The 57439-nt window shown below is 42.5% G+C and carries 62 protein-coding genes, 1 tRNA gene and 2 pseudogenes (2 of these 65 only partly in view); 8 read left to right on the top strand and 57 right to left on the bottom strand.

What is annotated here, in order from left to right:
- The 12 genes from essB to rsgA form a co-directional block, all read right to left on the bottom strand.
- Positions 1-21: the beginning of a type VII secretion protein EssB gene (gene essB, locus ODU39_RS00835; RefSeq protein ID WP_105142422.1), read on the bottom strand. The gene continues 1242 nt to the left of window position 1, outside the view; the window shows 21 of its 1263 coding nt (coding positions 1-21); the start codon lies at positions 19-21; its stop codon lies beyond the left edge, outside the window.
- A 1-nt stretch (position 22) separates the two neighbouring features.
- The gene (locus ODU39_RS00830; RefSeq protein ID WP_044753826.1) at positions 23-262 is read right to left on the bottom strand and encodes an EsaB/YukD family protein; all 240 of its coding nucleotides are present in this window, start codon (positions 260-262) and stop codon (positions 23-25) included.
- A 29-nt stretch (positions 263-291) separates the two neighbouring features.
- The gene (gene essA / locus ODU39_RS00825; protein ID WP_013730613.1) at positions 292-756 is read right to left on the bottom strand and encodes a type VII secretion protein EssA; all 465 of its coding nucleotides are present in this window, start codon (positions 754-756) and stop codon (positions 292-294) included.
- Positions 757-3906: a type VII secretion protein EsaA gene (gene esaA / locus ODU39_RS00820; RefSeq protein WP_398579642.1), complete on the bottom strand. Its 3150-nt coding sequence runs from the start codon at positions 3904-3906 to the stop codon at positions 757-759.
- 73 nt (positions 3907-3979) lie between these two features.
- Complete coding sequence (locus ODU39_RS00815) at positions 3980-4270, bottom strand: WXG100 family type VII secretion target (RefSeq protein WP_013730614.1); 291 nt, start codon at positions 4268-4270, stop codon at positions 3980-3982.
- A gap of 284 nt (positions 4271-4554) precedes the next feature.
- Positions 4555-5367, bottom strand: a complete 813-nt coding sequence (purR, locus tag ODU39_RS00810) for a pur operon repressor (protein ID WP_002938438.1) — start codon at positions 5365-5367, stop codon at positions 4555-4557.
- 65 nt (positions 5368-5432) lie between these two features.
- Positions 5433-6335, bottom strand: coding sequence for an aminoglycoside phosphotransferase family protein (locus ODU39_RS00805; protein ID WP_398579641.1), 903 nt, complete (start codon positions 6333-6335; stop codon positions 5433-5435).
- Positions 6335-7276, bottom strand: coding sequence for a 3'-5' exoribonuclease YhaM family protein (locus ODU39_RS00800; RefSeq protein WP_398579640.1), 942 nt, complete (start codon positions 7274-7276; stop codon positions 6335-6337). The genes ODU39_RS00805 and ODU39_RS00800 overlap by 1 nt, the downstream gene beginning before the upstream one ends.
- Positions 7266-8504, bottom strand: coding sequence for a DNA recombination protein RmuC (locus ODU39_RS00795; protein WP_398579639.1), 1239 nt, complete (start codon positions 8502-8504; stop codon positions 7266-7268). The genes ODU39_RS00800 and ODU39_RS00795 overlap by 11 nt, the downstream gene beginning before the upstream one ends.
- Positions 8505-9137, bottom strand: coding sequence for a thiamine diphosphokinase (locus ODU39_RS00790; protein WP_398579638.1), 633 nt, complete (start codon positions 9135-9137; stop codon positions 8505-8507).
- On the bottom strand, positions 9130-9789 hold the full coding sequence (gene rpe / locus ODU39_RS00785) for a ribulose-phosphate 3-epimerase (RefSeq protein WP_024407309.1): 660 nt from the start codon (positions 9787-9789) through the stop codon (positions 9130-9132). Before rpe ends, ODU39_RS00790 begins: the two co-directional genes overlap by 8 nt.
- Positions 9790-9803: 14 nt before the next feature.
- Complete coding sequence (gene rsgA, locus ODU39_RS00780; protein WP_398579637.1) at positions 9804-10679, bottom strand: ribosome small subunit-dependent GTPase A; 876 nt, start codon at positions 10677-10679, stop codon at positions 9804-9806.
- A 448-nt stretch (positions 10680-11127) separates the two neighbouring features.
- Between rsgA and ODU39_RS00775 the strand changes: the two genes are divergently transcribed.
- Positions 11128-11209, top strand: a tRNA-Leu gene (locus tag ODU39_RS00775).
- 75 nt (positions 11210-11284) lie between these two features.
- On the opposite strand, the gene ODU39_RS00770 is transcribed toward ODU39_RS00775, so the two are convergent.
- The 10 genes from ODU39_RS00770 to ODU39_RS00725 form a co-directional block, all read right to left on the bottom strand.
- Positions 11285-11620: a type II toxin-antitoxin system RelE/ParE family toxin gene (locus tag ODU39_RS00770; RefSeq protein ID WP_105249271.1), complete on the bottom strand. Its 336-nt coding sequence runs from the start codon at positions 11618-11620 to the stop codon at positions 11285-11287.
- A complete protein-coding gene (locus ODU39_RS00765) occupies positions 11613-11906 on the bottom strand; it encodes an antitoxin (RefSeq protein ID WP_105249259.1) in 294 nt (97 codons plus the stop codon). The genes ODU39_RS00770 and ODU39_RS00765 overlap by 8 nt, the downstream gene beginning before the upstream one ends.
- Positions 11907-12021: 115 nt before the next feature.
- Entirely contained in the window at positions 12022-13614 is a 1593-nt protein-coding gene (locus ODU39_RS00760) for an ABC transporter ATP-binding protein (RefSeq protein WP_105256984.1), read from the bottom strand.
- A 33-nt stretch (positions 13615-13647) separates the two neighbouring features.
- Positions 13648-15225 carry an ATP-binding cassette domain-containing protein gene (locus ODU39_RS00755; protein WP_398579636.1) on the bottom strand — a complete coding sequence of 526 codons (1578 nt, stop codon included), beginning with the start codon at positions 15223-15225 and terminating at the stop codon, positions 13648-13650.
- A 325-nt stretch (positions 15226-15550) separates the two neighbouring features.
- Positions 15551-17995, bottom strand: a complete 2445-nt coding sequence (locus tag ODU39_RS00750) for an LTA synthase family protein (protein WP_398579635.1) — start codon at positions 17993-17995, stop codon at positions 15551-15553.
- 12 nt (positions 17996-18007) lie between these two features.
- On the bottom strand, positions 18008-19738 hold the full coding sequence (locus ODU39_RS00745) for a hypothetical protein (RefSeq protein WP_398579634.1): 1731 nt from the start codon (positions 19736-19738) through the stop codon (positions 18008-18010).
- Positions 19739-20100: 362 nt separating this feature from the next.
- Positions 20101-20973, bottom strand: a complete 873-nt coding sequence (rsmA, locus tag ODU39_RS00740; RefSeq protein ID WP_105256987.1) for a 16S rRNA (adenine(1518)-N(6)/adenine(1519)-N(6))-dimethyltransferase RsmA — start codon at positions 20971-20973, stop codon at positions 20101-20103.
- Positions 20974-20993: 20 nt separating this feature from the next.
- Entirely contained in the window at positions 20994-21524 is a 531-nt protein-coding gene (locus ODU39_RS00735; protein ID WP_105139679.1) for a DUF1697 domain-containing protein, read from the bottom strand.
- 13 nt (positions 21525-21537) lie between these two features.
- Positions 21538-21795: a Txe/YoeB family addiction module toxin gene (locus tag ODU39_RS00730; protein ID WP_105256988.1), complete on the bottom strand. Its 258-nt coding sequence runs from the start codon at positions 21793-21795 to the stop codon at positions 21538-21540.
- A gap of 1 nt (position 21796) precedes the next feature.
- On the bottom strand, positions 21797-22057 hold the full coding sequence (locus ODU39_RS00725; RefSeq protein ID WP_029693774.1) for a type II toxin-antitoxin system Phd/YefM family antitoxin: 261 nt from the start codon (positions 22055-22057) through the stop codon (positions 21797-21799).
- Between the two features lie 246 nt (positions 22058-22303).
- On the opposite strand from ODU39_RS00725, the gene ODU39_RS00720 reads away from it, so the two are divergent.
- Positions 22304-22387 carry a putative holin-like toxin gene (locus ODU39_RS00720; RefSeq protein ID WP_221739394.1) on the top strand — a complete coding sequence of 28 codons (84 nt, stop codon included), beginning with the start codon at positions 22304-22306 and terminating at the stop codon, positions 22385-22387.
- 184 nt (positions 22388-22571) lie between these two features.
- Here the strand turns inward: ODU39_RS00720 and ODU39_RS00715 are convergent, their stop codons facing one another.
- From ODU39_RS00715 to ODU39_RS00660, 12 genes and pseudogenes are all read right to left on the bottom strand, one after another.
- Complete coding sequence (locus ODU39_RS00715) at positions 22572-23027, bottom strand: 8-oxo-dGTP diphosphatase (protein ID WP_398579633.1); 456 nt, start codon at positions 23025-23027, stop codon at positions 22572-22574.
- Between the two features lie 19 nt (positions 23028-23046).
- Positions 23047-23565 (bottom strand): DUF3916 domain-containing protein, encoded by a 519-nt coding sequence (locus tag ODU39_RS00710; protein ID WP_105139654.1) that lies wholly within the window; start codon positions 23563-23565, stop codon positions 23047-23049.
- Positions 23562-24143 (bottom strand): ribonuclease M5, encoded by a 582-nt coding sequence (rnmV, locus tag ODU39_RS00705; protein WP_398579632.1) that lies wholly within the window; start codon positions 24141-24143, stop codon positions 23562-23564. The genes ODU39_RS00710 and rnmV overlap by 4 nt, the downstream gene beginning before the upstream one ends.
- On the bottom strand, positions 24127-24909 hold the full coding sequence (locus ODU39_RS00700) for a TatD family hydrolase (protein ID WP_398579631.1): 783 nt from the start codon (positions 24907-24909) through the stop codon (positions 24127-24129). The genes rnmV and ODU39_RS00700 overlap by 17 nt, the downstream gene beginning before the upstream one ends.
- Positions 24910-25015: 106 nt before the next feature.
- Positions 25016-25153 carry a 50S ribosomal protein L34 gene (gene rpmH, locus ODU39_RS00695; protein WP_002939016.1) on the bottom strand — a complete coding sequence of 46 codons (138 nt, stop codon included), beginning with the start codon at positions 25151-25153 and terminating at the stop codon, positions 25016-25018.
- Positions 25154-25320: 167 nt separating this feature from the next.
- Positions 25321-26316 carry an RNA-binding cell elongation regulator Jag/EloR gene (jag, locus tag ODU39_RS00690; RefSeq protein WP_174853551.1) on the bottom strand — a complete coding sequence of 332 codons (996 nt, stop codon included), beginning with the start codon at positions 26314-26316 and terminating at the stop codon, positions 25321-25323.
- Between the two features lie 19 nt (positions 26317-26335).
- Entirely contained in the window at positions 26336-27148 is an 813-nt protein-coding gene (locus ODU39_RS00685) for a YidC/Oxa1 family membrane protein insertase (RefSeq protein WP_398579630.1), read from the bottom strand.
- A complete protein-coding gene (rnpA, locus tag ODU39_RS00680) occupies positions 27132-27491 on the bottom strand; it encodes a ribonuclease P protein component (RefSeq protein ID WP_004194560.1) in 360 nt (119 codons plus the stop codon). Before rnpA ends, ODU39_RS00685 begins: the two co-directional genes overlap by 17 nt.
- Before the next feature lie 70 nt (positions 27492-27561).
- Positions 27562-28086 (bottom strand): annotated as a pseudogene (locus ODU39_RS00675) (argininosuccinate lyase); the annotation flags it as partial.
- A gap of 41 nt (positions 28087-28127) precedes the next feature.
- Positions 28128-28676 (bottom strand): hypothetical protein, encoded by a 549-nt coding sequence (locus tag ODU39_RS00670; RefSeq protein ID WP_053866838.1) that lies wholly within the window; start codon positions 28674-28676, stop codon positions 28128-28130.
- Positions 28677-28748: 72 nt separating this feature from the next.
- Positions 28749-29273: a transcription repressor NadR gene (locus ODU39_RS00665; protein ID WP_012775369.1), complete on the bottom strand. Its 525-nt coding sequence runs from the start codon at positions 29271-29273 to the stop codon at positions 28749-28751.
- A 105-nt stretch (positions 29274-29378) separates the two neighbouring features.
- On the bottom strand, positions 29379-30254 hold the full coding sequence (locus ODU39_RS00660) for a VOC family protein (protein WP_148115853.1): 876 nt from the start codon (positions 30252-30254) through the stop codon (positions 29379-29381).
- Positions 30255-30374: 120 nt separating this feature from the next.
- On the opposite strand from ODU39_RS00660, the gene ODU39_RS00655 reads away from it, so the two are divergent.
- On the top strand, positions 30375-30875 hold the full coding sequence (locus tag ODU39_RS00655; protein WP_398579629.1) for an NUDIX domain-containing protein: 501 nt from the start codon (positions 30375-30377) through the stop codon (positions 30873-30875).
- Positions 30876-30924: 49 nt separating this feature from the next.
- Here the strand turns inward: ODU39_RS00655 and mmuM are convergent, their stop codons facing one another.
- From mmuM to ODU39_RS00565, 18 genes and pseudogenes are all read right to left on the bottom strand, one after another.
- A complete protein-coding gene (gene mmuM / locus ODU39_RS00650) occupies positions 30925-31872 on the bottom strand; it encodes a homocysteine S-methyltransferase (RefSeq protein ID WP_398579628.1) in 948 nt (315 codons plus the stop codon).
- 12 nt (positions 31873-31884) lie between these two features.
- A pseudogene (locus tag ODU39_RS00645) lies at positions 31885-33152 on the bottom strand (amino acid permease).
- Positions 33153-33290: 138 nt separating this feature from the next.
- Positions 33291-34745 carry a glutamate--tRNA ligase gene (gltX, locus tag ODU39_RS00640; RefSeq protein WP_398579627.1) on the bottom strand — a complete coding sequence of 485 codons (1455 nt, stop codon included), beginning with the start codon at positions 34743-34745 and terminating at the stop codon, positions 33291-33293.
- Between the two features lie 166 nt (positions 34746-34911).
- Positions 34912-35355: a hypothetical protein gene (locus ODU39_RS00635; RefSeq protein WP_105257645.1), complete on the bottom strand. Its 444-nt coding sequence runs from the start codon at positions 35353-35355 to the stop codon at positions 34912-34914.
- The gene (locus tag ODU39_RS00630) at positions 35356-36075 is read right to left on the bottom strand and encodes a hypothetical protein (RefSeq protein WP_398579626.1); all 720 of its coding nucleotides are present in this window, start codon (positions 36073-36075) and stop codon (positions 35356-35358) included.
- Complete coding sequence (locus ODU39_RS00625; protein WP_044761396.1) at positions 36068-36346, bottom strand: hypothetical protein; 279 nt, start codon at positions 36344-36346, stop codon at positions 36068-36070. The genes ODU39_RS00630 and ODU39_RS00625 overlap by 8 nt, the downstream gene beginning before the upstream one ends.
- Complete coding sequence (locus tag ODU39_RS00620) at positions 36346-36756, bottom strand: hypothetical protein (protein WP_024399870.1); 411 nt, start codon at positions 36754-36756, stop codon at positions 36346-36348. The genes ODU39_RS00625 and ODU39_RS00620 overlap by 1 nt, the downstream gene beginning before the upstream one ends.
- A gap of 8 nt (positions 36757-36764) precedes the next feature.
- Positions 36765-37829, bottom strand: a complete 1065-nt coding sequence (locus ODU39_RS00615; protein WP_398579625.1) for an SPFH domain-containing protein — start codon at positions 37827-37829, stop codon at positions 36765-36767.
- Positions 37830-37933: 104 nt separating this feature from the next.
- Positions 37934-39211 (bottom strand): MFS transporter, encoded by a 1278-nt coding sequence (locus tag ODU39_RS00610; RefSeq protein WP_398579624.1) that lies wholly within the window; start codon positions 39209-39211, stop codon positions 37934-37936.
- Between the two features lie 85 nt (positions 39212-39296).
- Complete coding sequence (locus ODU39_RS00605) at positions 39297-39962, bottom strand: hypothetical protein (protein WP_136670548.1); 666 nt, start codon at positions 39960-39962, stop codon at positions 39297-39299.
- 4 nt (positions 39963-39966) lie between these two features.
- A complete protein-coding gene (locus ODU39_RS00600; RefSeq protein ID WP_136670547.1) occupies positions 39967-40413 on the bottom strand; it encodes a LytTR family DNA-binding domain-containing protein in 447 nt (148 codons plus the stop codon).
- Between the two features lie 176 nt (positions 40414-40589).
- The gene (locus tag ODU39_RS00595; RefSeq protein WP_013730631.1) at positions 40590-41348 is read right to left on the bottom strand and encodes a TIGR00266 family protein; all 759 of its coding nucleotides are present in this window, start codon (positions 41346-41348) and stop codon (positions 40590-40592) included.
- 207 nt (positions 41349-41555) lie between these two features.
- Positions 41556-42050: a beta-class carbonic anhydrase gene (locus ODU39_RS00590; RefSeq protein ID WP_398579623.1), complete on the bottom strand. Its 495-nt coding sequence runs from the start codon at positions 42048-42050 to the stop codon at positions 41556-41558.
- Positions 42051-42173: 123 nt separating this feature from the next.
- Entirely contained in the window at positions 42174-43541 is a 1368-nt protein-coding gene (gene radA, locus ODU39_RS00585) for a DNA repair protein RadA (RefSeq protein WP_398579680.1), read from the bottom strand.
- A gap of 6 nt (positions 43542-43547) precedes the next feature.
- The gene (locus ODU39_RS00580) at positions 43548-44081 is read right to left on the bottom strand and encodes a histidine phosphatase family protein (RefSeq protein WP_105257641.1); all 534 of its coding nucleotides are present in this window, start codon (positions 44079-44081) and stop codon (positions 43548-43550) included.
- 6 nt (positions 44082-44087) lie between these two features.
- On the bottom strand, positions 44088-44531 hold the full coding sequence (locus ODU39_RS00575; RefSeq protein ID WP_014638741.1) for a dUTP diphosphatase: 444 nt from the start codon (positions 44529-44531) through the stop codon (positions 44088-44090).
- Positions 44532-44559: 28 nt separating this feature from the next.
- The gene (locus tag ODU39_RS00570) at positions 44560-44718 is read right to left on the bottom strand and encodes a hypothetical protein (protein WP_172026986.1); all 159 of its coding nucleotides are present in this window, start codon (positions 44716-44718) and stop codon (positions 44560-44562) included.
- Positions 44719-44812: 94 nt separating this feature from the next.
- Positions 44813-45679, bottom strand: coding sequence for a helix-turn-helix transcriptional regulator (locus tag ODU39_RS00565; protein ID WP_105257639.1), 867 nt, complete (start codon positions 45677-45679; stop codon positions 44813-44815).
- A gap of 516 nt (positions 45680-46195) precedes the next feature.
- Between ODU39_RS00565 and ODU39_RS00560 the strand changes: the two genes are divergently transcribed.
- From ODU39_RS00560 to ODU39_RS00550, 3 genes are all read left to right on the top strand, one after another.
- Entirely contained in the window at positions 46196-46852 is a 657-nt protein-coding gene (locus ODU39_RS00560; protein WP_105138830.1) for a geobacillin-26 family protein, read from the top strand.
- Between the two features lie 483 nt (positions 46853-47335).
- Positions 47336-49444 (top strand): amino acid ABC transporter permease, encoded by a 2109-nt coding sequence (locus tag ODU39_RS00555; RefSeq protein WP_105138831.1) that lies wholly within the window; start codon positions 47336-47338, stop codon positions 49442-49444.
- Complete coding sequence (locus ODU39_RS00550) at positions 49441-50070, top strand: ABC transporter ATP-binding protein (RefSeq protein WP_014638747.1); 630 nt, start codon at positions 49441-49443, stop codon at positions 50068-50070. The genes ODU39_RS00555 and ODU39_RS00550 overlap by 4 nt, the downstream gene beginning before the upstream one ends.
- 214 nt (positions 50071-50284) lie before the next feature.
- Here ODU39_RS00550 and ODU39_RS00545 read toward each other — a convergent pair whose 3' ends face one another.
- Genes ODU39_RS00545 through ODU39_RS00535 form a run of 3 tightly spaced genes read right to left on the bottom strand, consistent with a single transcriptional unit; the run spans position 50285 to position 54218 of the window.
- The gene (locus ODU39_RS00545) at positions 50285-52069 is read right to left on the bottom strand and encodes an ABC transporter ATP-binding protein (protein WP_398579622.1); all 1785 of its coding nucleotides are present in this window, start codon (positions 52067-52069) and stop codon (positions 50285-50287) included.
- Complete coding sequence (locus ODU39_RS00540) at positions 52070-53776, bottom strand: ABC transporter ATP-binding protein (RefSeq protein ID WP_136670541.1); 1707 nt, start codon at positions 53774-53776, stop codon at positions 52070-52072.
- Positions 53769-54218 carry a MarR family winged helix-turn-helix transcriptional regulator gene (locus tag ODU39_RS00535; RefSeq protein WP_029752443.1) on the bottom strand — a complete coding sequence of 150 codons (450 nt, stop codon included), beginning with the start codon at positions 54216-54218 and terminating at the stop codon, positions 53769-53771. Before ODU39_RS00535 ends, ODU39_RS00540 begins: the two co-directional genes overlap by 8 nt.
- Positions 54219-54439: 221 nt before the next feature.
- On the opposite strand from ODU39_RS00535, the gene ODU39_RS00530 reads away from it, so the two are divergent.
- Both ODU39_RS00530 and galU read left to right on the top strand, forming a co-directional pair.
- Positions 54440-55456, top strand: coding sequence for an NAD(P)H-dependent glycerol-3-phosphate dehydrogenase (locus ODU39_RS00530; protein ID WP_105134315.1), 1017 nt, complete (start codon positions 54440-54442; stop codon positions 55454-55456).
- Between the two features lie 18 nt (positions 55457-55474).
- Positions 55475-56377, top strand: coding sequence for a UTP--glucose-1-phosphate uridylyltransferase GalU (galU, locus tag ODU39_RS00525; RefSeq protein WP_398579621.1), 903 nt, complete (start codon positions 55475-55477; stop codon positions 56375-56377).
- An 18-nt stretch (positions 56378-56395) separates the two neighbouring features.
- Here galU and ODU39_RS00520 read toward each other — a convergent pair whose 3' ends face one another.
- The gene (locus ODU39_RS00520) at positions 56396-57073 is read right to left on the bottom strand and encodes a rhomboid family intramembrane serine protease (RefSeq protein WP_398579620.1); all 678 of its coding nucleotides are present in this window, start codon (positions 57071-57073) and stop codon (positions 56396-56398) included.
- Positions 57057-57439: the 3' portion of a 5-formyltetrahydrofolate cyclo-ligase gene (locus ODU39_RS00515; protein WP_398579619.1), read on the bottom strand. 160 nt of this gene lie beyond the right edge of the window; 383 of the gene's 543 nt are visible here — the last part of the coding sequence; its start codon lies off the right edge, out of view; it ends in the stop codon at positions 57057-57059. Before ODU39_RS00515 ends, ODU39_RS00520 begins: the two co-directional genes overlap by 17 nt.

Below are 57439 nucleotides of genomic sequence, written 5' to 3'. Positions count from 1 at the left end.
GACAAATGTTTCTTCTTTCACCCTAAACCTCCAAAACCTCTATAATATCTCCCGTTGTCACAGGATAATCGGCTAATACTTTCCCTTCGTCCAAAATGAACCCCTTATTAACAACATGGAGTTGGTATTTTTTTCTAGCATTCTCTTTTTCGAAGATGCTATCCAACTCCTTGATTAATCTCCTAACCTCAATGTGAGTCGGAATCCGTAAGTCCCTGATTCGTCCTCCATCATGTAAGGTAACATTGATATGCGTCTCCATCTCATCTCCTCCAATAGACCACTAGAAGATTATTCCTGGCCTACTTCATCCTTACCCATCAAATAGGTTGCTAAACTTGCAAGCAATAGAATGCCAACTACAATAGAAGCAAAAAACAGGCCAGAGAGAAGCCCTGCTGGAGCTCCCTCTGTCCCACTATCTACCTTGGTTGTCATCACCTTATGGGTCCGAGTATCAAACAAGGTCCCCACTTGCAAAATATCCGTGCTTGGTTTCTCACCAGTTTGGAATAGGCTATTTAGCTGATGCTCTAATAAGACTTGATCAGCTTCTTTTTTGGCAGTCAATTCTGCTTGATCTGGTGCCAAAAACAAAGATTGGACCAGTAAATCCTGACTACCTATTTTCTTTTCTTTTTCTACTTCAATGCGTGAACTATCAATTTGAAGACTATTGTCTCCAAGTTCGGACGCTTCTATCCCAACCGGAAGAAAGAGAACCAGGCAACTAAGAACAAGTGCTATCTTTTTCATTTAATCCTCTTTTTTATTTAGGAATTTTTCCACATCAACAAAAGCACTCAAGCCAGCAAAACCAAGCCCCAATACGAGCGCCGTAGCAATCACTGTCAGACTGGCAGCTTCGCCATCAAAGTAACCAGACAAACTATTTTCTAAAACAGAAAGAGGGTTGATGGCTTTCAATGTTGCAGGCAGGCCTGTCAAACTAGCAGTTGTACCAATGGCATTGGATAGGTAAATAAAGCTGATAACCATGAAGAAGCTAATCCCCATGCCAAGTCCTTTGGCATTTTTTATCAATAGATACTGACCTTGTGCTAGTAATAGGCTAAACAAGGTAATCATCAGCACCCAAGTCGGGATCAACTCGCTATCAATCTGCAACTGTTGACTTGATACAACCCCGATCAATCCACCGACCAGAAGTGATAGAACGCTGAGCACAGTCACTGTTACTAAATCTGTATCCTCGAGACGGCTTACTTTAAACTTATCTTTCACAGCCTTAATCACACGATGAGTACCAAAAACATAAGCTGCAAACAGGGTCACCATCTCCAAGAGTAAAATCCAGGTGAAAGGTCTGTAGGTGTTGACTGTTGCTTTTACAGATGAAGACGATTCTGTCAATGGTGCGGACAAGAAATCCAAAATCACTTCATTTGGAACACCATTGTCATAGGTATTGCTTAAGACAGAAGTAAAGGTTTTTACAAAGTCGCCATTTTCAGCCAATTCTGATTCAAACCTCTCCATCAGGGCAGTTGCTTCAGAAGATAGATTCTCTCCGCTTTCTTGAGCAGCCTGTACATCATTAGTAAATGTAGTGAAGACGGTATTGACATTAGTCGCCTCCTCAACGTTCTGTTCTGAAAGGGATTTTACCTCACCTGTAATAGAAAGGGAAGCGTCCAATTCAGTAGCGAGCGCCGCAAGTTCTGTATCATGCGTTCCTTGAAGAGCAGTTTGTTGCTCTTGACCATCTGCAATAGACTGAGCTCGTGCCTTGACATCCTCCAAAAATGCCAGCTGATTCGCTATCTGTTGAGCCAAATCACTATTTGTCGTGCTGATATATTGGAGTTGATCTTTTAATTCTTGTTTGCGTCCTTCTAACTCAGCCAATCTTTCCTTCAAAGCTTGATCTTGTGCACGCGCTTCAGAATAGGATTGTAAATTAGCTGTAATGGAACTCGTGACTAAAGAGGTCAACAGGGATTTCGCGTCTTGGTTGAAGAAACTATCCGTCAAACTGCTACGTTCACCAGTTACAGTATTAACAGGATAATATTGTTCTAATAAACGATTAGCTTGATTATACTTGGAAATGATTTCACTAACTTTTGCAGCATAGGCAACCTCTGCTTTACGATAAGCTTCCTGTTCTTTTAAGAAGTTTTCCCAATCAAATCCTGCTGTTGTGACTTCCAGATTATTAACACTTACTTTGACACTCCCCTTCGCCATCTCAGTTGTCGTGACAGGTGTACCAGTGGACGGTGACGTAGTCGATGCAGTATTCTCTTCCGATGAGCTCGAACCCGTCGTTGACGAAGTTGAAGTTGAATCCGTTACTACCGTTGTTGAAACCGTGGTCGTCTGACTCTTTTCATATTGGAGAGTGACGGTTACTGTATTATCCTTTTGCAAGGCAACAACTTCACTAGGATTGGTGTAGCTGTTGCCATTCAATTCCCAAGATACCAAATCAAACCCGCTAGGAATTTCTAAGGAAAGAGTAGCACGAGTTGTTGGAGTAGGAATTTTAAAATCAGCAGCAGCTTGAAGATGCGGTTCTAACTCTTTAGCAAGAGCCTGTAATTCTTTCAAATCATTAGAAGCTACAAAGTGTTCACCAAAATGCACTTGCGCAAATGCTGCGTCAAATTGAATCTGACTCGCTGCCTTTGGATCCAATTTGTTTAAATCAGCAGTCAGATCTGCAGGAGTCAAGCTTGGTAAACCTGCCAATTGATTCAAAATCAACTGGTCTAAGCTCGTTTGATAGGATGCTAGAGAAACCGGCAACTCTGTACTCTTACCCAAAACCGCTCCAATGTGGATTGTTTTCAGACTATCACCATAGTAAGTGGTTAAATGTGTTTCAGCAAAGTCAGAAATCGCAGCCTCATGCTCTGCTAATTTCGTACTCTCAGCTTCAATTGCTACCTGTAAATCGGCAATGGCTTGATCCAATTTTTCAACCAAACCAACATAGCCACTAGCTTCACCCGTCTCGTCTATCGCTGCTGCCCCCAACTGCCCCGAGAGCACCTCTTGGGTCGTTTTAATCGTTGCAAACAACTGATCCGTTTCAGCACTGAGTACAGAGCTATTCATTGCTAAAAGCGAAGCTGAAAATTCTTCCTGTGATAGTTTTCCCTGATTTCGTTGTTCAATCAAGGTAGCTAAATTATCTTTTAGTCCCGTCTGAGCAGTATTTAGGCTATCATATGCCGTCACATTGCCAGAAAGCGCTTCTTTCAAAAGATTATTAGCTGCCAATGTTGAATCAGCCGTCGAAGTCAAATTCGGAAAAAGTGTCTTAAAATCAACAGCTGTTTGATAGAGATTGTTCCTAAAAACAGCAATATTGCTCACCTTTGTATCTGACAAGGTCTGAACATTTCGTTGAGCCTGATAAAGATTCCCGAGAATGCTGGCCATATACATATCAATCAGCTGACTCTGTAGGTCTGCAATAATCCCTTTTGCCACCTTAACAGCTTCATTCTCTACCTGCAAATTACCATTTGCATTAATCTTATATGTGATTGTCGCTTTATCAACATTGGTATTGTTGATATCCAAGATTTTTGTTGAAAAATCGCTTGGGATGGTCACAACCAATTGGTAAAGCCCTTCTTTTAACCCCTTGTCAGCCGTACCACGACTGACAGTTGACCAGTTATGGGCAGTATTTTTTTCGATATTTTTTGCATAACTAGCGCCAAGATTATATTCCGTACCATTTAGGGTTACAGTATTATCTTCATTGACTAAGGCAACATCCAGCTTAATATTTTGTCGCCCTGCTTCTTGCTCTTTCTTGGAAATACTCGTGTTGTTCTGAACGGCAATATTTAATCCAATGATAGATAGAAGCAAAAGTAAGACCAGCAAAGCATTTCTCCCATACTTCAAAATGCGCTGTTTATCCATTTTTCATATCTCCTTCATTTCGATAAAAAATAGGAAGGCTGGCGCCTTCCTAGCATTTGAACTTCGTCAACCCTTAGCCATTGATTTGCGCTGCAATGTCTGCATCTGTTTGCTCGATAATGTCAGCAACTTTATTCAATTGGGCATTGATATCTCGAAGCAACTCAGAAAATTCAACAATTTTTGGCTTAAGCGCTTCAAATTGAGCATCAAAACTGTCAAAAGCTGTACCTTCCCAGTTTTCACGAATAACAGATTGCTCATTTGACAAAGATGATAAAATAGCATCAATGTTATCTGAACCTTCTGTATAGCGAATCGCAGAAGTACGGAGCTCATCTGGGGTTAATTTAATACGTGACATATCTTTCTCCTTTTGTCTTATAATTACTAATCCATTATATAATAAAAAAGCCAAAAATACAACCATATATGCAACTTTATTTATAGAAAAGTAATCATTTAGCCGGGTCAAAACATAATTGTAAAAATTTTATACTATTTTGACTACAGAGCAAAAAAAGATTGAAGGAAGATGTCCGAAACAAACCTTCCTCCAATCTGAGCTGAAAATTCAGCTTTTTCTTTATGCACGAATAATCTAAATAGGGACCACCTTACGTCTCTTTAAGTGTAGGTTGGTAAATGTTATTCAAAAATATTTCCCAACTCTACATCAACTCGGTTTTCCTTGACATTGATGTCGGTCACAGCGAGCAAAGACTTGTAGTTAGCTACGCTACGGTCCCCTTTTTGGTTTTCCGCAAAGACAGCCACGCCTACCAAGGTTGAGTCAAACTCAGACAAGAGGCTAATCATACCATTGATGGTGCCACCATTTTTCAAGAAGTCATCGACGATTAAGACACGGCTTCCTGCCTTCAAACTACGCTTGGACAGAAACATCTTTTCGATACGGTCGCTAGATCCTGACACATAGTTGACAGAAACGGTTGAACCTTCTGTGATTTTCAAATCACGACGCACAATAACAAACGGTACATTAAGGACATTGGCAACAGCATTGGCCAAAGGGACACCCTTAGTCGCAACTGTCATGACCGCATCAATCTTTTCATCTTTGAAAGCATCTGCAATGATACGACCGACATTTTTCAAAATATGCGGTGTAGACAGCAAGTCAGATGAATAGATATAACCGCCTGGCAAGATACGATTACTTTCAGCCATCTGATCACGAAGGGCCTGTGCAATTTCGACAGACTCTGCCTTAGAGATTGATGGAGTAAAAACAACTCCTCCACTGGCACCAGTAATGGTTTCAATATGCCCGATAGAGCTTTCCTCAAAAGCCTTTTTAATGATGGCAATATCCTCTGAAATCGAAGACTTGGCAGACTCATACTTTTCAGCAAAGGTATTCAAACTAGTTAATTCATAAGGGTGGTTGATGAGATAGTTGGAGATGACAACCATTCGTTCACTTCTTCTTAATTTCATACATTCATCCTCTTTCGCTTTTTTCTATTATATCATAAGAAACGACAAAAAGCGAACTTTTTTTCTTAAAAAGTCCGTCTTTTTCGTATTTTGTTTTCTAGCCACCTGTACCATTTGGGAATATGTAAATAAAAACCTTCGTACCATTCCGAACTGGCAGCTGATTGCTTGACCATCAGTGGAATTTGTTCGGGATCTACTCGTTCCGCCCAAGAAAGAGCGCCTAGACTGTTTACTGTTACATAAAGAGCCATGAGTCTCCAAAATTCCTCTGGAATAGCTCCGTCAAAATAGGCATCTACCTGACCACGCGCAAAGGCTGGAGACAAATCTGCCGTGAAAATCAAACGGTTGAATTCTTCCCAGGGGTCTCCTATGTCGTAGCGATCAAAGTCTAAGATTTTTAGTTTTCCATCTCTTCCCAGTAGAAAATTCCCTGTATGAAAATCTCCATGATGGTAGGCAATCTGTCTCCCTTCAAGCAAGTGACGATTGGTCTGGACAAAGTCTATCATAGCTTGACCATTTGGATAGGAATGACTAGCTGCTTGGTAGGCCTTGATTTTACTGTCAATCTTAGCCTGATAAAAACTGTTCCAGTCCCGTTGACCTTGATCAATCGGTAGGGCATGCAAGGTTCTCAAAAACTTCCCAGCCTGACAGCCCAATTCATACAAGACAGAATCAGGCAGATCGGAAGCCACTTCATTCATATCCTGACCTTCCACCCATTCATAGAGGGTGTAGACTGACAAGTCATCCGCCCAAAAACTTAGTGGCTCTGCCACAGGCAAACCTAGACCAAACAGGTTTTCAACTAACTGAAACTCTAATCGCTTAGCCTCATAGGCTGGGCGCTCTGCTATTCTCAACAGACCAAAGCGACCATCTTCTAGCTGGACCTTGTACTTTTGGTCCGTGGACCAGCCTTTAGTGAGGGGCTGTCGAGACACTATCCTAACTGCCATCAGTCGATGTTGGGCTTATAGAAGGCTCGGTTATCCATGGCAAAGATGCGGTTGGTCATCTCGCCTGGACCGACCTTGTCCAAGGCCGATAGCATCATCATCATTTCCGCATCGATGTTGTCAATCATGTGGAGGATTTCCGCCTCCATAATCTGCGGACGGACTGGGCTACCATACTCCAAGAGACCGTGGTGGCTGAGGATAACGTGGCGCAGAACAGTCACTTCCTCCAGACTGTCATCGATGCCCAATTCCACCAAAACCTTGGTAATCTCTTCATCAATCAAGGAAATGTGCCCAATCAGATTGCCACGGACAGTGTAGCCTGTGTTATCAGGTCCTGTCAGTTCAATCACCTTGGCTAGGTCATGCAGCATGATTCCTGCAAAGAGCAAACTCTTGTTGAGCTGGGGATAGATGTCACCAATTTTATCTGCCAAGCGGACCATGGTCGCCGTATGGAAGGACAAGCCTGAATAGAAGGCGTGGTGATTAGTCTTGGCAGCTGGGTAGGAATAAAATTCCTTGTCGTACTTGCTGTAAAGAGCACGAACAATCCGCTGCCATGTGGCATTTTCGATGCGGAAAATCATCTGGCTCAAATAGTCCTTGGTATCCTTGACATCCACAGGTGGCTTTTCCTTGAAATCCGCAGGGTTGTTTGGTTCGCCAGCTTTTGGCAAACGGAGAACCAATTGATTGACTTGGGGTGTATTATTGTAAACTTCACGGCGTCCCTGCATATGAACAACTGTCCCAGAAGTAAAATCCTTGATTTTCCCTGGCTGGGCGTCCCAGACCTTGCCTTCAATCTCACCAGTATCATCCTGGAAGGTCAGAGCTAGGTAGTCTTTTCCAGCTCGTGTTTGACGGACATCTGCGGTCTTGATGAGATAGAATCCTTCGAAGAATTCATCTTTTTTCATTTGGTTAATTTTCATTATCTTCCTCATCTAATGGGGACAAGCCAAGCAGTCCCTTGGTTTGGTCATCTTCGTACAGGTCAATGGTGCGAAGACTACGTTCGATAGCGTTGGTGCGAGTCGTTAGGAGTTTGTCAATATTGCTGCTGGCCTGATTGAGTTGCTTTTGGGCCTTGACCAAGAGGTCAGAAAACTTGCCAAATTCCAGCTTGACATTGCCCAAGACCTTGGAAATATCATCGGCTGACCGTTGAATGTTGAGGGTCTTAAAGCCGACGGAGAGGGAATTGAGCAGGGCAGAAAGTGTGGTCGGTCCTGCTACCACGATATTTTCCTGACGGCGTAGGTCATCAAAGAAAATGGGATTGCGGACCACCTCTGAATAAAGCCCTTCGGTTGGCAAGAACAACACACCAAAGTTAGTCGTTTCAGGCGGATTGAGGTATTTGCTCTGAATGTCCTTGGCAAAGCGTTTGATAGCAGCCAAGAGATTTTTCCGATGGAGGTCAATCTGGTCCTTGTCCCCACTTTCGTAGGCATCTTCCAAGCGGTAGTAATCCGCCAGCGGAAACTTAGAATCGATTGGCAAGTAGATATAATCACCTTCCGTCCGTCCTGGTAGCTTGACCGCATACTCCACGCGCTCACTAGAGCCTGAAACCGTGGCAAACTCTCGTTCATATTGGCTAGGTGTCAAAATATCCTCGATAATCTGTCCCAGCTGCAATTCACCCATGATACCACGGGTTTTGGTGCCAGACAGCACCTTGTTAAGACTGCCCACATCACGCGCCACCGTCTGCATTTCACCCAGACCACGATTGACCGATTCCAATTGCTTGGACACCGTTTCAAAGGAAGCCTGTAGGCGGGTTTGCAGGGTTTTCTCCAGCTTTTCCTCGACCGTCTGCCGCATTTCTTCCAGGCGTTTTTCATTGGACTCCTGAATGGCCTGCAAACGGCGGTCGGTGGTATCTCGCGTTTCCAAGTGGCTCTTATTCAGCTCTTGACGGATGTCGGTTAGCTGTTGATAAAGCTCCGTGCGGAGTCTTTCCACTTCCTGATGAATGGCCTGCTGCTGTTTAAGAGTTGCATTTTCTAGTTGATAGCTGAGCTGATCAGACAAGTTGTCTGCTGTGTCCTCGGCTTGATCTTGCAAAAGCAGGGCCAAGCTCTGCCATTTTCCATAAAGAAAAACCAAGGCGAGCAAGACCAGTATCAGCAAAATAAGTAATACAATATCCATCTAATTCTTATCCTTACTGTAGATAAGGACCACGTAGCCCTTATCCAGTTGAATGTCTATGTCTCTATCTATAAATTCGTTAGAGGAATAGCATTTTTTGAAAAAATAATTGCTGGCATCCAGCGGGTACTTGGCATGACGAATGGTCAGGCGGCTCTGGTCCGACGGCATAAAGGAAATGTACTTCATACCAGCAATCGGTGACAAACGGTGCTGACCTGCAGGTCGAAAACGGACGATGTTCTGACTGTCCACCAATTCAATCTGCTCCATATAAATTGCCAAGTCCGGCTCTGCAGCCAGAAAGAGATTGGTCATCATGTGATCCATGCGGCCACCCAAGGCACCGTATATGCGAACCTGGGCCTGCGGATATACCTTGAAGATTTCCTTTAAAGCCAGCTCCAAATCTGTATCATCTTTTTCAGCAGGAGCTTGCAAAAAACACTCTGCTTGATCCTTTATCCGCCCCAACTCTTCAGGTGTCACCGAGTCAAAATCACCGATGGCCCAGTCAAGAGGCAGGGAATGGTCCAGAAGACGAAGAGAGCCTGCATCTACCCCCACATAGAGGTCGGCAGGCTCAGGAAGGCAGTCAAAGGAACCGCCTGCTATTAGAGCAATCTTAATCATGGAGGGCCGCTCTCAATTTGGCAACGTTGGCATCCAAGTCTCCTTTGAAGAGATAGGAACCAGCCACAAAGACATTGGCACCCGCATTTTTGGCTGAATGAATGGTCTTGTCGTCAATCCCGCCGTCCACTTCGATGTCAAAGTTCAAGCCCTTGGCTTCACGGAGTTTGACCAAAGCCTCAATCTTCTCAGCCACTTCTGGAATGTAGGCTTGTCCACCAAAACCTGGGTTGACCGTCATGAGAAGCACCTGATCCACCAAGTTGAGCACAGGCTCAATGGTCACAAGGGGTGTACCTGGATTGATGACCACACCCACCTTCATACCAGCGGCACGGATTTTCTGCAAGGTCCCATGCAGGTGAACCGTTGCTTCTGCATGAATGGTTAAAATATCTGCACCCGCACGTGCAAAGGTCTCAATATGATTTTCAGGATTGGACACCATGAGATGGCAATCAAAAACCAGCTTGCTATGAGGACGCATAGCCGCAACCACATCCGCCCCAAAGCTGATATTTGGCACAAAATGACCGTCCATGACATCAATGTGCACATACTCCACACCTGTCTTTTCTAGACGCTTGAGCTCTTTTTCAAAATTTGCATAATCTGCCGCCAAAATAGACGGTGCAATCTTATAATGTGACATAGAGAACCAACTTTCTATTTGAATTTCTTACTTACCTTGGTATAGGTTTCACGCTGATTTTGGATTTCGCTGAGGAATTGGAGATAATTGTCAAAGCGACTTTGGGAAATGGCAGAGCTGGCAACAGCTTCCTTGACCGCACAATCCGGCTCATGGGTGTGGGTACAGGTCCTAAATTTGCAGTTCTGACTGCTTTCCGCAATCTCTGGGAAACAATCTGTCAGAGCCTCCGCCTCCTTGACTTCATAGTCTAGGGATGAAAAACCTGGCGTATCCGCAATTTTCCCACCGAAGACATTGTAGAAGCTGACCGCACGAGTGGTATGACGACCACGCCCCAGACTATCTGAAATAGCCCCTGTTTCCAAGGCTAATTCTGGTGCAATGCGATTGAGGAGAGTCGATTTGCCAACCCCTGTCTGCCCCATAAAGACCGTCACCTTATCCTGCAATAATGGCGTCAATTCCTCCAAACTATAGACAAATGGATAGCCAATTTTCTCATAGATAGCCTTGAAGGCATCAATTTCCGTCCGATCTTCTACCAAGTCCATCTTAGAGATATAAATAATGGGATCCATGTCCTTTTGTTCTAAAAGCACTAGGAAACGATCTAGTAGATTGGCATTAAAATCGGGTTCCTTGGCCGACATGATAACCACCGCCTGATCAATATTGACGATAGGAGGTCGAACCAAGCTATTTTTTCGCTCATGAATCTTTAAAATGTAGCCTTCTGAATTTTCCTCCGCAGAAAAGTCCACAAAATCACCCACGTAGGGCGTTTGGCCTTTCTTACGAAAATTTCCTCTGGCTCTGGTTTGATAAATCTGTCCATTCGCCTCGACATAGTAAAAACCAGCCAAGGTCTTAATAATTCTTCCTTGCAATGAAGACTCCTTTGTGTGTACTTGTTCCTATTATACCAAATTTCCTAGGAAAAAAGGAGCAGGAAAGAACTCGAACCTTAATAAAAGAGCGTGTCACCCATTTCACGTTTCAAGTTGTTGAGCTGAAACAGTCTATTCCCAGACTGTTTCAGTCCCACCCTCGCACAGCTCAAACTGTCTGGGAGACAGTTTGAGGTTGGAGATAAGGCGAACTTTGTTCGCAACAGTCGTAATGGTTAGATTTGGAGTGTAAAACACGAACTGCTGAGATTTGCTTTGCAAATCTTATCTCCAACCTCCAACAATCAATCTGATTGTTGGATCAATCAACCACTGCGCTGAGATGTTGACACTAACCTTATGAAGTGGGATGGTCTTTTACCCAGACTCTGATATTTTACACTTTACTCTAGTCATTTCAATGTAAAAATAGTATAATAAAAAGCAAGCGGAGGTGGTGGAACGGCAGACACGCATGCTTCAGGCGCATGTGCCCATCGGGTGTGAGGGTTCAAATCCCTTCCTCCGCATTATTTATAAAGGATAACCCCAAGTCAGAATTATTGGCTTGGGGTTATCCTTTATGCTAGTTATTTAGCTTCAAATCATTTAAGTAATGTTATCCAGTTTTGCTTTGAATGCAAGATACGGGCTACAAAAACCTGATAGCCCTCTATGAAATAAAAAACGAGATAATGTTCTATCGGCATATAACGGTAGGACTTTCCATCGGCAGTTAGGTTGCCAAATCCTCTGCTAGATACCAAGGGACAGGCTTCAGGGAATAGCTCTAACATTTCCAAAGCCGTCAATATCAAATCAATTTTGCTATCCGCTGCTTGTTGGCTGTAAAAATTGATCAGAATGTAATCATATATAGCCTGCAAATCCTGCTTGGCTCTATCAGAAATAACAAGCTCATATTTTTTCTTATCAGTCAAGACCAAATTCCTTTCTGACAGCCACGAGAGAACTTGTCTTACCTGCTAGAATATCCTGATGCCCTAACAAGATTTCTTTCTTTAACTCTTCAAAAGCAATCTTGTTGCTATCCTCCCTACTGTCTTTTGTAACAAATTCTTGGGCATCAATAGTACCTGTCGCAATTTTTCTCAAGGTCGCATTCAGCACATCTGAAACTGTCATGCTTTCTCCTGCTAATAGCTCCTTTGTCTGCTTATAATAAAATGAATCTGCCCTAAAGTTTACCTGTTGTGTTGCTCCCATTATTCTCAACTCCTTTGTATAGACATTTTGTACATACAGTTTACCCCTTTTTCAGAAGTTGGTCAAGATATTTGCTAAATAACCCCAAGTCAGAATTATTGGCTTGGGGGCATTTTTATATCTTCTCACTCAATTTCCCATCCCGCATTTCCAAAACCACATCAAACATGTCTAGGATGGCAGGGTCCGATTGGTGCAAGATAGTAATGATGAGTTTGTCCTCCAGCTGCAAGAGGTTGGTCAAAACCTGCTTGGTCAGGGCAGGATCTAAATGGGCGGTCGGTTCATCCAAGAGCAAGATGTTCTTGCCACTCATCAGGGCACGGAGCAGACACAGGACATTTTTCTCGCCACCACTCAAGAGACTGGGGTCTGTTGTTGTACACAAGGTGTCCTGCAAACTCGTTGGTAATCTCCTTAACAAGCCAAGCATTTCTTCTTCCCCCTTATCATAGGTTCCAAAAACAGACACATTGTTTTCAAAATCGGTATGGTAAAGATGCTCAAACTGGCTGAGATAGAAGGCGGTAGCTGCTTCCATTTCATGCAAAACATCATGTTCCAGATAGGAGACACTTCCCTTGTCCAGAGCCAGTTCTCCTGCCAACACTCGTAGAAAAGTGGATTTTCCGCTGGCTGACGGACCAATGATGGCATACTTTTTCCCCTTGTCAAACCGATAGGAAAAATCGGTGACCGCTAATTCTCCCACATGATAGGCCACATCCCTGACTTCCAAGGCTGTCACATTGGGATAGCTTGGCACTTGCTCAGACAAGACCTGACCAACAAGATAACCTTCTAAATTGGCAACCGTTTCCTTGGTCGAATGGATATAATTGACATCCAAGAGGATGTATTTCATGGGATAGATGAAATTTTCAACATAGCTAAAAGTCGCAATGGCAGCACCGATGGTCAACTCCTTTTGCAGCAAGAGGTAGCCGACCAAGCCAAAAGCTGTTAATTGCACCAAAAACATGGAAAATCCATTGACAACATTGGCCAGGGTCTTGAATTGCCCAAAGCGAAAACGAGCCTGTTCACTTTCTTCTACTGACCGATGGTGGACACGGCTGATGGAGCCGAAGGTTTCACTATTAACACGGTTCTTAGCAGAAAAGAGGTCAGTTACCACCTGAAAATAACTTTCCAAACTCTGTAAAAATGCCCGCTGCCGCTGAGAAAGAGGACCAGAAATCCACTTGGGAATGAAAACCGCCAAGGCAGACGATAGAATAATCCCAACCGCAACCAGCGGATGAACAAAGAGAAAGAGGGAAACCGCATAGATGAGCATGCTCAAACTAGAGCGGATAATGTCCATGAGAGGGCTTAGATAACTCTCCTCAATGGTTTCCAAATCGTTATCAAAAATGGACATATAGGCGGAGACATTCTTCTCTGAAAATTTGGATAAAGACTGTGATAACAAGCTGTTTGCCAGGCCTTTTTTAGCAGTGACATAGAAGCCCTGAGACACCTTCCACTCATAAACCTGGGAAATATACTGAAAGACTGAATTAGCAATAATGGTTAAGGCATAGGCTAACAAGAGCCATACAAGCCCTGTCCAGCCCATCTGAAAAATATGGTCAAAAAGATACTTATTTAACTCCGGCAAAACAACATTAGTCAAACTATATAAGATATGGAAAACCAACTGAATGGCAATAACAAACCGCAGTTGATAGATGATTTTTTTCATAACTCCTCCTAGATAGAAACAATCTGACAAAAATTAATTGCTCTCCCCAATCCGTACCACCCCATCATAACGAGAAAGGACATCATCGGACACACGGTGGGAAATATGAATGAGCGTCTTATCTGCTAGTGAGGTAAGGTAGGCTTCAATTACTGTATAGGTTTCCTGATCCAAGGCAGACAGACTTTCATCCAGCAACAAGATGTCCTTATCTTGCAGCAAGGCACGAATCAAGAGCAAGCGTTGCTTTTGTCCGCCAGACAGTCCGCTATCATCACTGATTTCCTCGCTCAAAGAAGCATAACTTGGAAAACGACTATCAAGATTCATGGTCTTAATGAGGGACATCATCTTATCTTCTGAAACCTCCCGTCCCATGGTCAAGTTGTAGAGAACCGTATCATGGAAAAGGGATCCCTCTTGTGGCAGATAGGCAATTTTATCTTGAATGGCTTGGTAGGACAAGTCTGAAAGAGAGATTTTATCAAAGTAAATATCCCCTACCTGCAGTTGACTATTCTTGGTCAAAATAAGAGCCAAGGAAGATTTGCCAGAACCACTTTCCCCAAGAATTAAATACTTCTTGCCACGTTCAAACGTTACGGTCAGGTCTTCAAAGACCTGCTTCTCACCGATAGCATAACTAGCCTTGACCAGTTGCATGCTCTGGAAAGCTGAAGCTAGTTCCTCCCCCTTCGTTTCTTGACCCAAAGTAGATAGCTCAAACTCTTGCTTCAATTCCTTAACGGCATGCCTGTCCAAAAAAGCTGCAGCAATGCTGTTAATGGGATCCACCAACTGCTCTGAAATGGTCAGAATAGCTGTCAAGCCACCGATGGTCAAGGCGCCAGAGAAGACCTGAAAACCACCGATAAAGATAATCGAAAGAGTGGTCAGATAAAAGACGAAACCGACTAAGAGCCGCATGGTTACTGTCGTTCGATTGGCCTGATTGACCGTATCATTGACTGCTTGATAGCGATCGTTCAGTCCATCTAAAACCTGCTGTCTTTGGCAGCTATTTTTCACTTGCAAATAACCTAGAAAGACATCTGAAACCCTTGTATTATAGACCTGCTGACTGTCCGAAACCGCCTCCTGATTGAGCCTTCTCCGCTTTTTAAACAAATAGGGAATCACAACTGGCAAGAATGAGATCAGAATCAAGAAAATAGCAGTCAGACCATCCAAGCTAAGAAGGGCCAAACTGGCAATGCCAAAGGTACAAGCACCTTGAAAAATCGTAAAGAAAGCGTCGTAATAGTCTTCTTTCACCGTCTCCAAATCATTATTGAGCTGGGAAATATAGGCTCCCGCCCCCTGCTCAACAAACTGCCTAAAAGGTAAATTAAAAATTTTCCCAATAAAGGTCGCCTGCAATTGGAAACCTACTTGATTGAGATAGCTGACATTGGCAATCTGACGAATGTATTCAAAGACCAGCATGACAAGGACAGTTAGCCCCATCAGCACAAAATAAGACACAAAGGCCTGTCTATTTCCGGCCGCAATAGCGTCAATAATATAGCGATATTGGTACAGAAAGCCAACATTGAGCAGGGCTACTGCAAAAATACAAGATAAGGTTAGCCAAAAATTCCTCTTTTTCATTTCCCCGCCACCGTTTCATAGATTTCTAAGTAAAGCAATAAAAAATCATTTGTAATACTCATTTAAAATCAAAAATAGCCACCTACCGCTCCAAGTGGATATGGAGCGTTTCGATTTTGTTATTTTTTTAGAAGAAAACAGCTACTTGAAATCCACAATCCTCAACTCAAACTTATAAATTAAGGTTTCACATGTTATAAGTAGCTTAGACTTGCTATTTTTGATTTTTATTGAGTATAAACATAATTATTATACCACCCCTTCCCATATTTGTGTGCTTTTTCACATAAAGAAAACCAAGCCAGCTATCTGACTTGGTCTATTTTTATTCTGTCGTTTCAGTCGCCACTTTGAAAAAATCTTTGTATTTCAAAAGGTAGCCTTTTCCTGTCGATAGGTCATATTGGACCAGTTTGAGTTCTTCTGCAACTTTCGCATCCCGCTCATCCTGTCCTACTCGGTCCTTATGAAGCACTTCTGTCAGGAGGGCATAGTAAGGACTAACCTTGTTATTGGTCGTCTCCAGCATAAGAGCATTCATGTCGCTAGAATTGACCAAATCATAATGGTAGTCTTCTGTTTCAAAATTACTCCACACGAAATAATCTGTCTTGTACTGCGCACTTGGATCCGTCACGAAAGCAGACTCTGGATACAAACCTGGTAGGTGGTCACCGTAAAAAACAACTGTCACTTTCTTATCCAAGGTCTTAAGCTGGTCTAGAAAATCCCTTGTTGCCTGATCCGTAAAGGATAGGAGGCGAACATAGCTGGTCAAGTTTTCATTTTCCTCAGCCGTGAAGCCCTCACCCGAAGCTGTTATACCAGCAGGCTCTAGAGAATTCCACTGAACATGGTTCTGCATGGTAATAGCCGACACAAAGCTGGTATCGGCAAAACGTACCTGATCCAAAATCAAGTCATAGGTCTTCTTGTCACTGACAAAATTCCCCTGATAGTCCTCAGCCGTCACAACAAGAGGATACTTGGCACTATTGAGAGTGTAAAATTGCTCAATCCCCAGCTGCTTATAGATAGAATTTCGGTTGTAACTGGTATCGTAGTAAGGATGGATGGCGATACGATTATCTGCTGGATAAAGGTCACTGATACTTGGCAACTTCTTCATATTAGGCGCCACATCCAGATAGACTGAAGAAATGGATGAGCTGTAATTGTAGAAGGGCAGACCACTGTAGACCTGAAACTCGATATTAGCCGTACCACCACCATAGTGGTCACTTTTCATCAAGCCACTGGTAGTCTGGTTCATGATGTACTCAATATTTGGAAGGACATTTTGACTAAGGGTCACGCCTGGAATCCGACGCGGGTCAGCCAAACTCTCACTAAGAATGTAGATTACCGTCTGGTGAGTCAATTGACCTATCCGTTCTGCATTGATTTCCTCAGCCAAGGCGGTGTATTTCTTCACAATGGCCTTCATGGTCTTCTCAGAGTAATTTTCAGGCATTTCCATACTAGTCTTGCTGAGTTGCTGCAACCAGAGGAATGAAAGAGTGCGATAGCGAGCCACAAAAGCATATCCCTTCCAGTCCACGTTACGCCAGTTATTAACCTGAGAAAGAATAGGAATCCAACCAACAATCTTATGATCTTTTTCATTGCGAATCGCCCAGCTCATTCCCAAAATTAGGGATACGATGACTGAAATTCCTGCCAGTCGTTTCCAGACAGTAGCGACAATCTGCCCTCGAAAATACTTCTTGTGAATACGTCGGTAGATAAACACAAGGAGGACTATAAAGACGAGCGATACCAAAATAACACGTAGACTGATGAAGCTGAGAATCATCCCCATATTGCCAATCCATTTGAAGTCATTGGGCGTCATTGGCTCCGAACGGTAGCGGAATTTGAGAAAATTGGCCGTAACCACAATGACGTTTAGACTAGCAATCACGGCAACAGATAAGATTTGACGGTTGATAACTAGGCTAATGATGACATTGAGGAAAAAGAGGCAGGCAATCTGGAAGACAATAGCCCCTGGAAAGAGGTGGCGTGTGAAATAAGAACCCGTTCCCCCAGCCATAGAAGCCTGATAACCAATATGCGACAAGATAGCCAGTGCCAAACTGATAAAGAGCATGCTGTGGACATTGGTCCGATTTGCCTTAAACTCTACAAATGCCTTATGAAGATAGCGAAGAAAAATGTAGGTCCCTATAAAATGAATAGGTGCAAACAAGGGTGTCTGGCTGAAAAACTCTATGTAAGAACCTTTCTCAACCAAACTCTCATAATGGCTATCTTTCCAATAAGATATAGCTAGTGGACTGAGAGAAAGTAAGCTGGTCAACAAGAGATAGACATCTGGCTCCAGATAGTTAGCTGACCAAATACTCAATTTTTCTCGAATTTTTGTCTTCTTCCGCCATAAAAATGCCAACAGGATTGGAAGAAGCAACATCAAAAGCAGTTCAAGCTGAAAGAGATTATTACGGAAAATATTCCAGGGTTGATACTTCTTGGCATTGAGCCGATAAACCAGGTTGACAAGATATAGAAAACCTAGAAAATAGCCGACATACTTGGCAAAGGTTTTGGTCTTTACAAATTTCTCATATTTATCAAGCAAGACCAATACATAAAATGTAAAAATAAGATAGGCAATCAAGGGCAGGGGAATAAACCAGAGTGGAAAAGATACATCGCTCAGTAAAAGGGCTCGCCCCATAGCCAGCAAGACGGTCATTACCATGACCAGAATAAATTGCTTGGTTGCCTTGAGTTTGATTTGTTTCATAGCATTTCTCTCTTAGGAAATATTTGATTTTCGGTAGATAAAGGTATAATAAATCGACCAAAGTATCCAGCCAGTCAAACTGATAAAGATAACTGGCAATAACCACCATTGTTGCTTATAGGAGAGGATAAGGGTATTCTTCCCTTTTTGGCTGGCAACCGTTGGCACACCAATAGTGGAAAGATAATAATCCGTCTTTCCTAACCTCTTTCCATTCAGTGTCAATTCACTATCTCGGTAAATAACAATCGGTATTTGGATTTCCTCTGATTGATTTGCTGACCAACTTATTTTTAAGCTATCCCCAAAAACTTGCTTATTAAATTGCTGGTTAGGTAAAATAATCTGGTCACGGTAACGATCATAACGAGATTTAGCCTCATTTACCGCACGAACATTCTCTTCTTTTTCAGATAACACCGGCACATAGTCGGGAGTTGATTTCTGAGCCAGTTGAACAAACTCACCTAAATTTTTTGAATGCAAGGATGCACGTAATTCTTCCGTTGTTCCGTATAGAGTAGTATGAAGCATATCTTGTAAGAATTCTGCTTTGTTGTACTGGTCATTGACTGCTTGCTTATATTGATCCCAAGTAAAACCAACACCAATTATGGTAGATAAGATTGTCATCCCCAAAAACAACTTTTTACGCACTTCGTAATCTGTTAATTGAAGACCAACAATCGTCAGAAGTAAAGCATTAGCATACAAAAAGAATCTAAAGGGAAATTGGATCAAATCCACTAATCCAATACCTTTACCAGCAAATAGTTGCCACGGAAAAAGATTTGTTGAAAAAATAAAAAATACCAGAAAAGTTAATGTCAGCCCCCTCAATATCACCGATTGCTTCTTCCATTTTTTCAGCATAAAATAAAGAGAGGTTGCAAAAATGATTGGTAGAGAGGATGGAAAGTATAAGAAATAAGCCTTAGACCAGGTAACTGTTGACTGAATAAACTTTTTGTTTATAAATGGTGCTGCTAATTCATTTGTTGCATTTACATATAATAAGGGTAACCAGATATTTACAGTTAAAATTAGAAAAATTCCAACCGAAAACAGTACATCTTTCATTACGTTCCATTTGTCTTGCGATTTTAACCAACCAATTGAAAAAAGAATTGCATAGGCTAAGATGAGAAACAGAGCCGATAGCATGTGTATCTGCAACATTAACCCTACAGCTCCTGCCACCAGAAAAATAGGAACTTTCCCAGTTTTTAGGAATCGAACTGCTGGAATCAAGCAAAGCGGAAATAAGGCCACTCCCCAACTTGAAAATCCTTGAGCTACCCACCAGTATTGAACAGAGTAGGTAGTCACGAAAAACATGGATAAACCAACAGATAGAGAATAGCATACTTTCACTTCTCGCATTAGAAAATAAAGCGAAGTGGCACTAAAAACTCCTAAAAGAAGATTAGACAGTAGTTGATATCGATACCAAGTTCCAGCCAACAACAGCAAGGCTCCTTGCAAATAGGCTAGATATGGACCATATAGAGCATTGACAATCCTTCCAGATTGCTGATAGCCATGCAGGCTCATTATATAAGAAAAATCTCCTGACTTAATTTGCATAGCTGTATCATAAAAACGATTATAATGAAAAACAATATCATCTCCTGTCACCACTGCTTTTGTCAAAATCTGTGGCAATAGAAGGGTGAGCGAAAAAAGAAAAAATACAGTTACTGCAACAATATCTGGATGCTTTTTCAGTAATTTTTTTAACATAAGATACCTTCATAAAAAAAGAGGGAACCCCTCTCTTGTTTTTGTAAGAACCTGTACTCAGAAGTGAAGTGATTATAAATAAGAGATAGTTTTTCACTAATCAAGGCAGTTTTATTGAGAGAATACTGACTGTACTTTGAAAAAACTAACGATGAGTAGCTTAAAAACTATCCTTAAGTAGAAGTGCCAAACTGTGAATACGGGTTCTTACTATTCTGCTCATTTGCAGACAATAATTCCTTAAAATTTATCAACTCCCAGTATAACAAGCTTTCCCCCCACTGTCAACGAACAAGATAGATTGAAAATGGTTTTAGGTAAAATAAAGATTGATTGCAGATTCCTCTACAATCAATAGTTGCTTATAAACCAACTTCCTGGAGGCTGTCAGACAAACGCGCGAAGTCAGCCATAGAAAGGGCTTCCCCACGTACACTGGCTTCCAGCTCTGCCATGCCAAGTGCCTGTGTCAGCTTGTCCTTGACCTCTTCGGACTTGCCGAAATGGTTGGTCAGATTGTTCCACAGGGTCTTGCGGCGGTGCACAAAGCTGGCCTTGGACACCCGGAAGAAGAAATCTTCGTCCTTGACGCTTACCAGGGGTTGCTCGCGGCGAACCATTTTGAGAATGGCGGAGTCCACGTTTGGTGCGGGCACAAAGACGGTGCGAGGCACGATGAAGGCCACCTTGGCAGTCATGTAGTACTGGACCGCAATGGACAGGCTGCCGTAAGCCTTGGTGTTTGGCTCGGCAGAAATGCGGTCGGCCACCTCTCGCTGCATCATGACCACGAACTCGCTGAAGGGAATCTTGCTCTCAATCAGGTGCATGAGGATAGGAGTTGTGATGTAGTAAGGCAGGTTGGCCACGACCTTGATAGGCAGGTCAGGATTCTTGAAATTCTGAATCTGGGTCTGCAGGTCGCTCTTCAAGATGTCTTGGTTGACCACAGTCACATTGTCAAAGCGGCCCAAGGTGTCCGCCAAAATCGGAATCAGGCGGTCGTCAATCTCAAAGGCCATGACCTCAGCAGCATTCTCCGCTAAAAACTCGGTCAAGGCCCCGATGCCAGGTCCAATCTCGATGACATTGACATTCTGGTCAATCTCTGCCGTGTCCACAATCTTCTGTAAAATATTGGTATCGGTCAAAAAGTTCTGACCGAAGGATTTCTTAAAGGTAAACCCGTGGCGTTCTAGGACGGCCCGAGTAACGTTTTTGTCTGCGATTCTCATGTGTGTTCTTTCTTGTTTTTTTATTTCGCCATTTCACTCAATCGTGAAATAACACTTAGTTTTCTCATCGTCGCTGTAATGCCCAGCTGTTTTTCTAAATAATTGGTATTTAGTTTCTTCTTTCGAGCATCTCTAGGAAGATACATGTATAGACATTGACTTCCCAGACGTAACTCCTCATCACCAAAGTCTTGGTGCAATAATTTGTTTAATTTTTCACCAGTTATCTCATCATTGGTAAAGACCAAATGGACACGAGAAGGATCATAACCCTCACCAAAAGGATTTTCAGCAACTGCTTGTGTTAACTCTGACTGATTTTTAATGATAGCAGCCAAATCTGCACCAATGTTTTCTTTAATGGTTTGATGGATAAGCTGGCTGAGTTTTTCATCTGACAAATCTGGTTCACAAACAACATTTCCACTTTGAATATAGGTTTGAACAGAAGTTAAACCAGCTTCCGTCAAAATTTCCGCCAGATAGGACATCTTGGGAATTTTATTCTTGCCAACAGGGGTAACACCACGCAAAAGAGCAACTTTTTTCATTTGTTAATCCCCCTTACCCATAATGATCCTTTAGTGACAAGATATACAACCGATCAGCCTCCACCATATAAATCAACCGATTCTCCGCATCAATCCTTCTCGACCAGGCACCTTGATAATCATACTTCAAAGGTTCTGGTTTGGCAATGCCTTCAAAAGGATGTCGCTGCATATCCTTGATAATTTTATTGATTCGCTTCAGTGTTTTCTTATCCTGACCTTGCCAATAAAGATAGTCTTTCCAGGCGTCGTCTGTAAAATGGATTCCCATGCTAGTCTGCCTCTATCAGGTTTCGTTCTTGGGTTTGTCCTGCTTTGACTTGAGCCATACCACGCAAGACTTTCTGAGATAAGTAGGCGTTCCGAGCAACAGCGAGGGTTTCTTGTAAACTATCCCACTCGCTCTTTGAGAGTACAACAATATCTTCCTCTGGATTTTTATTAACCACGACCAAAGGTTCAAACTCGTCATTGACCTTTTTCATATAGTCCTTTAAGTGATTTCGAAAATGGGAATACACAATAGCTTCCATAAGCAATACCTCTCATCATTTCTAGACTTACTATAGCATAGAAAAAAAGAGTTGTCAAAGTTATTGTACAACTCTTTAGCGATTCTTATGTGTGTTTCTCATTTTTTTGCCTTTTATTTTAAAAAGGCGGAACAAAATGCTTGTTGTTTTCCGAATTAATCTAGTGTAGGGAAGTTCCGAAGGCGGGACGGAAATCTGATTCAGGAGGTGAGGCCATGGCACAACTCCTTAGAAAGGTGACCGTCGATGTCAGTTTACGAAGCGATTGAGCTAATGATAAACTTTGGCATTCTTTTACTGGCTATTTTAACATTTCAACGAAAAAAATAAACAGTAAAACCGCACTTCCAACTTTGACCGGTCTGTAAGTAGCGGTTTTTCTGTTATCTGCAAATCCGTCCCGTCTTTAAAACGGTCCTATTGGTCCTCAAGTGAAAACTTGAGGACCTTTCTATTTATATTCTAGGATTTTTAAGTAAAATTGTCAAGTCTATCGGCAGTTTGCTTCTACATCCTACTTGTTATCAATCTTCCACTCGCCGTCTTCAAACCAGTAATAATTCTCCGTCAGCTGTGGCTGTTCAAAGATTTCCAACATAGATTCAAAACCATCTGCCAACGGAACATTCTTCAAATCCTCACGGTCAATCCAGAAGACCTCGCCCTCATCTGAAGATTGAATAGAGCCTGAAAAATGGCTGGTTTTGTAGCAAAATACCAGATAGCGATAGTGGTCAGTAGGGTCCGTCCAGTTTTGAATGCCACAAAGCTCGAGATTGGATACCGTCAAGCCCGTTTCTTCCTTGATTTCGCGAATGACGGAGGAAATAATTGACTCATTTGGTTCGACATGGCCACCAGGGAATGTAATTCCAGGCCATTTCTCTGACTTCCTATCCTGGACCAATACCTGCTGACCGTCTATAATCATGCACATATTGGTTAGGATGACGTGTTCTGTCCTGCTCATACTAGCTCACTTCAATAATTTATTCGTTATACCTTTCACCTATCCAACTAGGAAACTCTCCTAAAAAAATTGCTTCTCCTTGGAGGAACGTTCCATCATCAGCCTGCAATTCATCTGCAACGATGCATTTATCTACCGATGTCAGCCACCGATTTCTTGTATTTATAAGAATAGACTGATCCAGATTTCGATGCCATCTTGGATTCTTAAAAAATCGTTCATAGTAATCTTGGTCATAAAACACAATCAACTGCGAACTCCACAACTCTGGTAGGCACAAAATTGATACGACCTTACAAAAGCGGAGCTCTTCCGGTTTGCCAGCTATAAACCGCTCTGTCAAAATCTCCCACCCCTGACAAAACTGTCTTTTGATTGCTGGTCTAGTTTTCGTTGATTGTATGAATGGGCTACTTGGCACATGGAAATGATCGTATAGAGCATCTTCCGAGCACATCGACCAAGAAATATAACTCATAGCTTTCAATAGATTCTGAAGCTTACGATGTTGACCCCGCTCTTTTTTCAACCGCTTCATTTCTTACTCCCTTCAACGAAAGTCTCCATAGCCTCCTCAACTTCCGCCAGACTTATCCCAAACAGCTCTAAGCGTTTGAGCAGTTGCTTGCCGTTGCAATAGCCGATGCGGAACTTTTCTCCCAGATACTCCCTCCGCTTGCGACTGTCTCCGCCCATAAGCAAGCCTAGGCGCATCAGATCTGACTTGGTGATGTCAAAGTTATTTTCATCATCGTAGTAACCACGCACGCCTGCGAGGGCTTTTTCCAAGTCCTCAAAGCTGGCGTGCTCAATGCCCAAGGACCGCCCTTTTGTTTTGGACTGGGGCCGAGCCTCGTCCCGCTGTAAAAAGGCGTGTTTGACCGTGGGAATGGCCTGCATAATCATCTTCCGAATCCGCTCCCCATTGTAGTCTGGGTCAGTAAAGACAATGACGCCACGCAGGTCATGGAGTTTCTCGATGCGTTCCAAGTCATCGTCTGATATGGCAGAGCCTCTGGTTTCGTAGGTATCCACCTCGTAAAATCGTTTTAGGTTTGCTGTATCGTCTTTTCCCTCAACAACGAGGACTTCCTGTATCTTAATTTTCTGAGTCAATTCTGAACAAGCTCCTTGCATTCTCGTAGGTCGCTTTCGCCACTTCTTCGACCGACTGGTTGCGAAGCTGGGCCAGCATTTCCACCACATATCTGGTGTAGCCAGTGCGATTTTCCCGACCACGCTTAGGAACTGGGGCCAGGTAGGGCGCATCCGTCTCGACCAGGATTTTTTCTAGGGGCAATGCTTGCGCCGCTTCCTGAAGTTCGACAGCTTTTTTGAAGGTCACGACTCCCGAGAAGGAAATGTGCATGCCTAGGTCCATGAAGGCCTGAGCCTCCTCCAGCGTACCAGAGAAGGAATGCATGATGCCTCCGCGCGGACCGACGCCGACTTCCTTGATGATCTGGTAAGTATCTTCCAAGGCATCGCGAGTATGAACCACAAAGGGCAAATCCAACTGCTTGGCCAACTCCATCTGTCGCTTGAAAACACGAGCCTGAGTATCCTTATCCGCCGTCATCCAGTAGTAGTCCAGCCCAATCTCCCCCAGGGCAATGACCTTAGGATGTTTGAGTGCCTCTAGCAAGTAGCTTTCTACTTCCTCATCATAGGTGCCAGCCTCTGTCGAATGCCAGCCCAGTGTCAGATAAATTTCAGGATGCTGGTCAGCCAGTTCCATAGCCTTGTCAATAGTTGCTCGGTCAAAACCGACCACATTGTGGAGGGTGACCCCCATTTCCTTGGCAAAGTCTAATTCTTCTTGGACCCGACCGTCAAACTGCTCTACGTTGAGGTGGGTGTGGGTGTCAAAAATTTGTATCATCGTTCCATCACTTTCTTTCCTACTATTGTAACATATTTCGGAAGATTCTTATGAGAAGAAAAAAACCAGCAGACTCGAGTTTCTGCTGGCTTCTCTTTTCATCTTCTTATGCTACTGTAAGAACTTTACGTCCCTTACGGCGACGAGCAGCTAACACGCGACGGCCGTTTTTAGTTGCCATACGGCTACGGAAACCGTGTTTACGCGCGCGACGGATTTTACTTGGTTGAAAAGTACGTTTCACGATGAATACCTCCTCTTAGATTCTTGTATTCGTTTAGCCGGCTAGTTTTGATCAGTTACTAAACATACCAAACCATTTTATATAAATTCTGTTCGTTTGTCAAGCTATTCCGCCATACTTTTAGGAAAGAATCAGAAAATCATTGAAAAAAGAGGACTAGCCTCTTTTTAGTCATGATTCCCTTCAATATCTACAACGACATATCGGTTCGGCTCGCTACCTTCTGAATAGCTTGTCAAACCGTCCATTTTAGAGATAATGCGGTGGATAATTTTACGTTCGCTACTTGACATCGGATCTGTATGGTAGGCTTCCTGCTCTGCCAAAACACGTTCTGCCAATTTTTGTGCGTAGCCTTGAAGAACCTCTGCGCGGTGTTCTACATAATCATTCACATTGATTGTAATATAGAAATTACGCTCATAACGGTTGTATAAGAAGTTCTGAGCCAAAAGTTGCAAAGCCTTTAAGACTTTTCCGTGATAACCGATAACACGACCTGGTTCATTGGTATCCACTTGAATATTGATTGTACGGCGATTATGACTTGTATCAATACGCGCCTCAACATCCATATCATCCAGAATTTCTTGTACATAAGCTGTCACTTCTGAAACAACTTGTTCAATATCATACTGAGGCTCAATCTTAATATCTAAATCAGCAAAATTATCTGCTTGATTTTCTGAGACGACTTCTTGATTTACGTCTTCCTTAGCAGATGTTGTTGCATCTGTAGTAGTTAGTAAATCTTCTGAAAGAATTTCAATCCGACCTGTTTCTTCCAAAATCGTTGTCGCTTCTTTTTCATTTTTCAAGATCTGCGCTTTAATATCATCATCAAGCGTTTGACCAGACTTTTCAAATTCTTTCACCGCTGCAATAACTTTTCCTAGGTCAATCGTAGCCTCTGAAACGCTTTTTACTGGTTCATTGAGGTCGTTAATTTCACTTGGAACGCCACGAACTGCTTTCTGATTAGCCTTAACAACCGTTGTTTCATTGATAACATCAATATCCACAATCGCTGGCTTTTTACCGAAACCAAGGAAACCTTTTTTCTCACGCGCAACCACAGTAATATGTGCTTTTTTTCGAGGAATATTTAGCTCTACCAAGCCATTCTGAATGGCCTCTTCAACACTTGTTCCTGTAAATTTCATCTTCTCTCTCCTAGTTTTCCTATTTCTTTTTCTGTGCTTTTTTCTGTGCCCGTCGGATTTTTGCCTGACGTTCTTTTTCCGCATCAATTTTCGCTTGACGCTCTGCTATTATTTTAAACGGATTATTGAACACCAAGGTTTGAGCAACCTGATAGGCATTTGACACTGTCCAATACAAAGCCACCCCACTAGCAGCTGCCACAGCAAAGAAAAAGATCATCACGGGCATGACATAGGTCATAATTGTCATAGCCATATTCTTCTCAATTGCTGATTTATTGGTCAACCATGAGCTAAGGAATGTAAACACTGCAGCCAGAATCGGCAAAATAAAGAACGGATCCGGCTCCCCAAGATTTAACCAAAGGAAGTGACCTACTTTCAAGGCTTCAACACGTGTCAGAGCTTGAAAGAGGGCCAAAAGGATTGGCATTTGAATAAAGAGCGGAATCATGGACGCTCTCATGCTGACGCCATTCTCTTTGTAGAGAGCTTGCGTTGCTTCATAGAGCTGCTGGCGACTTTCCATATCCGCTCCTGGATACTCCGCTTGCAACTTTTTCAGCTGAGGTTGAAGCTCCTGCATCTTCCGTGAGGAATTCATCTGTATTTGGAACAAGGGCAACAGAAGGGTTCGAATTAAAATGGTAAAAAGTATAATACCGATTCCAATTTGACCGTTGATAGATAGGAACTGAATAATGCTGGCAAACCAGTAAATTAATCTATCCCACGCATCTGTAGATTGACTGGTCACTGGCCCTGTTCCGCAGGCTGTTAAAACAATTAGAGATATTACCAGTAGTCCTGCCCATTTAACTTTCTTTTTCAATCACAACACCTTCCTGGTATAGTTTAGCTAGTTTCAAAACATGGATGAGGTTTTGCTTCATTTCTTGATAGGACAATTCCTCTACACCTTTTCGAGCAATGATAACAAAGTCATCTGCTACCAGTTGATGTTGACATTCAATTAAGATGTGACGAATCCTGCGCTTAATCTTATTGCGCATGACAGCGTTTCCCAATTTTTTGCTGACAGATAAACCTACTCGGAAATGCTTCTGCTCTTTAGGTAATCGGTAGACAACAAACCTCCGATTGGCGACATTGTTTCCTTTTGTAAAAATGTCATTAAAATCTCGTTCACGCTTGACACGATAGCTTTTTTTCAAACTGCCACTCCATCTTTCAAAATTACTTCTATTATACCACAAAATTCAAAAAAGCCAATAAACATACCGTTTATAGGCTTTTTGCGTTCTGAATTTCCTCTTTGGCACTTTTCAACTGGTCTGCAATCGATTCAAAACCTGTCCCGCCAAGGGAATTTCTACGACTGACAGCAACTTTGGAGGACAAGGCATCATAAATATCTGCTTGAATAAGAGGCGAAATAGCCTGGTAGGTCTCAAACGATACATCCTGGAGATAGTGTCCTGCCTTGCTACACTCCAAGACCAGTTTTCCAACAATCTCATGCGCTTGGCGGAAAGGCATACCCTTGTTTGCTAGATAGTCTGCCAATTCAGTCGCATTTGAAAAGTCCTTCTCTGTCGATTGAGCCATCCTTTCCTTATGGACCGTCATCGATTGCAACATCCCTGTCAAAATATCGATAGATACTAAAATCGTTTCTGCCGTATCAAACATGCCTTCCTTGTCTTCCTGCAAGTCCTTATTATAGGTTAAAGGCAGGGATTTCATGACTGTCAGTAGGCCAACTAAGTTCCCATAAACTCTACCTGTTTTCCCCCGAATCAGCTCAGCCTGCCCAGTCTCTTCTAAAATATATTCCTCATCATAACTGATTATGGTTGATAAATTTTCCGTTCTTTTAACATTTTCCAGAAATAATAAGCTAAACTAAAATCAAGCAATCCATGAATAGCCGAACCAACACCCACCAAGCCAAGCATCGTTATCCAGTAGGTAGCAGAAGTTTGTTGCCCCGACGTAAGTACCATTACCACAATATATTCTCCTAGACCATGCAGGAGATTAAGCCCAATCCCTAATAGTAAAAAGCGCTTAGAGTCCATAAGAATCGGAAAACGCTTGACCAAGACCGCACCTAAGGTAAGGAAGAACAGATGCGTAAGCGCCCGAAATACAATAACGATTGGAAAACCAGCGAGGAAAAATCCCAAACTAGAACCTAAAGCAACAAAAATAGCAGTAGCTGGTGAAATAAACATGGCTATAAACAAAGGAATGTGACTAGCAAGTGTATAGGATGCTGGACCAATAATGATTTTAATCGGCATCATTAAAGGTATTAAAATGGCAAATGCGGTTAAAATTGCACTAATTGATAGCTGCTTAACTGAATTTTTAGATGATAGTGTTAATTGGGACATTAGGCACCTCTCTTTCTATTGGTTTGATTATAAAACAAAACCTTACAGGTGTCAAGACACCTGTAAGGTTTATTAATTTTCTAGTAAAATACCTGCATGTTTTAAAGCTGCTGAAAGTTCATTATAGGCTTGCACAGATGGGAAAGAGACTGTATGTGTATGAACTCCTTCTGTTAAATTACTCAGTAACACACCTTGGTATTGACCCAAGGCATCCAAAAAATGATCCCTATCTTCTAAACTTGCAATATTCAGCTTGCCTGATAATAAGCCGTAAATGGGATGCTCAATTTCAACATCTAATATTTGAGCTCCACCCTCTAGCAAGATTGTCAATTCTTTTTCTACCTCTTCTGGACCATGTTGACAAGCTATCTTTCGAATGTAGGCTCCTTCAGTAGATGGCAAAGAAGATTGGAGCAAGTACCCTCTTGGAGTTGCCAAGACAGCTTCTCCCTCCGCACGAAGCAAGGCTACATCTCCAACAATTACTTGCCGACTCACTCCAAATTCTTTCGCCAGATAATTAGCTGCAAGGGGATAGGGGCTTTCTCGTAAAAGGGATAGGATTTTCTTACGTCGTTCTGTTGCTTTCATACACATTCCTTTCGTACACTTTTTTCCATTATATCAAAATTCCTGTAAATCAACCTTTCCTCAACCAAAAAACGGAAACTGCAGAACAGTCTCCGTTATCATCTGCTAGTTTAGCAATGCTTGAATAGCCGCAATGTCCAAACGCTTCATGGTCATCACAGCCGCATTGACTGCCTTGACGGTTTCTGGGCTAGCCGTATCGTATGCTTCCATCAGAATACGCGGCACAATCTGCCAGGAAATCCCAAACTGGTCCTTGGCCCAACCGCAAATCTCCGCTTCTGGAACTGCCGACACTTTTTCATACCAGCTCTCTGCTTCTTCCTGACTATCTACATAGACCATGAGCGAGAAGGCTTCGTTGAAAGAGGCCTCACCGCCGTAGCCGTGGTCCATAGCGATCATTTTTTGGTCTCCGATAAAAAGCTCCGCATAATTCAACTTGGCAGCAGCGACCGCAGCTTCACCTTCGCCATAGTAAGACAAGCGACCAAGACGAGCTTGAGGCAGCTTATCCTTGTAATAATCTAGCATAGGTTGGGCTAAACCGACCTGGTCCTGAGAGAAGAGCAGGCAGATGTCAAAGCTATAGGGCTTGTCCAAGTCCGGTGCATAGGACAATTGCCAAGACAGACCGAAGCGGTCTTCCAGCCAGACATAGTAAGGGCTGAAGGGATATTCTGCCAAAGGCATAAGCACACGACCACCGTCTGATAGCGCCTCATAAAGACGGCTTACGTCGTCCTTACTCGCTACATTTGCCATAAGCGATATAGACTCGTTGAGTTTAAAATATGGCCCCGCACTAATCGCTGCCAGGGTCATGTCCCCCAGTTGGAATTGGACCAAGCCAGCATCGCCAGAAGGCGTATCCGTAATGGTATAGGTCCAGTCAATCTTGCCGCCGAAAAGGTCCACATAGAACTCTGCAGCTTCTTTTGCCTCTGTATCATACCAGAGATGAGGGATAATGGTTTGCATAAGGTTCTCCTTTGAGTTAGTAGCCCCAGTATAACACTTGTCCGTACAAAAACAAAACATGTTGCTTTGCACTTATAGATGTGCTATACTGAATAACTACAAAATTGACAGGAGAATGAAATGGAAATCTGGAACGCCTACACAGCCGACGGTCACTTGACCGACCACACCCTCACACGCGGAGAAGCTATTCCCGATGGTCTCTACCACCTAGTCGTCGAGTGCATCGTCCGCCACCACGACGGTAGCACCCTCTTTATGAAACGCGACAGCACCAAGCCCTCCTACCCTGACTATTATGAAGCGACGGCAGGAGGCTCGGCTTTATTTGGGGAAATAGCAGAGCAGGCCATTTTACGCGAAGTCCGCGAAGAGACAGGCATTGAACTGACAGCTAACCAGCTCCGCCACCATACACACTTTGTTGCCCATGACGACCAGTGTATCTTCCACTGCTACTGGGCTGAAACCGACTGGGACAAATCCGCTATCCAAGTCCAAGCCAACGAAACCAGCAACTACATCTGGGTCCCACAAGAAGACTTAAAAGACTTCCTAGAAACAGAACTGATTATCCAAAGGCAGAAGGACTATGTGGAGAGGTTGTTTTTAGAAAACTAAGCCCGTATAAGAAACAAATCCCCGCTATCACAGGACAGCGGGGATTCATTTATTTCAATCCAGCAACTAGACTTGCAATATCAGCTGGTCGGGTTCGGCAACAACCTCCAACCACTTTAGCTCCTAGCTTATGCCAAGCCAGAGTATTGTCCAAAAGGCTGTGGCTATGGTCAGCTTCTTCTTTCCAAGTTTGAGTGGCTCCATCATAGACCTCACCCGAATTTGGATAGGTGACAAATGGTTTATCCGTTTTCTCTCTCAACTGACTGAGAAAGGCTGGGTAAAGAGACGGTGCTGTACAGTTAAGACCAACTGCTAAAACCTGCTCACTGCTGTTAATCAGCTCTGCTATTTTCTCAATTGATGTTCCGTCAGAAATCGACTGACCGTCCTGCGAGGTGAAGCTGATATAGGCTTCGACATTTGGGAAATCATCTGCCAGCAACTCTACCAAAGCCTGTGTTTCAAGAAAATTTGGAATGGTCTCCAAGGCTAAGAGCTCTGCCCCCTGTTCTAAGAGGAGCTCCATCCGACGACGGTGAAAGGCCTTCAACTCCACTAAATTGATGTTGCCATAATCACCTGTGTACTCCAAACCATTGGCTTGATAAGCCGCATAAGGACCAACGTCACCTGAAATAAGGGGATAGGTTCGTTGTCCTTTTTCAGCCTCCGACAAGTCAGCCCAAACCTCGTCTCGAGCCTCCTTAGCCAAATCAACTGTCAGACGAATCAACTTTTCAGCCTCAGCCTGTGACAAACCGACTTCTGCCAAACCTTCAAAAGTCGCCTGATAGGTTGATGTCGTGACCAAATCTGCTCCAGCACGAATATAATCCTTGTGAATATCCTTGATATACTGAGGATTTTCCAAAAGATATTTGGCAGACCAAAGCTTACCTGATACATCATGACCGCGAAATTCCAATTCCGTTCCCAGAGCACCATGTAAAATGACAAACTCTTGATTTTCTAATAGTTCCTTAAAACGACCCATACGAGTTTCTCCTTACCACCTTTTAAAGCGAATGTAATGATATGCATAACAACCAATCATAAAGGGTACACCAAAGTAGAGGCCGGCACGCTGAGAAGGATCCCAGCCAATTCCGATGATGGAAATAACCAGCAAAATAACTGTAATCCAAGGCAAAGTCGGCGAGAATGGTGTCTTGTATTCCAATTCGTCTACACTATGATTCTTCAAAAACTCACGTCGGAAACCGATTTGTGCCAATGGAATTGCCAACCATGCAATCACGACTGCAAAACCAGCGATAGAAACCAAGGCTAAGAAAATAGTATCTTCTGCATAAATTGACGCAATCAAAGCAATCACAACACCAACCATGGACAAAATCATCCCACGCATTGGAACACCATGCTTGTTGATTTTTACCAATTCCTTGCTAATCATGCCCTCATTGGCCAAAGACCAAAGCATACGGCTTGAAGCGTAGAGACCTGAAGTGGACGCAGATAAAATAGCCGTCAAGATGATGAAGTTCATAATGTCAGCAGCGTACGGAAAACCTATTTTATCCAATACTAGAACGAATGGTGCTTCTGTCACACCTGCCTCTGACATGGGAAGTAAAGCTGCTAAGACCACAATGGTCAAAACAAAGAAGATAACCAAGAGACCGATGGTCGATTTAATAGCTTGTGGCACGGCTTTCTTAGGATTGTCCGTCTCCCCAGCAGCAATTCCAATCATTTCCACACCTGAAAAGGCAAGACGCCAAAAATCGCCAAGGTTCCCAAAATGATGAATGCCATAATGGCATAGACTTTGACAGAAGAAAGGGCGTCCTCTGCTCGAGCAAACCAACCGACAGACAGCGTGTTCAAACCAAAGACAATGACCGCGAAAATCGTTGCAAAAATCCAAATTGGCACACTAGGAAACCAACGTTGCATAAGCTGAGCTGCTCCTACGAACTGAGAAGCCAGTGCGACTACCCAGCAAAGCCAATACATCCAGGCCACCATAAAACCCGTTCCAGGACTGATGAACTTGGTTGCATAGGTATGGAAGGAGCCTGTTACTGGCATGGCTACGGAAAGCTCCCCTAGAGAGAACATGACCAAATAAACCATAACAGCTCCAAAAAGATAAGCTGCAATAGCTCCAAATGGTCCAGCCTGTGCAATGGTATAGCCCGAACTCAGGAACAAACCTGTGCCAATTACCCCACCGATGGACAACATCTGCAAATGACGGCTGTTCATTTCACGGTTAAAGGTGCCTTGATTTTCAAAATTATGATTTTCCATAAACTCTCCTAAATAGTAATGATTTATTTATGATAACACAGTTTTTCAGAAAATCGTTATACCGTTTTTAATGCAAGTGTTATAGTTATCAGTTATAACAAAATCCCCGCCGTCACAGGACAGCGGGGATTTTTTATCTTACAAACTCTTCAACATATTATCAATATGCTGGATAGATTTTTCACGACCGAGTAGGTAAATGGTATTTGGCAACTCTGGTCCGTGCATTTCGCCTGAAACGGCGATACGGATTGGCATGAAGAGGTTTTTGCCCTTGATACCTGTTTCTTTTTGAACAGCCTTGATTTGTGGGAAGATGTTATCTGGTTGGAAATCTTCGTCTGTCATGGCTTCCAATTTTTCCTTGAAGGCATTTAAGACAGTCGGAACAGTTTCTCCCGCCATGACTTCTTTTTCCTCGTCTGACAATTCTAGGAAATCAGAGAAGAAGAGGTCTGTCAAACCAACAATTTCATCCGCAGATGACATTTGTGGCTTGTAAAGTTCCACCAATTTTTCTGCCTTGTCTGTCAAGCGACCCGCTTCTTCCAAGAATGGCTTAGCAAGGTTGAAAATAGTTTCTAGATCAGCATTTTTGATGTACTCATTGCTCATCCAGTCCATTTTCTTCTGGTCAAATGCTGCTGGTGATTTGCTGAGGCGATTTTCATCAAAGAGTTGGATAAATTGCTCACGGGAGAAGATTTCCTCTTCACCACCAGGGTTCCAACCCAAGAGACCGATAAAGTTGAAGACAGCTTCCGGCATATAACCCTTACGACGGTAATCTTCGATAAACTGAAGGGTGTTGGTATCACGTTTGGACAGTTTTTTACCAGTCTCAGAGTTGATAATCAAGGTCATGTGACCAAATTCTGGCGCTTCCCAACCAAGTGCTTCATAGACCATGAGTTGCTTGGGTGTATTGGCAATGTGGTCGTCCCCACGGATAACGTGCGAGATTTCCATGAGATGATCGTCCACCACCACGGCAAAGTTGTAGGTTGGATAGCCGTCACGTTTCTGGATAACCCAGTCACCACCGATGTTGCCACCTTCGAACTCGATTTCGCCCTTAACCATGTCATTCCATTTGTAGATACCTGTTTCGTTGACAGCTAAGCGAACCGTTGGGACAATGCCAGCCGCCTCACGCTCTGCGATGTAGGTTGTTTTTTCATCTTCAGACATACCCAGGTATTCATTGATATAGCGAGGTGTTTCGCCCGCAGCTTCCTGACGCTCACGCTCCGCCGCCAATTCCTCTTCTGTCACGTAAGACTTGTAGGCCTTACCTTCTGCCAAAAGTTGATCAACGTATTTTTGGTAAATATCCAAACGCTCTGATTGACGGTATTGCTCATGAGTTTCTGGACTCTCATCCCAGTCAATACCCAACCAACGCAGGTTTTCAAGCTGAGAACGCTCGCCGTCTTCCACATGGCGCTTGCGGTCTGTGTCTTCGATACGAATAAGGAAAGTACCGCCGTGATGACGGGCAAAAAGATAGTTGAACAATGCTGTACGGGCATTTCCGATATGCAAAAGTCCCGTTGGACTTGGTGCGTAACGCACACGAATTGGTTTAGTCATGTTTCTCTCCTGTAAAATTTCAATCAAGAACATTATAGCATAGATATGCATAAGAAAACAGAAAAATCAGCCTAGATAGACTGATTTTGAGGTGTTTTTCATGCTTTTGAGTTTTGGCTATCATTTAATCGAAAACAAACAATGGATAAACGAGGGCTTTGTACTACTATTCTATACGATAGCTATGTCCACAACTTACACAAGTGATAATGGTATCAAACAAGCCCTCAGCAGGCTTTCCACACGCCGGACAATAGACTCTCTTGGCCTCCAGGCGATAGGTAGTCGTCCTGATAAGTGATTGCCCTTGACTTTCTACAACATCTTCTTTCCGACTTTCATATGCCAAAACCTCTTTCAAACTTCTTCCCTGACGTCTTGTCCGAGGCGGGCGAAGTAAGATATAGAAAGATAGTGTGAAAAAGACAATAAAGGCTACCGTCACAATAATCAAAGCAGTATTCACTAAGGAAGGTACTGAAATTCCAGCCTCCTTTTTTCTTCTAAAAAAATCTAAAATCATCTGCCAGAGAAAAATTGTAGAGCCTAGCCAAATGATAAAAATGATAGGGAAACCAAATTTTGTTATCTCTAATCGATAGCGTCGCATCTAGGGCTCCTTTCTGGCAAGCCAAGCACCACAGTGGCTACACGATTGTCCTTGTCCTAATTCTAAAAAATTTTCTGCACTGCAAGATTCACAAATAACAAGATAGGTCTCTTCTGTAATTTGATAGTGTTCAAAGAGTTCAAAAAGCGCCCTTATCTGTACTTGTGTTTTAACGTGTTCTTCTAATCGAGATTTTCGATAAGTCAATGCACAATTGATTAGTATAATTACAATATAAAGAACTGTCACTCGTACAATCAAAGTTTTGACAAAAGTTACCTGTTCCCCCTCTTCTAGAACCAAGAAAAATAAAACTAGCAAAGGAAGAAACAGAGAAATTGATAGATATTTCAGGTTATTCGTCGAAAAGGATTTGACAATATTTTCTATAACTGTCCGACCTCGTGGTTTAATCAACAATACTACCATTGCACCGATTATATAAACTGGATTGGGAAAACCAATCAAAAGCAAAAAAAGAGCTAATAATGGAAAGCATGTCAACACACCATCTGATGACAGCTTAAAGAGACGCATCGCGAGTAAGGGAATCCCAAATATGACTAAAAAGGTCACAATTAGAATAAGGACTGAAAAGGTGGGATCATATTGCGTGAATTGATACAAACTTATTGTTGCAAACATACAGTAAGCAATTAACCAATTAAAAAGTAACCAACTACGAAATGCATCCCAGATTGATTTTAACGCTTTAAGCATGTGACTGTTCCTTTTTTTCTCTCAAGTAGTCTTTGTAACGTACTTTTCCTTGGTATATCTCATCCAATGCGTTAGCCTTCAGCTTGATGTTCTCTAAAACACCACAACTATAGTAAACAAAGGCTGCTAATATTAACCCCGAAAAAGAGAATACTATAGTGCCAGCAATGAATTTAGTATAAAGAATAGTATGAGAAAAGAGGAGAAGTGCCAAAATAGTATTAGCTAGTCCCATGAAGACTAAACTCAAAAAACGAAATAATTGATACATTAGTAGTCTCCTTGTTTTGGGGTAAAGACATCCCCACTATTATCTGCAATAGTTTCTCTTCGTCCCCTTCGATAGTGACTATCAGTTGCTGTCAAACTACCAATAATAGCTACACCACCAATAACAATAACTTCAACAATCCAAAAAACTCTGACAGAAATATAGTTGGAGATAAAAAGCATAATGCTTTGAAAAATAACCCAGATAACGGTTACGATATTGATGGGCAACCAGTCAGTAAAGTGTCGTTTAACTATTAGTTGCAGAAAAAACAGAAATTCCGATAAAACCAATAACCCCAATGCAATAAAATAAAGACCAATTTCCTTGTGAGGAATCAGAAGTCCCAAGGCCACCGTTGTAAGCATGACCAGCACTCCTGTCACATATATCCAAATATTTTTACTCATATTTCCTCCTAGCGTGACTGTCCACAGTTACTACAAAATTTAGCTCCGTCGGTAAAAGCCGTCCCACATTGACCACAGAATTTCGCTAAACTAACTGTAGGGCTGTTTTCAGAATTTATCGTTTTTTCTGTTTGTATTGGTATCTGAGGATGTTGAGCAGAATGAGCTCCCTGTCCCAAATTTCCCATAAGTGTTCCAAAATTTGCTCCCATTCCGAGCCCCATGGAAACTCCCATGCCAGCTCCCATAAGATTCCCTGCGGAACCTTCATTTTGTGCCGCTTTTTCTAGAACATCAAATTGGCGCTCTTCTTGATAACTGTATCCCTCAATCTCCCGAGTGCTACGCTCCCCTTTTGCACTAAGAACTTGTTTATGGAATCGAAACACTTCCTTGTACCCCTCACTATCTTGGTTTACTTTCAAGGCTTCAATATTAAATTCTTGTACAGAAATTCCATATTTAGCAAAACGATTGCTTAAAAGCTCTGATAACCCTTGAGCAATATCATGGCTATGCATTTCAATATCAATTGTAGCAATTCGACTATTCGCAATAACTCGGGAAATACCAGATGTAATCGTTCCAATAGCCGCCTGTCTGAAACGCTTTTGAAATACTTCTGCCGTAATAATATCTGGATGACTCGGCATAAATTCTAAAATAAATGTTTCTAAGTCTATGATTCTTGGTATAAAATTTCCATGTGTTTTTAATTCAACAGGAATTTGACTTTCTGGATCGCGAACTAGTATCGGCGAAGGAGTCCCCCAGCCAATCGGCTGTAAATCATACATGTTAACAAACCATAGGAAAGATGAATCTGGTGGCACACCGCCACTAACAAAAGACTTGAGTTTTGCTAGTCCCTGAGTATTATTTCCCTCAATTTTATGTTTCCCTTCTTCGTAAGACGCAACAGCTCGCCCGTTTGAAAAGAAGACAGCCCGTTGACCTGGATTAACAATTAAGGTTGTTCCCGGCTTCATATTTTTATTAGGGTGCCGCCATGCAAGAATATTTCTGGTATCTTCTCCTTCATACCTCACAACTTCAAAAAGATTTAATGACATAATATCTCCTTTTCCATTAGGAAAGGCTTGGCTGGTAAGTCAAGCCTTGTTATATGTAGTATAACAAGCGATTTGTCAAGTATTTAGTAGCGATAATTCCTTTTTTATTCCTGATTTTGAGGTGTTTTTTGATTACGTGCCAGCCAGTAGAGGACATAGAGGACCAACAAGCCAGTTGCCGCGAGGAAAAGTCCGCTAATCTGATTGACAGTCAATACCAAGACCAGACCTGATACCAGTAGTCGAGTAAAGGCTTGACCTAGCATAAAATAGGTTGACACCGCTCCGCCAATGGTCGCCAACTGCTCCTCTGGCATAGAATTGACAAACTTAGCGTTAAACTTAGGTCCACTAGCTCCAGAGCTAATCCCCATTGTAGTAAGGAAGAAGAAAATAATTGGCAGTTGATGCAGCAACATTCCAACAAAAACGCCAAGAAGAGAGAAAGTGGCTGCCACTTCCAACGTCACCATGCTGGTCTTTTTGAATAGGGTAAAGACCAAGGTAGAGCCCAAAATATTTCCGACAAAAAATATTAGAATGGTCAGGGCAAGTGTTGTTTCAACATTGAGGAAGACAAGATTTGGGTCTTCGCTAATCAGCAGGACCAGAATAGGATAAAGAATCGCTCCACAGGCGTTAATTATGGGGTTGGTAATCAGGACCAGGCGGAACTCGGGAATCTTGCGCAGCTCCACGATGGCTTGCTTGAAAGAGGCTAGAATGCCTGGCCCCTCGGTTTTTGACTCGGGCTGGATCGGCCGCTCGGCTATTTTCAAAGGCTGCTCCATCAGGAGTTTGCGAAAGGCTGGCGTCAGCAGCTGCATGATGAGGAGGGAGACTAAAAAGGTGCCGGCGTTGAGAAAGGCCAGGTTTTGGTAGGAGAGTAGGCCGACCAAGAGAGCAGAGAGGGTCTGAAAGGCGATGTTTAGGAGGCTGGTCACGGTCTGACGAAAGGCTGAATACCGCTCCCGCTCTTCTTTGGGCGCTACGCGTAATCTCAGAGGTGTATAGAGGCCGTTTTCATAGAAGCCAGCGAAGTCTGCAAAGACATTGAAAGTTGCAGCCACCACGACAATCCAGAGGGCTGGCTCAAAGCCCATGCAGAATCCGAGGATGAGGTAGAGAAGGACACGGAAGAGAAGGGTCAGCTTGATAGTGCTGATTTTGTTGACCGTCTTGTCTGCCAGATAGCCTGTGAAGAGGCCTATAAAGCTAGGAAAGATTTCTGAGAAGGTCACAATCGCCAGCGCCAGACGGCTGTTGGGCACCAGTAAAACATAGTTCATCAGGGCCAGATAATAGACCACATCGCCAAAATTGGACAGCATATCCGCCGTCAGTACCCATAGGTAGGTAGCATTTTTCAAAATCTTTTTCATGATAATCCCTTTCTTTGTTTTCAGAATATTCAGACATTTTATCTTGCAGAGGAGCCTGGATAGACTTTCCTCTGTGATTATTCTTTTACATAGAGTAAATATTTAATGTAGAAAATGCCATATCACCCGTTACCAAGAGAACCTTTTCTTTTGGCTCAGATGCATAGTTGTTAGTTGTTGACATGGCGCTATCCAACTCTACTACTGCTTGCCAGTCAGCAGGCAGGTAGAGTGTGATATTTGAGAAGGCAGCATCGATATGAAAATCTGCCTGATCACCCAGAATCACTGCCTGATCAAAATAGACCGTACTAGATCCAAAGGCTACATCAACACTATCATGGATAAAATTTTCCTCATGAATGTAACGAGTAGAGGAGCCAAAAGCTGTATCGCGTCCCTTATCGCCAATCACTCCTGTGACAAAACTTTTTGTATCGACCATATTCTTGCTCCTTCTAGGTTTTATTAACAACTTCACCCCTGTACAAGCCAGTATCGCACCTAAAATCAAGGTCCAGGTATCAATTTCCAACCAATTAAAATGACTGTTTAGCACGATAAAGACCAAGGTTCCCCAGACAAAACTTGTAACTAGCTGTTTTTTTATCATTGCTTTAAAAAAGAGATAACTCCAACCGACTACCAGTGCCAATTTCCAAAGAGGAAATTCCACAGCCGGCAAGTGGTCTTGAAACAAGACCAAGCCTGCCAAGATCAGTAAAGCTATTCCCAAACCATTTCTTTTCATCTTCCTACCTCATTTCCTGTAACTTTTCTTTTAATAAATGGTAATAATGTCGCGACACGTGAACTTCCTTGTGAGTCTTGTAGAAGGAAATCCGACTAGTGCCCGAGAAGGACTTATCTAGCGAATAGACTACCTTGCTATTGACAATGGTTGACTTAGCTACCCGACAAAAGTAGATAGGCAAATACTCCTCAAGTTCATAGAGTTTCATCTTAACCTCGTAGGCATCATCGCCTGTATGAGCAAAAATCTTGGTTCCGTCCGTTTCAAAGAAAAGTATGTCACCCAATGAAAGAAAATACTCGCTGCTCCCCTTGTAAAAAACAAGCGAGGGACGACTAACTTGTTGCAAAGCTTGCTGAATCTGTTCAATCTCTGGTCCCAGCTGACTGGTTCGAATAACAACTTCAAGCTGATCTAAGCTGTCATCAAATTCAATCCTAACTTTCATAGCTCCCTCCTTTTTGATAGCTCTATTATACCAGTTCGACATCCAATTACAAGGGCATTTCAGTAAGTGGCAAAATTAGACAGGTAAGTGGTAGAAATAAACTAAGAAAAGTCCCTTGCATTACGCGAGGGACCTAATTTTTATTATATGATTTTGAAAATTGCAGAGTTTTTTTCTTAAAAAATCGCATCCAGCAATGATGTGCTTCCACCACCACCGTCACCACCTGCACCGACAATATGATTGCCAATGACCTGAGCAAAGGTCTCAATGTTCAAGCTCTGTACATAGATTTCTCCATAACCAGTAAAGGTATTAACGATTCCTTCACCTGTACCGATAGATTGGAGGAAACCATTTTCCATATGGATATTGTAGTCCAAATCACGACTCCAAGCAACCACATGAGCATTGTCAATGGTGATACTTCCACCATCCAAAGTTAGCTTCTTAATAGAACCAAATGCATTCGCCAAAAGTGTTCCGCGCCCCTCTGTCGTCATCACAAAGAGTCCACCCTGACCACCAAAGAAAGCTTTTCCAACACTCTGGCGTTCCATTTTATATTGAGCAGAACCATCAAGGGCAAGGAAGGCACCATCATTTAGTCGATATTGCTCTGCACCAAGTTCCAAGGCAATAACCTGACCTGGCGTTGAAGGCGCAAGTGCAATTTTTCCGTCATCGCTATTGGAAATGGCTTGCGTGATAAACATAGATTCGCCTGATACCATTGACCGACCGATGGCCCCCATCAATTTACCAAAACCTGAACCACCACGCGCATTGAGCTTGGTATTCAAGGTCACACTCGGCGTATGGTAGACCATGCTCCCTTGTTGAATATAAGCTGATTCACCAGCTTCCAAGGCGATTTCCACCAAAGGAAACTGCATATTACTATCGATAGTATATTTCATCCGATTGTCTGACATAATTGACTCCTATTTTTTACGAAAGGTCCTGTTAACCACAGGATAGCCATAATAAACCTAGAACAAGCTAAAATAAACTAAGTATCATTTATCTCTTTGTTTGTTCTGTTGTGATAATACAATTTTATCTCATTCAAAAAAACTTGTCAAGGATTTCTCGGCCATTCAGATAAAATTTACAGGAAAAACCGAACTTCCTGAGCATTCCTATATAACTTCTGTCATACGCCCCGTATCCACATCATAAACCGCACCAAAAATTTCAACGTCGTCAGGTATGAGCGGAGATTGTTTCAAGAGAGCAATATCCTCCCGCACGCTTTCTTCAATGTCTGTAAAAGGAAGAAAGTCCTGACCAGCCACATCCACTCCCAAATCCCGCTTGAGTTGGACCTCAAAGTCCTCATTGGTAAAGGTCTGTGCACCGCAGTCTGTATGGTGGAGCACCACGATTTCCCTTGTGCCGAGTTGCTGCTGGGAAATGACTAGCGAGCGAATCATGTCCTCCGTCACGCGCCCACCCGCATTCCGTAGGATATGGGCATCACCCAGAGCCAAGCCCAAGGCCTGCGCCACGTGAAGCCGTGAGTCCATACAGGTCACGATAGCCACCTTTGTCTTTGGACGAAGAGGCAAATGGTAATCACCATGCAGGTCAACATAGGCCTTGTTGGCCTTCATAAAGTTTTGAAAATAAGACATAGGACCTCCTTGTCTGATGAGAATTTCTGAAATTTTCAGAAATAGGTTAGACCTAGCTTATCACATTCCCGACTATTTGTCGCAAAAAGAGAAGCGACTAGCTGTCACTCCCGAATGATTTCATCAGTTGAATACTTTCTGCAAGACTTCGCCAATGGTAGTCACACCGATAACCGTGATTTCCTTGGGCACCTTGATACCTGTCAGAGAATTTTTGGGGGCATAGACCTTGGTAAAGCCCAATTTAGCGGCTTCGTTAAGCCGTTGTTCAATCCGATTGACGCGGCGGATTTCACCTGTCAGGCCTATCTCGCCTATAAAGCACTCTTGTGGGTTGGTAGGCTTATCCTTGTAACTGGAGGCAAGGGCAACTGCGACCGCTAGGTCAATAGCTGGCTCATCCAGTTTGACACCACCTGCTGATTTGAGGTAGGCATCTTGGTTTTGGAGGAGCAGGCCTGCCCGTTTTTCCAAAACCGCCATAATCAAGCTGGCACGATTGAAATCCAAGCCTGTCGTGGTCCGCTTGGCATTGCCAAACATGGTCGGAGTCACCAGGGCCTGCACTTCGGCAAGGATAGGGCGGGTGCCCTCCATGGTCACGACAATGGCAGAGCCAGTCGCCCCGTCCAGACGCTCTTCCAGAAAGACCTCGCTAGGATTGAGGACTTCGACCAAACCCTGCGACTGCATTTCAAAAATGCCGATTTCGTTGGTGGAGCCAAAGCGGTTTTTGACCGCCCGCAAGATACGGAAGGTGTGCTGCCGCTCGCCCTCAAAATAGAGAACTGTGTCCACCATGTGCTCCAAGGTCCGCGGTCCAGCCAGGGTTCCTTCCTTGGTCATGTGGCCGACGATGAATGTTGCGATGTTGTTGGTCTTGGCAATCTGCATGAGTTCATTGGTCACTTCACGGACCTGACTGACAGAGCCTTGCACGCTGGAGATGTCAGGGCTCATAATTGTCTGGATAGAGTCGATAATCAGGAAATCTGGTTTTATCTTCTCAATCTCGGTCCGAATGCTCTGCATATTGGTCTCCGCATAGAGATAGAACTCGCTGTCGATGTCCCCCAGACGCTCCGCTCGCAACTTAATCTGCTGGGCAGACTCTTCCCCCGACACATAGAGGATGGTGCCAATGGTCGAAAGCTGGGTAGATACCTGTAAGAGCAGGGTGGATTTCCCAATCCCTGGATCGCCTCCGATCAGGACCAGACTGCCTGGCACCACACCACCTCCGAGGACACGGTTGAACTCCTCCATGTTAGTCTTGGTGCGAACCACTTGAATAGAGGAAACTTCATTGAGCTTCATGGGTCGGGTCTTCTCACCTGTCAGGCTGACCCGCTCATTCTTAACTTCAGCGACTTCCACTTCCTCGACAAAGCTAGACCAGGAGCCACAGTTGGGGCAACGGCCCAGATACTTGGGCGAGTGGTACTCGCAGGATTGACAGACAAAGGTTGTTTTTTTCTTAGCGATGATGATTTCCTCCTATATAGTATATTCTAGGATTTCGCAGTAGGCTATAGTTTCTTTAGGGACAAACTGGCGTATCAGCATACCGTGACAGACGATAACGATTCGGTCATAGGCTTTGTATTTTTCAAGGGCCTGTAAAAATCGCTCTTTCATCTCCGCAGCAGTCTCATAACGAACAGGAGAAGACTCAGGCACCGCTCCGCTATTTTCCAAAAATAATCGATGAGCTAAGATAGCCTCATCTTGACTGGCATTTTGTCCCAGTAGGTCTGGTCGCCACTCATGAAAAAAGGGCTCGACCAGAAGAGGTAGTTGCTGGGCATGAGCAATGTGAGTTGCAGTCTCCAAGGCCCGCGTGACACTTGAAGTGATAACCACCTGAGCCTGAGCAAAAACAGGACTGCTGGCAACTTCCTGGGCCAAAGCCCTTCCCTTTTCAGTCAGGGGAGCCAGATCCCGTCCAAAACCTGCGTACAGCCGAGGATTTTCATGCTGGTCAAACATACTATAGTCAGGCTCGGAATGCCGCACAAAGAGAATCTGCATAGTAGTCTATTTCCCCGTCGAGCCAAATCCGCCCGTCCGGACGCCGTCGGCCTGGTCACCATCAGCCAAGAGGAAGGGTGCAAAAACAGCCTGTACGATCCGCTCGCCGGCTTCCACCACGACAGTTTCCTCTGTGATGTTTCGCATCTGAGCAAAGATATGACCTTCATTGGCTGGATTGCCGTAGTAGTCGCCGTCGATAACCCCAACTGAGTTAATCAGGACCAGCCCCTTCTTGCGAGGGTTGGACGAACGGTCATAGAGATAGAGGACCTCGTTGGACTGCATATAGGCCTTGACACCCGTTGGCACCAGCTTAATCTCACCTGGCTCCAAACTGACCCTCTCCGCAGCCTTTAGGTCGTAACCTGCTGCGTGGGCTGTCTCACGTTTTGGCAATAAATTTTCATCAGTAAACTGGCTGACCAGTTCGAATCCACGAACTTTCATAAGAACTCCTTACATCATTTTCTTCTTTTTATTCATTGTATTCATTCGCATTTTTCGTCACAAATGCAAAAAGTGTTGTTAAGGGAAAGGCATACTCGTCATCAAAGCGAGCTGCACGTAGCCACAAGTTTTGGTCAACCTTGCGAAAATAGACACTGCGAGGGAAGTAAACTCGTATTCCAATCATAGGTCTATTATACACTAATTCATCAAAGCCTGCGATTTTCAGCAAAAAAACACCTGACCTACAGGTGCTATAAATATAAACTAGCTCAAGCAGTTCAAACCTCTTCCGAGCAAAAAATCTCCCAATACTCCTCGACTTCTTGCTCCAACTGTTCAACCATCTCTAGCAAGTCTGCGGCTCGAAGAATAGCAAGCCCCTGGTCCACCATCCCTCTATCCTGCTGAAAGATGCCCATACGGACATTGGCCATGCCTACATAATCAATCCGCATACTTTCCTGAGCCATGGTGTAAACTCTCTCCATTACTGAAACACAAAGTTGATACTCCCCATTTTTCAGCAAAACGGTCGATAGATTATAGAGAAAAGCAAACTGACTAACCTGTACATCTCTGAAGTCCTTATACTTGTCCAAGGAAAGCAAGATTTTATCTACAAAGCCTTTCAAATGAGATACAGGAATGATAGGAAGTACCAACCCCAACTTACGAAAATCAGCTAAATACCAAGTATCTGACTTCTCCAATTCCTTCCAGAGTGCTTGTCCCAACTGTCTGGTACGCTCCCTATCTCCTGTTTGATAAATAGATAAGATTAAGCGTAATTGCTGTTCTATCCGCTGAACCCGTATATCTTCTTGCCTCTTCAAATACTGCTCTACTTGGTACAAAAAATCCTGACAGCCTGATTCAGAAAAAAATTGTCCTCTCAGATTTTCAAAGCGATGGATGATAGAAGAACGCTCCGAAGGCTGATAGGCATGGCAGATATAGTCAAACTCTGCAAAGGTCATATCCAGCTGACGGAGGATATGGGAAAAGTGGGCAATGGTAGGGTATTCTTTGTTGTTTTCAATTTTTGATAGGGTCGTCCGTGACAAGGTATCTCCACAAACTTCCTGCTGACTAAGCCCTTTTGATTTGCGAATCTCTTTTAAGACTGTTCCAAAATCCCACCTCATCATAACCTCCTAAAACTGTGAGAAATGTTTACGCTTTCATCAATCACATTTACTACATGATACCATAATAGTAAATAAAAACAAACAAAATGATAGGAGGTCTTCTTATGAAAACTTGGAAAAACTATCTTTTACTTTTAACTTACTCAGCCATCTTACTAGCACCTCAACTTTTAGGGGGTGGATGGAATCTGATTATACCAATTATCAACAAATAAATAAGATACCACCATCTCACCACTCTGGAAAGGAGGAAAAAGACTGGAAACTATATGTTGGGTGGAGAGGGGAGTAGGTACATATACACTTTATGTTGATATAAAAAAGATGGTTAAGCATTTGTGATACATCTTGCTAAATAATGCGTAAAAATCTAAATCTTATAATATATTTTAGCTATATACTTTGTCATTAGACACATTTTAACTTGGTATGCAGTGTCGGACTTATCAAAAGAAATAAATGATTAGTTTCCTAAGTTTAATTCAAACCGTATTTTACGAGGAGGTAGAATGTATGAAAATAAAAAAATGTGCTTCTATTTTACTGGCGACTTTGGTGATTGGTGTAAGTTGTTCACCAATCAGTATTATTACAACATTTGCTAATGAAATATCAGTCAATTTACAAACTGAGGTAATTAGTGAAGATAATATGCATAAAACAATTAGAACGTTTTCTCCCGAACTTAATGAATACGTAATTTATACCTATCATAAAGATACCAAAATTTTGGATATTGATAGAGGAGGAGATATTTCATCGTATGATATATATGCGATTGGAGCAGAAGCATTAAGTGCTAATGTTTTAAGAGCGGCTAATAGTAGTATGTTTAGTCCGTGGTCGTATTCTTCTTCAGGTAATCGATATACTTTAAAAGTTTCTCACATTTCTTATGGTGGAAATCCTGTATCTAAAACTGTTACTAGAACCAGTAGTAATGCTGGATATATAGATAATTTTATGAGAGATGTTGATAATATAAGAAATGTAGAAATGGATTTACTTAAAACTGCTGGATGGGAGCTAGGAGCAACGGTAATCGGCGCTTTGATATCAGGAGGAGTTGGTGCTATTGGCGCCATAACTTCGATAGCTTCAGTTGTCGGTATTGCTAATCAATTACCTCCGATATATGATAGGGCGCTTTATAATTATAAGAGAGCGTAAAATTGAATCTATTACTACTTATTTTAAACCTAACTTCCTTATATCTTATATATTCTTTAAGAAATGAGCGCCCTAAATATTTAATTTATCTAGGATATTTGATGTTTGGAGGAAGTTTAGTTGTAAGTATTTTGTTATTGGTAAAAGAGTTAGGTGGTTGATTAAACAATCATCTATGTAAAAGATAATAATCCGCTGAGTATATACTGCTTTTAGGATTATTATCTTTTATTACCAAAATCCCACCAACTGGCATGGAATATTTCTATGGTTTTTGATATGCACTGAAATTAGTTTTCCACAGACCATGAAATTAAGAGAAAAACGATTACCATGCTCAGAAATGTTTGATAGTAGGGTAATCGGGAACAACTGTTACTCATCAATTGCTAAATGACTGATAGTCAAATTCAAAAAGATAGTTAGTTTCCGACCAGCTCTATTGGTGTGCTGGTCGGAAAGCGTTTATAAGGAGGTGTTCAGATGAAAAGGCTAAACCATTTCTGTATGATTCTACTTCTGTGTTGTGTCAGTTTTATCGTTGTAAATCTACACTATACAAAGGAAATCAATCGTATACGTGAATTAGGAACGACTGACTATTCATTTCAATTTTATTTACGCGATAGTGCCGTTCCTTCACAGGATTTACTGCATTTTTTTGAAAAAATTGCTGATAAATACGACGTTTCAATTGTCAAAACAGATAGCAACACCGAGGTAATAAAAGCAGGTGTTTTTTCTCATGAGACCTTTCCTTATAAAGATTTTGGAATCCAGCAACTTACTTTTAACGAAGACGGAAGTGGATCTTATACAAATATACAATCCTCCGACAAACTAGGGCATATCCCAACATTTTTGCAGGCCAAGACGATACGGCTCATCACTTTAAAAAACTATTTTCAAGATACATCCCATACACTAAATGGTCAGTATACCGTCACATCAACAAAATCCATAAACGACACTGAAATCGTACAGGAATTAAGTCATTTTTTCAATATTGATTCTTCTACACTATTGACTCCAACCTTTGAAACAGCAGTAGAATTAATAAACAGAGACTTGCTACTAGTAGCACTCATCTGCTGTATCGCATTTTTACTCCTTTCATTAACTTCTGTTTACCAACCAATTTTAGATATCAAACATATCGGCGTTGAAAAAATACTTGGATACAGTAACTTAGAGATTTTCTATCGCTATGTAAAACAAAATATACTAATCATAGGAATCGGTAGTATCATTCTAAATAGTTTATCGTTTCTGTTTTTTGACTACATGCCTCAAGGTTTTACAACTATGATGCTGTTAGCGCATTTTATCCTCCTTCAAGTCTATCTACTCATCAACATTTTAGTCATCACAATTATCCAACGCATTAATGCCGCATCTATCATAAAAGGATTTGTTTCCTTCAAAACAGGATTCTATATCAATAATTTCTTCAAATGCTGTCTCACACTTCTTATCACTATATTGATGATTGGTGTCGGAAATAGCATTTATGAGGAACACCAAGAATTGAACTATCAAGAACAATGGGAAAAACAGGGAGATTTCCTAACACTCGAAACCGTAAAATCAGGAAATCAACTCTGGCAAGATAGCCTGTCTGGTTCCGACAAAGCTCATCAATATTATTACTCCTTATATAAGAATTTGACAGAAAATCTTCCAACTTACTATATTCGTTCTAGTATCATAAACCCTGGCAATTTCTCACATCTTAAAGAATTTGAACATTCAACATTGGCTAATGACATCCCTGTTCTATACGCCAACAAAACCTATCTAGAAAGTATAGGATTTCCGATTCCACATACAAGTAAACAATTGACTGTACTCTTTCCAGCATCAATGAAAGAGAATGAAGAGTCTAACAAAAATCTAGCAAAATTGATTGGTTTTCTGTCACTGAAATATGAAGAACAAGTGGCAAAAACAGTCAGCGAGGTAGATGTTGAATACATTTATTATGACGGCGACTGGACATTCTTCCCATACAATGAAACCTTATCCAACAATTTCACTAATCCAATGATTAGCCTGGTCAATGACAATGATATGTCGTGGGAAGATAAAGCACATCTATCAAATACTGGACTAAGTAGCCCAATTAAAATTGCAAATTCCCCTCAACATCAACAAAAAATCGAACAAATTCTTCAGAAATTGCCTGATGATAGCTATTTCAAATTCTCATCAATAAAATCTATTCAACAAGGACGTGTAGATAGTTTCCGAGACGCTAGTCGTAACTTCGTCACCCTGTTTGCGATTATCTGCTTACTGAGCATTGTTGTTTCCTATTTTATTGTAAAAAGTATGTTTCTTTGGAGAAAATCTCATATCATCACTATGAAATTTTTAGGATGGTCACTTTTTGACCGCTACAAACCTATTCTAATCGGACTAACTCTACTATATTTGCTACCTCTTCCAGTTATTTTGATAGCTGGTAAGTCACTATTTCCTCTTGCACTTTTTTTACTATTTGCCATTGCTGATGGGGGTATTTTCCTATTTACATCACTGCGCATGGAGCAAAAAAATCTTGTACAATACTTGAAAGGAGAGAACCTATGATTCATTTAGAACATATCTTTAAAAAGATTGGTCAAAAACATATCCTACATGATTTTTCCCTCAACATTGAACAAGGTGAACTAGTCGCAATTGTTGGAAAAAGTGGTAGCGGAAAAACAACATTACTAAACATCATTGGCTTGCTTGACGGTGAATACGAAGGAAATTACCTCCTATTTGGTCATTCAAACGTACCTGTAAACACTAGGACATCTCAAAAAATAATTCGGGAACAAATTTCCTATCTATTCCAAAATTTTGCTCTAATTGAGAACGAAAGCGTCGAGTATAATCTCCTGATGGCATTAAAATATACCAGATTATCAAAAAAGGAAAAGGAAGAGTCTATAAAAAATATACTAGAAAAAATCGGACTAGCAAACACGCTAAAACAAAAAATTTCCGAGCTGTCTGGAGGAGAACAACAGCGAATTGCTATCGCTCGTGCTCTACTAAAACCAAGCAATCTTATCTTGGCAGATGAGCCAACGGGATCATTAGATCAGGAAAATAGGGACTTAATCCTGCAATTTCTCATAGAAATGAATAATAGTGGAAAAACAGTAATTATCGTCACACACGATCCATATATTGCCGATAAGTGTCAGCGGATTGTTCGTTTATGATTTAGATAGTTTCTACACCCTTTGCGAATAAGCTTTCCGCTAAGAACCTGCATTCACAAGTGAGGTACTTCCACACCCAGAAGCAGGTCGTCTATGGCCTGACCCGAATACGGCATTGACTCTGCCGAGGTTATCATATTCAAGAACAATTTAGATACAACAAGAAAAGGTCTGAAAACCAGCTCATCTGGTTTTCAGACCTTTTCTATCTTCCCTATTCAAACACAAACTGGTTGTGGTAGAGTTCGGCGTAGAAGCCATTGAGTTTAAGGAGCTGGCTGTGGTTGCCTTGCTCGATAACTTTTCCGTCTTTGAGGACGATGATTTCATCCGCATTGAGAATGGTTTTGAGGCGGTGGGCAATGACGAAGCTGGTCCGTCCTGCGATAATGGCCTCCATGGCCTTTTGGATTTTGGCTTCCGTTACGGTATCAACGTTAGACGTTGCTTCGTCCAAAATCAAGACCTGTGGATCTGTCAAGAGCGTACGGGCAATGGAAATCAGCTGTTTCTGACCTGTGGAGAAGACATTCTCATCATCGGTCACAAAGGTTTCATAACCCTCTGGCAAGCTCATGATAAAGTCGTGGATATGGGTGGCACGGGCTGCGGTTTCCACCATTTCTTGCGAAATGCTCTCATCACCAAAGCGGATATTGTCCGCAATAGTGCCAGAGAAGAGGACCGATTCCTGCAAGACAATGCCGACCTTATCCCGCAAACTATCCAAATCATATTCCCGAATATCGCGACCGTCAAAGGCCACGCTACCGCCATTGACATCGTAGAAGCGGTTGATCAAGTTCATAATGGTAGTCTTACCAGATCCCGTCGGACCAACGACCGCCACCATTTTTCCCTTAGGAGCTGAAATGGACACCTTGTCCAAGACCTTCTGACCTGGCAGGTAGCCAAAGTCGATGTCCTTGATTTCAACACCTTCTTTTAATTCGGTAAATAGCGGAGCGTTTTGAGGACGAACTTCCTCAGGCTCATCAAACATTTCCTGAATACGATGAGCACCTGTGAAAGCCAACTGCAATTCTGCCCAGCTAGATGCAATCTGCATGATTGGCTGGTAATACTGTTGCGAATACTGTACAAAAGTCACGACCAGACCAAGTGCGGCAGCTGTTTCCAGCGAGCTATCATTGAGAACAATGCTGGAACCTGCAAAGATAACAATGGCAGTATTAACCAAGCTCATACCGTTCATAAATGGAAAGAGAATCCCACCAAACAAACGTCCCTTGAAAGTTGTGCGACGAACTTCTTCATTGAGCTCCAAGAAACCATCAATAGTCTCTTCCTGCACACCCTGTACAATAATCGCTTTTTGTCCTGAAATCTTCTCATCCATGTAGGCATTGAGTTTAGACACCGCAGCCTGTTGCTTATCAGTATATTTCCGTGACAGGCGAATGATAATCACTAGGGCAATCAAAGCAACTGGCGTGGATGCAATAGTTACCAAAGCCAAGCGAGTATCCTGACGGAACATCATGATAACCATACCGATGTAAAGAGCGATATTAGTCACTACCTGAGTCAAGGACTGGTTAAAAGCATTTTGGATATTGTCCAAATCACTGGTAAAACGAGAAAGAATATCTCCATCCTTGTGGCTATCAAAGAAGGCAACTGTCAAGCGTTCCAACTTGCCAAACAAACCTTTTCGCATGCGGTTGGTTGAATGAGCAACGATGCGTGTAAAGAGCAGGGTATAAATCAAGGTTGATACCACAGTCGCCACATAGGCCAACAAGAGATTGAGCATAACCTCATTAAAGTCAGTCATATCAGGCTTAAAACCTGACTGCCCCATCTGCTCTGCAGCAAAATAAGCCTGACCAATTTTCCCCATCTCTGCAATAGCATTACCCAGGAAAACAGGCGTCTTAACCTGCAAATAGGTTGCCGTCACAATGGCTAGAAAAATCACAGCAAAGGACAGCTTATAGCATTTAAAATAAAACCAGAAAAAACGTAATGTCTTCATTTATTCTTCCTTCCCTTTCTGTGTTTCGTAAATTTCTCGGTAGACGTCATTTGTCGCTACCAATTCTGCGTGTGTTCCCTGACCAATCAAGCGACCTTCATCAAGAACCAAGATCTTATCAGCTTTGACAACAGAAGAAATCTTCTGAGCAACGATGACCGTCGTTGTCCCCTTCAAATCATGGTTGAGGGCTTCTTGGACCAGCTTCTCAGACTTGGCATCCAGGGCTGAGGTCGAATCATCTAGCACCAATACTTTAGGATCACTAATCACCCCACGCGCAATGGACATCCGCTGTTTCTGACCACCTGAGAAGTTATTTCCACGTTCTTCTACTTGGCTCTCATAGGTATCATTCAAGCGGTCGATAAATTCTTTGGCTTGGGCAATACCTGCGGCCCGCTCCAAACGTTCCAAATCTGCACCAGGTGCACCTTGACGCAAATTGTCCGCAATGGTCCCTGAGAAGAGAATAGCTTTTTGCAAAACGATAGACACTGTATCTCTCAAGGTTTCCTGACTGATGTCTTTCAAATCACGACCGCCAATTGACACAGTCCCTTCCTGTGGATCAAACAAACGCGGAATGAGCTGAGCTAGTGTTGATTTACCCGCACCCGTTGCACCGACCACACCGACCATCTGACCAGACTCAATCTCAAAGGAGATATTTTTCAAAGTTGGCTCAGTGTCATGCGGATAGGTAAAGCTGACATTGTCAAAGACAATCCGTCCATCCAAGTCCTCTTTTGCACCTTCTTTAAAGGTCATCGCCGGCTCTGTATCTAAAACCTCACTCAAACGTTTAATGGAAATAGCAGCACGAGAAGCCTGCATTCCCATGAAACTAGCCATGATAATCGCAAACATGATTTGCATAAGGTAGCTCATAAAGGAGGTAAAGCCCCCAACTGCTTCCATATTGGTGTCCAACATGCCTGATACCAGATAGAGCGATACAAAAATCGCCATGTAAGCAATCAACATCATTAAGGGTTGTAAGATAGAAAAACCATAACCAATAAAGAGGTTGAGATCCAAAAGCTCATTGGATACTTCTTTAAATTTAGCGTATTGATTCTTCTCCTGTACAAAGGACTTAACCACACGAATCCCACGTAGATTTTCCTTGGCAATGCTGTTCATCTTGTCCATGAGGGACTGGAATTTACCAAAACGTGGCCCCATCAAGCCCATCACAACTGCCATGATTCCCATGATAAGGATGACCATGAGCACGATAATCCACCAAAGTTCAGGCAAAGTGCGCACCGCCATGATAAAGGCACCAACAAAGAGCAGGGGTACCCGCATCAAGATCGTAAAGAGCATCATGACAAGGTTCTGAATTTGGTTGACGTCGTTGGTCATACGAACCACCAAATTCCCTGCATTAAATTCCTCTACATTGGCATAAGAAAAGCTCTGAATTTTCCGAAAGGTCTTCTCACGAATATCCGCAGACACTCCCTGAGAAATCTTAGCTGCCATGATTGTATTTGTCAGACCAGCCAAGAGACCAATTCCCGCAATCAGCAAGAGGAACTTACCGACACGGACAATTTCATCCTTATCATTGGCCAAGACAGCAGTTAATACATCCTGTAAATAACTAGGTTGCATCAAGGTCGTTGCTACGACAATAGACGTCAACAAGACCGATGCCAAGGCATACCATTTGTAACGTAAAATGGCTTCTTTAAACATGATTCTTCTCCTTATAGTGTTGAATATTTTCTTTTAATTGATCGGCCACCTGTCTGATCAAATCAAATTCTTCCTTTTGAATACCTCGAAAGAGAGAATGGTGCATCTCCTCATGGAAGGATTTTAGGTGACAAATCTTGCTCCGACCTTTCTCTGTCAAGACCAACTGCTTATAGCGTCTGTCAAACTGAGAAGGTAAAACCCGAATAAAGTCATTTTTCTCCATTCGCTTAACTAGATTGCTGGCAACGGATTTGGAAATCTTCAACTCCGCTTCAATGTCTTTGACAAAGGTTTCAACTTCAGACCGTTCTGCTATGAAACGCAGAGCCCATCCCTGTGGTCCAGCTAGATGCTCCACATCATATTCCTTTGCAATGGTTTCACTGATTTGTTCAATCTGATTTAATAGATTCCGAAAATCTGCAATAGTATGTCCCATAATAGCTCCTTTCTACGAAAATAATTACCATGAGAACTATTATAGTTCTCTTAGGAACTATTGTCAATTATTCCGTTTGCTCTTTTCTGAAAATATTTTGTTGTTTCAGCACCATTACTTACTCAAAAACCATAATATATATACTGTATAACTTATATAAGATTTTATGTATCAATTATGGTATAATATATCTAAATTACACCAACTAGAAAGGATTTTTTATGACCAAACAAACCATTGCCATCTTGGGACCCGGTTCATGGGGCACCGCCCTAGGACAAGTTCTCAACGACAACGGTCATACTGTCCGTATTTGGGGAAATGTCCCCGAACAAATCGACGAAATCAATAAAGAACATACAAATAAGCGCTATTTCAAGGATGTTATCCTAGATGAAAACATCAAAGGATATAAGGATTTGACTGAAGCCTTGGACGGTGTTGACGCGGTTCTTTTCGTTGTGCCAACCAAGGTAACACGCCTAGTTGCCAAGCAAGTCGCACAAGCTCTCAAACACAAGGTAGTTGTCATGCACGCTTCAAAAGGCTTAGAGCCTGATAGTCACAAGCGCTTGTCTGAGGTACTGGAGGAAGAAATTCCTGCTGAACTCCGTTCTGAAATCGTCGTGGTTTCAGGGCCAAGTCATGCAGAAGAGACTATCGTCCGTGATTTGACCTTGATTTCTGCAGCTTCAAAAGACTTAGAAACAGCCAGCTACGTCCAAAATCTTTTCAGCAACCACTACTTCCGACTTTATACAAATAATGATGTCATCGGTGTAGAAACAGCAGGTGCCCTTAAAAATATTATTGCTGTCGGCGCTGGCGCTTTACACGGACTTGGTTATGGTGATAATGCCAAGGCAGCTATTATCGCTCGCGGTTTGACAGAAATCACACGTCTAGGCGTTGCTATGGGCGCAAATCCTCTGACTTACAGCGGTCTTTCTGGTGTTGGTGATTTGATTGTTACCGGTACATCTGTCCACTCCCGCAACTGGAGAGCTGGAGATCAGCTCGGTCGCGGCGAAAAACTCGAAGATGTAGAACGCAATATGGGAATGGTGATTGAAGGTATTTCAACAACTAAGGCAGCCTATGAGTTGGCTCAGGAATTAGATGTTTACATGCCTATTACCCAAGCCATCTACAAGGTCATCTACCAAGGTGCGGGTATTGAAGATGCCATCAAAGAAATCATGACGGGTGAATTCCGCCATGAAAATGAATGGTCATAAAGTAAAGGAGATTTTATCATGTCACAAAAAGTTAGAAAAGCCGTGATTCCTGCAGCAGGTTTGGGAACGCGATTCCTCCCAGCAACAAAAGCACTTGCCAAAGAAATGTTGCCAATCGTTGACAAGCCAACCATCCAATTTATCGTTGAAGAAGCCCTCCGTTCGGGTATTGAAGATATTTTGGTGGTCACTGGTAAGTCAAAACGTTCTATCGAAGATCACTTTGATTCAAACTTTGAATTGGAATACAACCTCAAAGAAAAAGGCAAAAATGATTTGTTGAAACTGGTTGATGAGACAACAGGCATTCGACTACACTTCATTCGTCAAAGCCATCCACATGGACTTGGTGATGCCGTTCTTCAAGCTAAAGCATTTGTCGGGAACGAGCCTTTTGTTGTCATGCTCGGCGATGACTTGATGGACATAACAGATACAAAAGCTGTCCCATTGACCAAGCAACTCATGAATGACTATGAAAAAACACATGCTTCAACCATTGCTGTTATGCCCGTTCCTCATGAAGAAGTTTCTGCATACGGTGTTATCGCTCCACAAGGTGAAGGTGTCAACGGTCTCTATAGTGTGGAAACCTTTGTGGAAAAACCAAAACCAGAAGATGCTCCTTCTGACCTTGCTATTATCGGACGCTACTTACTCACGCCTGAAATCTTTGAGATTTTAGAAAACCAAAAACCAGGTGCCGGGAACGAGATTCAATTGACAGATGCCATTGATACTCTGAACAAAACGCAACGTGTTTTCGCTCGTGAATTCAAAGGTAACCGTTACGATGTTGGGGATAAGTTCGGTTTCATGAAAACTTCTATCGACTACGCCCTCCAACACCCTCAAGTAAAAGATGATTTGAAACAATATTTGATCAATCTTGGTAAAAAATTAGATACAAAGAAAAACTAGCAATCGCTAGTTTTTTTCTTATATCAAATAGAATATCCCTAGTAGAAAAACAATCAAGCCAATATAGCCAATGAAACTGAAAAAAATCTGTTTTCCTGTAAAAAGATCCTTTTCCACAAGAGGGGGAAGGAAAATCACAACCAAACAACCTCCAATAGCTCCTCCAATATGTCCTGCCATGCTAATGGTTGGATTAAAAAGTCCCAAGACCAAGTTCAACCCCAAAAGGACCATATATCGTTGACCGAGAACCTGTAGATAAGGGCTGCGACTAAATTTCCTCAACAGTGCCATAGCTGCAAATAGACCAAAGAGCGAGGTCGATGCACCTGCACCAACTACATCTGGTGTAAAAAAGAGAACAAAAAGATTGCCCATTATCCCAGACAAGAGATAGAGGAGAAAGAAGCGCCGTGACCCAAACAGTCCTTCTAATTGATAACCCAAACCAAGCAAGGTAATGCTGTTAAAGATAAAATGTTCCCAACCAATGTGGACAAAGATAGGAGAAATCAAGCGCCACAACTGAGTCGGATCATACCGCACTACTTCCCCATACATACCACCGAATTCAAAAATCGTATAGGCTGTAGTGGTCTGCCCAAATCGAAACACTTGTATCAAAAGAAAAACAAGAGCCGTGACTGCCAACAAGCCATTGGTCACAGGATAGCGCTTATCAAAAAAGTTCTTCAAAAATCAACAACTCCTTTACTGGAATATCAAATAGATCTGGTTCGAAATCATAGACTTGAAAGTCTGCCAAAGTCGATACCGTCTCGCCCTGATAATCTGCTAGGTAGCGATCATAAAAACCACCTCCATAGCCCACTCGAAAACCCGCTTGATTCCAAGCTAAACCAGGAACATGGATCAACTTAACCACAGACTTATCCACAGGTTGTGAATAAGTACCAGGTTCCCAAACTCCAAACCTAGATTTCACCAAATCATCAGGATTATATTCTACAAAATCCATACGACCTTGTGAATAGGTCTTAGGAATGAAAATCTGCTTGCCATCCTTTTGAGCCTGCTCAATCAGGTAAGAAGTCTCAAACT

It is taken from the genome of Streptococcus sp. 2021WUSS126 (assembly GCF_044427255.1).
GTDB lineage: Bacteria > Bacillota > Bacilli > Lactobacillales > Streptococcaceae > Streptococcus > Streptococcus hashimotonensis.
The sequence above is the reverse complement of the archived record's forward strand: the minus strand, read 5'-3'. Positions and strand labels throughout refer to the sequence as shown.

Bases quoted from the DNA above. Each gene is read 5' to 3' on its own strand.
- ODU39_RS00665 (WP_012775369.1), bottom strand. From the start codon at position 29,273: ATGAAAGCAACAGAACGACGTAAGAAAATCCTATCCCTTTTACGAGAA.
- purR (WP_002938438.1), bottom strand. From the start codon at position 5,367: ATGAAATTAAGAAGAAGTGAACGAATGGTTGTCATCTCCAACTATCTC.
- ODU39_RS00655 (WP_398579629.1), top strand. From the start codon at position 30,375: ATGGAAATCTGGAACGCCTACACAGCCGACGGTCACTTGACCGACCAC.
- jag (WP_174853551.1), bottom strand. From the start codon at position 26,316: ATGAAATTTACAGGAACAAGTGTTGAAGAGGCCATTCAGAATGGCTTG.
- ODU39_RS00660 (WP_148115853.1), bottom strand. From the start codon at position 30,254: ATGCAAACCATTATCCCTCATCTCTGGTATGATACAGAGGCAAAAGAA.
- ODU39_RS00720 (WP_221739394.1), top strand. From the start codon at position 22,304: ATGTCAGTTTACGAAGCGATTGAGCTAATGATAAACTTTGGCATTCTT.
- ODU39_RS00575 (WP_014638741.1), bottom strand. From the start codon at position 44,531: ATGAAAGTTCGTGGATTCGAACTGGTCAGCCAGTTTACTGATGAAAAT.
- ODU39_RS00800 (WP_398579640.1), bottom strand. From the start codon at position 7,276: ATGAAAATTAACCAAATGAAAAAAGATGAATTCTTCGAAGGATTCTAT.
- ODU39_RS00545 (WP_398579622.1), bottom strand. From the start codon at position 52,069: ATGAAGACATTACGTTTTTTCTGGTTTTATTTTAAATGCTATAAGCTG.
- ODU39_RS00670 (WP_053866838.1), bottom strand. From the start codon at position 28,676: ATGTCCCAATTAACACTATCATCTAAAAATTCAGTTAAGCAGCTATCA.
- mmuM (WP_398579628.1), bottom strand. From the start codon at position 31,872: ATGGGTCGTTTTAAGGAACTATTAGAAAATCAAGAGTTTGTCATTTTA.
- ODU39_RS00765 (WP_105249259.1), bottom strand. From the start codon at position 11,906: ATGGGAGCAACACAACAGGTAAACTTTAGGGCAGATTCATTTTATTAT.
- ODU39_RS00530 (WP_105134315.1), top strand. From the start codon at position 54,440: ATGACCAAACAAACCATTGCCATCTTGGGACCCGGTTCATGGGGCACC.
- ODU39_RS00570 (WP_172026986.1), bottom strand. From the start codon at position 44,718: ATGATTGGAATACGAGTTTACTTCCCTCGCAGTGTCTATTTTCGCAAG.
- ODU39_RS00580 (WP_105257641.1), bottom strand. From the start codon at position 44,081: ATGCAGATTCTCTTTGTGCGGCATTCCGAGCCTGACTATAGTATGTTT.
- ODU39_RS00540 (WP_136670541.1), bottom strand. From the start codon at position 53,776: ATGTTTAAAGAAGCCATTTTACGTTACAAATGGTATGCCTTGGCATCG.
- ODU39_RS00630 (WP_398579626.1), bottom strand. From the start codon at position 36,075: ATGCTTAAAGCGTTAAAATCAATCTGGGATGCATTTCGTAGTTGGTTA.
- ODU39_RS00815 (WP_013730614.1), bottom strand. From the start codon at position 4,270: ATGTCACGTATTAAATTAACCCCAGATGAGCTCCGTACTTCTGCGATT.
- ODU39_RS00535 (WP_029752443.1), bottom strand. From the start codon at position 54,218: ATGGGACATACTATTGCAGATTTTCGGAATCTATTAAATCAGATTGAA.
- ODU39_RS00715 (WP_398579633.1), bottom strand. From the start codon at position 23,027: ATGAGCAGGACAGAACACGTCATCCTAACCAATATGTGCATGATTATA.
- gltX (WP_398579627.1), bottom strand. From the start codon at position 34,745: ATGACTAAACCAATTCGTGTGCGTTACGCACCAAGTCCAACGGGACTT.
- galU (WP_398579621.1), top strand. From the start codon at position 55,475: ATGTCACAAAAAGTTAGAAAAGCCGTGATTCCTGCAGCAGGTTTGGGA.
- ODU39_RS00700 (WP_398579631.1), bottom strand. From the start codon at position 24,909: ATGATACAAATTTTTGACACCCACACCCACCTCAACGTAGAGCAGTTT.
- ODU39_RS00555 (WP_105138831.1), top strand. From the start codon at position 47,336: ATGAAAAGGCTAAACCATTTCTGTATGATTCTACTTCTGTGTTGTGTC.
- ODU39_RS00730 (WP_105256988.1), bottom strand. From the start codon at position 21,795: ATGGGAATCCATTTTACAGACGACGCCTGGAAAGACTATCTTTATTGG.
- ODU39_RS00615 (WP_398579625.1), bottom strand. From the start codon at position 37,829: ATGTCATTAAATCTTTTTGAAGTTGTGAGGTATGAAGGAGAAGATACC.
- ODU39_RS00830 (WP_044753826.1), bottom strand. From the start codon at position 262: ATGGAGACGCATATCAATGTTACCTTACATGATGGAGGACGAATCAGG.
- ODU39_RS00590 (WP_398579623.1), bottom strand. From the start codon at position 42,050: ATGTCTTATTTTCAAAACTTTATGAAGGCCAACAAGGCCTATGTTGAC.
- ODU39_RS00755 (WP_398579636.1), bottom strand. From the start codon at position 15,225: ATGAAAAAGAGGAATTTTTGGCTAACCTTATCTTGTATTTTTGCAGTA.
- ODU39_RS00795 (WP_398579639.1), bottom strand. From the start codon at position 8,504: ATGGATATTGTATTACTTATTTTGCTGATACTGGTCTTGCTCGCCTTG.
- ODU39_RS00710 (WP_105139654.1), bottom strand. From the start codon at position 23,565: ATGAAGCGGTTGAAAAAAGAGCGGGGTCAACATCGTAAGCTTCAGAAT.
- ODU39_RS00550 (WP_014638747.1), top strand. From the start codon at position 49,441: ATGATTCATTTAGAACATATCTTTAAAAAGATTGGTCAAAAACATATC.
- ODU39_RS00635 (WP_105257645.1), bottom strand. From the start codon at position 35,355: ATGCGACGCTATCGATTAGAGATAACAAAATTTGGTTTCCCTATCATT.
- ODU39_RS00595 (WP_013730631.1), bottom strand. From the start codon at position 41,348: ATGTCAGACAATCGGATGAAATATACTATCGATAGTAATATGCAGTTT.
- essA (WP_013730613.1), bottom strand. From the start codon at position 756: ATGAAAAAGATAGCACTTGTTCTTAGTTGCCTGGTTCTCTTTCTTCCG.
- ODU39_RS00745 (WP_398579634.1), bottom strand. From the start codon at position 19,738: ATGTTAAAAAAATTACTGAAAAAGCATCCAGATATTGTTGCAGTAACT.
- rsmA (WP_105256987.1), bottom strand. From the start codon at position 20,973: ATGAGAATCGCAGACAAAAACGTTACTCGGGCCGTCCTAGAACGCCAC.
- rpe (WP_024407309.1), bottom strand. From the start codon at position 9,789: ATGTCACATTATAAGATTGCACCGTCTATTTTGGCGGCAGATTATGCA.
- ODU39_RS00625 (WP_044761396.1), bottom strand. From the start codon at position 36,346: ATGTATCAATTATTTCGTTTTTTGAGTTTAGTCTTCATGGGACTAGCT.
- ODU39_RS00725 (WP_029693774.1), bottom strand. From the start codon at position 22,057: ATGGAAGCTATTGTGTATTCCCATTTTCGAAATCACTTAAAGGACTAT.
- ODU39_RS00760 (WP_105256984.1), bottom strand. From the start codon at position 13,614: ATGAAAAAAATCATCTATCAACTGCGGTTTGTTATTGCCATTCAGTTG.
- ODU39_RS00565 (WP_105257639.1), bottom strand. From the start codon at position 45,679: ATGAGGTGGGATTTTGGAACAGTCTTAAAAGAGATTCGCAAATCAAAA.
- ODU39_RS00790 (WP_398579638.1), bottom strand. From the start codon at position 9,137: ATGATTAAGATTGCTCTAATAGCAGGCGGTTCCTTTGACTGCCTTCCT.
- ODU39_RS00600 (WP_136670547.1), bottom strand. From the start codon at position 40,413: ATGAAAGTTAGGATTGAATTTGATGACAGCTTAGATCAGCTTGAAGTT.
- ODU39_RS00610 (WP_398579624.1), bottom strand. From the start codon at position 39,211: ATGAAAAAGATTTTGAAAAATGCTACCTACCTATGGGTACTGACGGCG.
- ODU39_RS00750 (WP_398579635.1), bottom strand. From the start codon at position 17,995: ATGAAACAAATCAAACTCAAGGCAACCAAGCAATTTATTCTGGTCATG.
- ODU39_RS00605 (WP_136670548.1), bottom strand. From the start codon at position 39,962: ATGAAAAGAAATGGTTTGGGAATAGCTTTACTGATCTTGGCAGGCTTG.
- ODU39_RS00805 (WP_398579641.1), bottom strand. From the start codon at position 6,335: ATGGCAGTTAGGATAGTGTCTCGACAGCCCCTCACTAAAGGCTGGTCC.
- esaA (WP_398579642.1), bottom strand. From the start codon at position 3,906: ATGGATAAACAGCGCATTTTGAAGTATGGGAGAAATGCTTTGCTGGTC.
- ODU39_RS00560 (WP_105138830.1), top strand. From the start codon at position 46,196: ATGAAAATAAAAAAATGTGCTTCTATTTTACTGGCGACTTTGGTGATT.
- ODU39_RS00620 (WP_024399870.1), bottom strand. From the start codon at position 36,756: ATGAGTAAAAATATTTGGATATATGTGACAGGAGTGCTGGTCATGCTT.
- ODU39_RS00735 (WP_105139679.1), bottom strand. From the start codon at position 21,524: ATGAAAAAAGTTGCTCTTTTGCGTGGTGTTACCCCTGTTGGCAAGAAT.